We start from the raw sequence: 57,377 nt of genomic DNA on the forward strand, positions 1-57,377 counted from the left end.
CAGGAAGTACAGCCCGGTCACCGCGTAGTTCGACGGCGGCACTGGCGGGCTTTTCGATGATCTCGCGGGCCGCGCCCTCGGCATCGAAGCCGACGACGCCGTAGCGCTGCGGATCCGCGACGCGATAGCCGAAGACCGTGCCGCCCTGGGACCGGGCATCGGCCTTGGCCAGCATCTCGGGCAGGGCGTGGCCGAAGAACAGGTTGTCGCCCAGCACCATGGCCGAGGGCGCGCCGTCCGGGAAGTCCGCGGCCAGCAGATAGGCCTGGGCCAGGCCGTCGGGGCTGTCCTGTACCAGATAATGCAGCGAGATGCCCCATTGGCTGCCATCGCCCAGGGCGCGCTGGAACTGCGCCTGATCCTGGGGCGTGGTGATCACCGCGATGTCGCGGATCCCGCCCAGCATCAGGACCGAGATCGGGTAGTAGATCATCGGCTTGTCGTAGATCGGCAGCAGCTGTTTCGAGAGCCCCATCGTGATCGGGTAAAGCCGCGTGCCCGAGCCTCCGGCCAGGATGATGCCTTTGCGTCTGGTCATGATCGGGCTCCGGGATCGTGCAGGAAACGGGTCAGGATAGGGGCCGGGCTGTCGCGCCGGTCGGGCCGGGGCCCGGCGGGGTGGGCGGGACAGTCGCGCCATGGGCCGATACCGCCCGGGAGATCCGCGGGATCGTCATCCCTGCCCCCCGGTGCCCAGCCGTTGCCCCACGCCCGCGCGCCCCTGCAGCGCGCGCCACCACCCGGTGTTGTCCAGATACCACTGGACGGTGCGCTCCAGCCCCTCGTCCAGCGTGCAGGCGGGGCGCCAGCCCAGCTCGTCCCGGACGCGCGCGGGGTCGATGGCATAGCGCAGGTCGTGCCCGGCCCGGTCCTGCACATGGGTGATCTGATCCGCAAAGGGCCGCGCGCCGGGGCGCTTGCGGTCGAGGATGGCGCAGAGGCGCTGCACCAGGTCGATGTTGCGGGCCTCGGCCTCGCCGCCGATGTTGTAGCTGCGCCCGGTCCGGCCGCGTTGCAGCACCAGCAGCAGGGCCTCGGCATGATCCTCGACGAACAGCCAGTCGCGCACGTTCAGCCCCTGCCCGTAGACCGGGATCGGCAGGCCGGCCAGGGCGTTCAGGATCACCACCGGCACCAGCTTTTCCGGGAACTGGAAGGGGCCGTAGTTGTTCGAGCAATTGCTCAGGACGACCGGCAGCCCATAGGTTTCGTGCCAGGCCCGCACCAGGTGGTCGCTGGCCGCCTTCGAGGCGGCATAGGGCGAGCGGGGGGCATAGGGCGTGTCCTCGCTGAAGCGGCCCGTCTGGCCCAGCGTGCCATAGACCTCATCCGTCGAGACATGGTGAAACCGGAAGCTGTCCGGCCGGCCCTGCGCCTGCCAATAGGCCCGGCTGGCCTCGAGCAGGGTGAAGGTGCCGCCCACATTGGTGTCGATGAAGGTGCCCGGCCCGTCGATCGAGCGGTCCACATGGCTTTCGGCGGCCAGATGCATGACCGCATCGGGCCGATGGGCGGCCAGGATCCGGTCCAGCGCGGCGCGATCGCGGATGTCGGCCCGTTCAAAGACATGCTGCGGATTGCCGTCCAGGCTGGCAAGATTGTCCAGGCACCCGGCATAGGTCAGCGCATCCAGCGAGATCACGGTATGGCCCCGCGCCACCGCCAGCCGCGCCACCGCCGAGCCGATAAAGCCGGCCGCCCCGGTCACCAGAAGCTTCATCATGCGTCACCATATGGGATTGGGCTGTAGTCGAAGGGGCTGTCGAGGCTGGCCAGGCCGGGGGCCTCGGCATCCTTGTCCGACAGGATCGGCGGCCCCTGCAGGCCCCAGTCCACGGCGATCTCCGGATCATCGAAGCGCACGGCCCCCTCGCAGTCCGGCGCATAGTAGCCGGTGCATTTATAGCAGATCTCGGTATCGGGCGCGCGGGTCACGAAGCCATGCAGGAAGCCTTGCGGGATCAGCATCTGCAGGCCGTTCTCGGCGCTCAGCTCATGGCCGACCCACTGGCCATAGGTCGGGCTGCCCCGGCGGATATCCACGGCCACATCGAACAGCGCGCCGGCGGCGCAGCGCACCAGCTTGTCCTGGGCATGGGGCGGCGCCTCGGAAATGCAGGCCCCTGACGGTGCCGGCGCGCGCCGATCGGGACTGATTGTCCTGCACAAAGTCCAGCGCGATCCCATGGGCGGCCAGCGTCCTGCGGTTCCAGGTTTCGCAAAAGACGCCCCGGGCGTCCCCGAACCGTGCGGGCTGCAACAGAAGCACTCCGGGCAGGGCGGTCTTGGTGATCTGCACGGGCGGGCGCTCCTTGAGATGTGTCCCCCGGGCTTAGCAAGCAATCGCCGGCTTGTCACGCGAGCGAGACAGCCCCCGGCCTTGCCTGCGGCGGTCGCGCCGACAGGGGCTGCCGGGGGAGGGCCGGGGCCATGGTCCCGGGGTCTCGGCACGTCGTGGCGCGGGCGGTCGAGACGGACCGGAAAGAGGGCCCGCCGGGGTCACGGCGGGCCCAAGCTGTCCGGACCGTGGCCCGGCGCGCCGGACCTGTTGCGTTCCGCATGGCCTCAGACCTGCGTCTCTCACGCAGGCCCGGCTCTGTCCGGGCCATGCCCGTTCTCCCTGCGTCTCGGCAGGACAGGGGAAAGCGACAGGTCTGATTTGCACTGTGGATGTAAATCCACTATCCAGAATTCGCACTTCGTTTGTGAAGCCACCCGCCTGCAGGAAAAGGCCTCAGAATCAAGGTTATGTTAATATTTCGGGGCGGGCAGCGCCGCGGGTTCGCGGCAGAAGAGCCTGACGGCCCCGATCCTGGTCAAGGCCTCGTTAACCGGATGGCAACCAGGAGCCCTGTGAAATCGCGCCATGGACCCCGCCCCTCATATGGATGATCCGCATCACGCCGCCCCCCTCGTCATCTGCGGCGTCGGAGGCAGCGGCACGCGGGTCGTGGCGGGGGCGGTTCAGGCCCTCGGGGTGGATATCGGCTGCTGCCTCAATCCGTCGCTCGACAACCTGTGGTTCACCTTTCTGCTGCGGCGGCGCGACTGGCAGGAGACCCGGCCCGCCAGGTCCGAGATCGAGGCGGCGCTGACGCTTTTCGCGCGCTGCAGCCGTGGCGGGACGGATCCCCGGGATCGGGCCCGGCTGCAGGCAGAGATCGCCGCGCGCGGCGCCGGGTTTCGCAGGGAAATTCATCCCGACATGGCGGATTTGGCCCTGAACGGCCTGCGGGATGGTCCCGCCTGTCCCCGCACGGGGGCCCGGGGCTGGAAAGAGCCCAATGCGCATCTCTTCCTGCCGGATATCGCGCGGGTCTTTCCCGGCGCCAAGGTGGTCTTCCTGCTGCGGTCGGGACCGGACATGGCGCTGTCGGGGAACCAGAACCAGCTGCGTCACTGGGCGGCGCGCTTTGGTCTGCCGCAGCCTCCGCCGGGGCAGGTGCCCGCCGCCCTTGCGCTCGACTTCTGGCTGCGGGCCAACCGGCGGGCATTGCACCATCTGGCCCGCCATTTCGGCCCCCGCGCGCTGGTGCTGCGCTACGAGGATCTCTGCAGCACCCCCGCGCCCGTCCTGCGGCACCTGGCGGATTTCCCGGAGATCACGGTGCCGCGGTCGGTGCTGCAGGGGCTCGCCGACGGGGTCCATCCGGTTCGGCCCCGGGCCGCGGAGGACCGGCAGGAGGCCATGCCCGCGGCGCGGATCGCGGCGGCGCGCGCGCTTTATGCGCGATACGCCTATGACACCACGGCCCGGTCCGTCATCCGCCGCCAGTCGGTTCCGTCCGAGAAGGCCATGACGGCCCCCCCGCTTTCGTCGGGAACATAGATCATGCAGCCCGCCCCCATGGCCGCCGGATCCGGCAAGCCCGCAACCGCAAAGCTGCCCGTACCGCACCCCGCCGGCGAATTCGGTCCGCCGCGGTGTCGCATAGAGGAACATATGGTCCACGTCCTTGCCATGATCGCGCAGCTTGAAAGACCCGCCCTGCACCGTCTTGAAGCGCCAGTTTCCGCCCGAGGCGTCGTCGATCAGCTCGAATTGCGCGCCCCCTGCCCCGCCGGTGTTGCGGACGCAGATCGTGGGTCCGGTGGCGTTGATGGCCACCCCCAGCGCATGGCTCGTATCCGCATCGGGTCCGATGCCCACATGGCCCGTCGCCGGGTCCACCCGCAGCGCCTGCCGCCAGGTCGCGCCGTCGTCGCTGACCTTGATGGCAAAGCCGTCGCTGCCGGCGGTGCCCATCTCGGCCCGGCCCGACCAGCCGGTCTGGAACAGCAGGCTGGCGGTGTCGCTGGCCGTGGCCTTGTTCACCTTGACCTGATGCCCCGCGCCATCGTGGCTCAGCAGCACCGCCTCGGCGGCCACGGCCAGCCGGTTGGTGGCATCCGCCGTGGCATTGACCCCCAGCAGGTCGGTCGGCTGGATCCCCCAGGCGCCATCCTGCCAGACATGGGCCACGCCGGTGCTGGCCAGCCGGGCCTGCCAGCCCTCCCGGGGGGCGATGAAGATCCATCCCCCGCCGCTGAAACCGGCCAGCTGATGCGCCTGTCCGGCCCAATCCCCCGTGGGCGCGGCGCCGAGGGCAAAGATCGTGCCCTCCACCGGCGCGGCGGGCGGCGTCGTGGCCTCGAAGGCCTGCACGGTCAGCTGCACCAGCAGGTCGAGCCGGGCCAGTGCCTCGTTATGCGTGACATGTTTCTGCGCCTGGGAGGGCGCCAGCAGGGGCAGGGTCAACCGGGGAGAGGTCTGGGACATCGGGCGCTCCATTCTGTGCGCCGGGCACCCTTGCAGCGATCCCTGAACGGTTCGGTAAGAGGACGCGCGCCATGGTAAGGAAACCTTTGGACTTCTTCCTGATCGGGGCCCAGAAAAGCGGCACCACCGCGCTGTTCGCCAAGCTGACGGCCCATCCCGGCATCGTCGCCCTGCCGCAGAAGGAACTGCATGTCTTCGACCGGCCGGACCCGGACCCGGCCCGGTTCGACCGCGCCTTTGCCGGGGCCGATCCTGCGCTGCTCTGGGGCGAGGCGACGCCGGCCTATCTTTACTGGCCCGGCGCGGTCGAGGCGCTGGCGCGCTACAACCCCGGGGCGCGGATCCTGGTGATCCTGCGCGATCCGGCCGAGCGGGCGCTGTCGCACTGGAAGATGCAGCGCGCCCGCGGGATCGAGCCGCTGTCGTTCGAGGCGGCGATCTCGGCTGTCGGACGGGCCCGGGTCCGGGACGGGGGAGACCGCGAAAAGCGGCTCTATTCCTACGTCGAACGCGGCTTCTACGCCGATCAGATCGCCCGGCTGCTGCGGCATTTCCCGCGCGATCAGATCGCCTTTTGCCGGACCGAAGACCTGTTGCGGGATGAGGCGGGGCTGCTGGCGCGGCTCTTTGGCTTCCTGGGCGTGGAGGCCGGGCTGCGCGTTGAGACGGAAAAGATGATCCGCCCGAACGACAATGCCGCCGTGCAGGTCGAGGCCGGTGCGGCGCTTGCCGGGCTCACCGCGCTTTATGGGCAGGATATACGCCGGACCGGGGCGCTGACCGGGATGGCGCTGGAGGCCCGGCTTGCAGGGCCGCGCCAGGCCAGCGGATAGCCGAAGAGGGCGGCGGCGTCATGCCCCGGGGGGCCTATCCCCCGCCGGTTCAAGGCGGGGGCCGGTGCAATCAGGGGAAAGGCGATCCGGCCCGGGGCCTTCCGGCCTCGCGGCATCAGGCCTTGCCCCTCACCCCTTCCGGAACGAGGCCTGCATGATGTGGATCTCGTCATAGGCCGAAAAGTCGAAGGGCTTGGCCATGTTCTTGCTCTCCGCGGTGTTCAGGATGAACGTGCCGGTCACGGGCGGGGTGTAGTCCAGCATCGCGTAATCCCGCTTGTAGAGCATGTAGAGATGGGTCAGCGCCTCTTCGGACAGCGGCTCGCGGTCCGGCTTCTCGCGGCGGTTCAGCTCGGGCAGCACCAGCTTCTCCTCGGGCATGCCCTGCGCGATCAGGATGTCGCGGAACCGGTCCTGCCAGGTCTCGTCCTCGAACCGCAGGATGTCGTCGACATGCGTCGTGTCCCCGATCGACAGGAAGTAATGCTGCGGACAGAAATGCACATAGGAGGGGTCGTAGCGGATATTCGTGGTGTTGAGCTCGAAGACGAATTCCTCGACCGACTTGCGCGCCCGGTAGTTGTGCTGGGAAAAATGCTGCTCGACCGAGGAGTAGAACCGGTCCAGCGGATCGCGCACCACCGTGATGGCGCGGTACTTGCGGACCTGGCCCAGCAGGTTCGGCGGCAGATCGATCAGCGGCATATGCGCCGTATCGCCATAGCGCTGATGGCGCGGCATCCAGTTCCAGCCCCATTGCTGGAACCGCCCGGGGTCGGCCTCCTGGATCATCGTGCGGATCGAGGTTCCGGCACATTTGGGAATGTGGATGAAACAGAACTTGTAGTTGTCCGAAATGATCATCTGCGTCTCACTATGCGGCCTGCGGCGTTGCGCAACCGTCGCAGCACCGTCTTCAGGGCCACGATGGTCGCTTCACCGGTCATTTTTTTTAGCAGTTCGATCTGCCAGTTTGCCTTGAAGGCATCCCAGTCCGCGACCAGGCGGGGGTGGGGGCTGGGATAGGCCTCGCGGACCCCGGGCAGCAGATCCGCCAGGTAGCGCTTCTGCGGGCCGAAATAAAGATGCACGAAGGGGATGTCCTCGCGGATGACAATGGTCTTGTCATTGGCATCGCAATAGAGGTTCAGCATCTCTTCATCGTCCACCCCACCGGTGGCGACCTTGCTCCAGAGATCGCGGCGGAACAGCATGACGTTGATCGAATAGCGCACCTTGGGGTCGAAGACGACCGGACCCAGATCCGCGGTCAGCGCCCGGAAGCGCTCTGGCTGCAGGGTGGTTTCCTCGTGGATCCAGCGCGCCAGATGCGGGAACTGCCAGACCGTGCCCCAGCCGCCGGGATCGGCTTCGCCCGGGCCGGCGATGCGGAATTCCTGGTAGCCGGGTACATATTCCCCGGCCATGTGGCTCTGCGCCATGATCGCGCCATAGGCCTCGCGCAGCGCGGGCAGCCGGGTCAGGCGGTGGAAGCCGTAGGGGTTGTTGTTCACCAGGCCGCTGACATAGGCGATCTTGTCCGGGTCCTGTTCGGCATAGGTCTCGATCAGCCCTTCCAGCCAGCCCGGGGTGATCGGAAAGGCGTCGTCGTCCAGCTTCAGGATGTATTCGGCATCGATATGGTTCTCGATCGCATCCTGGATCCCGAAGAACGCCGGCTGGGCCTTCATCGGGTTCAGCCAATGGACCCGGCCATAGTTCTGCCGGGCGGTGAAACGGCACATGTCCTCGCAGATATCCGCGCCGGGCAGGCCGTGGCAGTTGGACAGAAGGTAGACCGGCACCGAGGCGGGCGTGGTCGCCAGGACTTGGCCGATGGTGATGTCGAGCGCCTCGAAATCATTGCAGGTCAGGATGAGGATCGCTGTGTTGGAAAGAGAAATCATGGCGTGGTCCGACCGTCTTTATAGGCTTTGAGCAACCGTTTCCGACCGCCGTAGAGGCGCGCGATCAGCCAGAGCGCGTGCAGGAACCGGAAGGGGGCTGCAGCCTGGCGTTTGCGCAGATACGCGGTGTCGGTGAAGGGGATCACATCCAGATAGGCGCCCTGCCCGCGTGCGTGCAGAAGCGGGTTGCTTTCCACGATCGGCAGCGGATCCGGGGTCGACCAGGCCGAGGGCGTGATCCAGTCGCGCAGCAGCGCGCGGGGGCGGCCGGTCGCCGCCGCCGAGCGGGGCCGGGCCTGTTTCCGGCTCTGATCCCCGGCTTCCGCCTCCTGCGCAAGATCCCTGGCCGTCAGCGCCTTGGGCTGCGGCGGGATGGGCTGCGGTACGGGAGGCCATGGCGCGCACCCGCTTGAGCGTCTGGCCGATGTCCGAGGCCTGCAGCGCCGCCGGTCCGGCCAGGAAATCCGCCAGGGCGGCGTTGAACATCTTCTGACGGTCCGCCTGCAGGCTCAGCATCAGGTAGCCTGCGATGCGCACCAGCTGCTTGAGCGACAGGCTCAGGCGATCCGCGTTGCGGGCCCGCAGGATCAGGTCGTTGCGGATGTCGTAGTAGTAATAGGCCGGTGCGCCCTCTTCGCCATGGGCCACCACCAGGTTGGGGGGCACGACGGTCACCACGTCCTGGCGCCGGCTTTCATAGCCGAACATGATGTCGTCGCGCTTGATGAACTGCTTTTCCGGCATCGCCGGGGCCGGCCCGTCGAGATCCACCATCAGGCTCCACCAGCCGCTGAAATCGGCCTCGTAGAAGCCATAGACGCGGTGGCGGTCCCAGCCCTGCAGGTCAGTGAAGGGATTGATCAGGTCGATCCCGAAGGTATGGGAGGCCGAGACATTGGCCCCCTGCTCCTTCACGATCCGTCCGGTACGTGTTCAGGATTTCGGCCATGGTGCCCACATGCATGCCCCGGGCGAAGCAGGACATGGCATAAAGCCGGTCGATGAAATCAGGCAGGATCGCGATATCGTCGTCCATGATGACGAAATGGCGGTATCCCTTTTTCCTGAAATGGGCATGCCCCGCCAGGAAGCCGCCGGTGCCGCCGACGTTGGGCAGCGGCTTGACCTCTGCCATGTCGGGGGCTTCGGGCAGCGGATCGCCGTTGTTGACCACCAGGATGTCCAGCATCCCCGCCCCATAGGCCGCGCTTTCGGCCAGGGTCGCCAGGTTGGGCAGCAGGTAGGCGGCCTTGTTGTAGGTGGTGATCGACACCCCCAGAGGCTGCAGCCTGTCCGGTTTCGGCGCGCTCCAGGCCAGCAGGTCGACCGACAGCGCACCCGCCCAGCTGAGCTCGAAATACAGCCGGTAGGGCTTGCCGCTCAGGGCGACGGGCAGGGCAAGATCCGCGACGCCGGTCCCGGTCTCTTCATGCAGCAGCTCCGGGGCCGGGTTCGCCGTGCGGGCCAGGATGCGCAGCCGCCAGCTCGGCGCCGAGAAACGCGCCAGGCCGGTGACCTCCTCGAGGCCGCAGATGCGGTGGTAATGTTCCACCGGCAGGGCGTTCAGCACGGAATCGTAGCTGCGGGTCCGCCTGTGCTCCGAGGTGACGAAATGCGGCGCGTCCCGGTCGATATAGGCCCCGTTGACCTTGTCGGGATTGCCGAAGCGGTCGTCCTCGATGCAGCGCATCAGGATCAGGTGGTCCGTCCCGCCGACCTTGGTCGTCAGGGCGGCGGCGCTGTCTTGAGGCCGGGTCATGCGCCGACCGCCTCGCCCGCGCCGGCCTTGCCCAGATAGGCCCGCGCCACGTCCAGCGCCTCGCGGATGGTCACATCCATGTCGAGATAGCGATAGGTCCCCAGCCGGCCCACGAAGGTGACGTTCCCGACCTTTTCGACCAGCGCCTCGTACTCGGCCAGCAGGGCTTTCTCCTTCACCTGGCGGATCGGGTAGTAGGGGATGTCGTCCGGCCCGCAGGCGCGCGAGAATTCGCGGTAGCACACCGACCCCTCATGCTCTTCCCAGGGGGCGAAATGCTTGTGCTCGGTGATGCGGGTAAAGGGCACGTCTTCCTCACCGTAGTTCATCACGGCGCAGCCCTGGTAATCGCCCTCGTAGGTGAAGCGTTCGAAATCCAGCGTGCGATAGCCAAGCCGCCCCAGCTCATAGTCGAAGAACCCGTCCAGCGGGCCGGAATAGAACACGTGGTCATAGTCATCCGCCTGGGCGCGGGTGAAGGCGGTGTTCAGATGCACGGTGATCGCGGGATGATCCAGGATCCGCTCGACCATGGCGGTATAGCCGTTCTCGGGCATGCCCTGGAAGCGGTGGAAGAAGTAGTTGTCATCGTAGTTGAACCGCACCGGCAGCCGCTTGAGGATCGAGGCGGGCAGATCGCGCGGGCTCATGCCCCACTGCTTGATCGTGTAGCCCTTGAAGAAGGCCTCGTAGAGATCGGGGCCGACGAAGCGCAGCGCCTGCTCCTCGAAGGTCTGGGGGTCGGTGATCGAGGTATCGGCCTGCTCCTCGATAAAGGCGCGCGCCTCGTCCGGGCGCAGGGTCTTGCCGTAGAACTGGTTGATCGTGTGCAGGTTCACCGGCAGCGAGAACACCTGACCCTTCGAGGTCGTCTTGACCCGGTTCTTGTAGGGCAGGAAGGTCTCGTACCGGTTGACGTAGTCCCAGACCTCTTCGTCGTCGGTGTGAAAGATGTGGGGGCCGTAGACATGCACCATCACGCCCGTGTCCGCGTCGCGCACCGTATGGCAGTTGCCGGCCACGTGGTCCCGGGCCTCCATGATCGTGATGCGGTGGCCCGCTTCGGCCAATGTGCGCCCGATGACCGCACAGGACAGTCCTGCGCCGACAAGAAGAATATGCATGCAGAAAGACCTTGCTTACCTATCGTTTGCTGCCAGCGGCTCCGCCGGAGGCCCCGGATGAGGACCGCAGGGATGACCCCGGGGGACACCTGCCACGGAATGGCGGCTTCTGGATGTCATATCCCAAATCAGGGGACAAGGTGCAGGCGGCGCCACCGGCGAATTTCCGGACAGCGCCCGGCTGTCCCGGGCGGATTTTACGCCCGGCCCGCGCGCTCCGGCCCGCCGGGGGGCCGCCGGGCACGGGCGCAGGGGCCGCCCTGCCCGGCATGCGGACAGGGCGGCAAGAGACGGTCGGGGGCGGCTCAGAACACCTCGAAGTCACCCGGGCCAAAGCTTGCAAGGCTTTCGTTCGATTCCACCAGAACCACCAGCGCGCCCGCGTAGTAGATGCCGACCACATCCGCCGCGCCGCCGTCATAGAGGAAGGTCACGGCGCCGTCGCCGCCCTCGCGGTCGATCACGATATGGTCGACCCCCAGTTCGAAATCGTCGATTTCGTCCCGGCCCCCGGTGATGGCGTTGAAATAGAAGGTATCGGCCCCGGCCCCGCCCTGAAGCGAGATCGTCGCCCGCGCCGCCTTCGAGCGAGTCGTTGCCCGCGCCGCCGAACAGGACGTCATTGCCCAGCCCGCCGCGGATCAGGTCGTTGCCGTCCTCGCCGAAAAAGACATCCTCCCCGCCGCGACCCTCGATCGTGTCGTTGCCGAAACCGGCAAAGACCGTGTCGTTGCCCAGCAGGTCGTCCGTGCTGGAGCCGTGGTAATAATCGTCGCCCTGGTTGAGGTAGACAAGGTCGTCGCCTTCATCGCCATAGACGGTGTCGCTGCCCTCGCCGCCGCGGATGGTATCGTCGCCCTGGCCGCCATAGATCATGTCGTTGCCGGCGCCGCCCAGCATGGAATCGCTGCCCTGATCGCCAAAGAGCGTATCCGCCCCCAGCCCGCCGTACAGCACCTCGTTGCCGGTCCCGCCATAAAGCGCGTCATCGCCGCTGCCGCCCGACAGCGTGCTGTCCCCCGAGGCGCCATAGAGCGTGTCATTGCCGTCCTCGCCATTGAAGAGATCGTTGCCGCCCTCGCTGTAGAGCCGGTCATCGCCGAAACCGCCAAAGACCGTATCCTGCCCCAGCGCGCCGCCCTGGTCCTCGTCGAAGAAGATGTCGTTGCCCTGGTTGAGGTAGACCAGGTCGCGCCCGTTGCCGCCATGGACGGTGTCGGCGCCCTCGCCGGCGTGGATCGTGTCGAACTGGTCGCCGCCATCAAGCCGGTCGTGGCCGGTGCCGCCGAAGATCAGGTCGGCGCCCGCCTCTCCGTGAAAGACATCGTCGCCGCCGCCGCCCTCGATCGTATCGTTCCCCAACCCGGCCCAGACCGTGTCCCGGCCATGTTCGCCCTCCTGGGCGGTGTCGACGAAGATGTCGTTGCCCTGGTTCAGATAGACCTCGTCGCGCCCGTCGCCGCCATGGACGGTGTCGCTGCCCTCGCCGGCATGGATGGTGTCGTACTGGCCCCCGCCGAAGATCAGGTCGGCGCCCAGGCGGCCAAAGATCAGGTCGTTGCCATCCTCGCCATGAAAGACGTCATCGCCGTTGCCGCCCTCGATCGTGTCGTCGCCGAACCCGGCAAAGACCGTGTCCCTGCTCGTGCTCGCCGCCCTGGGTGTTGTCGTGGAAGATGTCGTTGCCCTGGTTCAGGCGCACCATGTCGCGCCCGTCGCCGCCATGCACGGTGTCATCGCCCTCGCCGGCATGGATCGTGTCGTATTGGCCCCCGCCATGGATCAGGTCGTTGCCCAGGCGGCCAAAGATCAGGTCGGCGCCGTCCTCGCCGTAAAAGGCGTCATCGCCGTTGCCGCCCTCGATCGTGTCGTCGCCGAACCCGGCAAAGACCGTGTCCTGGCCGTGCTCGCCACCCTGGGCGTTGTCGTGGAAGATGTCGTTGCCCTGGCTCAGAAAGGCCAGGTCGCGCCCGTCCCCGCCATAGACCGTATCGTTGCCCGCGCCGGCATGGACCGTGTCGTACTGCCCGCCGGCCTCGATCAGGTCATTGCCTTGCCCGCCCCAGATCGCGTCCTCGCCCGCGCCGCCCCGCAGGATGTCGTGGTTGATGCCGCCGAACATGACGTCGTCAAAGCCGGAGCCACGGACCGTCACGGGCTGGGTCAGCAGATCTGCGAACTGCGGGTCCAGCAGCTCTGTCATGTCCAGTGCCGCCCCCGCGCCGGCGGCGTTCAGGGTGATCGGGCCACCGCTGTTGAACAGATCGGCAAGCGGCTGCAGGCTGCCCCAGGCGGCGGCGTCCAGCGCCTGGACAAGATCGACCAGGCCCCAGTTGATCCCGGTGACCGTGCCCTGCACCGCGCCCTCGGCAAAAACCGAAACCCCGCTCACCACACCGGCGCTCGGCTCCCCATCCAGGAACTGGAAGCCCGTGCCGGTGATGGTCGTCCTGTGGTCCGTCGCGGGGTTGAAGAGGACCACCTGCGTGCCGCTGGCGAGACAGAACGTCCGGGTCGAAATCGTCGAAATCGTCAAAAAAGGCATCGCCCAGGAAGCTGGTATTCGTCCCGGGGAAAGTGAATGTCGTCATTGGTGTCCGTCCCTGCGCGGCTTATGCTATGCCCCGGGCCGCTCACCGACCGGGGCGTCAAAACAAAATATGTATAGACCTCATGAGCCTACAGGGGCCGCGGCGCCCCCTGCAAGCCTCGGCGCTCCCGGCGCCCCTGTCATCTCCCGACACCGCCCCTGCCCCCCGGAACCCGACACCGCCCCCCCCCCGCCGGACCCGGCACAGGACCCGGCATCGGGCGCAGGCCCTCCCCCTTGCGCGCCCGTCGGCGGTCTCTCCCGCGCCGGGCCGGGCCGCTTGACCGGAGGCGGTCCAGAGACCTGCCCGGGCGCTGCAAAAACGTTTCTGGATATGGCAAAACCGGGATAAGGTCCTGCTGACCCCAACAGGCCGCGCGCCACCGGCCCCAGGACGCGGCTGAGACCCCATGTTCGCTTTGCGTATGATCAGTGTCGGATTTTGCCTTGCCATGACCCTTCCCGGGAATGCCTCTGCCAGCAGCCCCGACAGAACCGTGGTCCGCCTGCACTGCGCCCCCGAAAACCTGAGCCCGGCCCTGCGCCAATCCCTGTGCCAGCAGCTGCTGCAGGGGCTGATGCAGGTCGTCCCCCGCGCCGCGCCGCGGCTGGTGGCGCAGGACCAGTGGCAGCCCCGCCGCGCCGGGGATATCTCTGTCCGCCTCGCGCTGTCTGCCGGTGCGGGCCGGCTGCTGTGGCAGCAGGGCCCGGACGGGGCGCTGCGGACCGGACCGGAGGTTCCCCGTCCTGCGGCGGTTTCCCCGCAGGCCGGGACGATCGGGGCCTTCGCCGATAGCCTGGCCATCTCCATCCGCCCCATGCTGGCCCGGAGCCTGCCAGGCAGGACTTTGCCGTAAGATTTCGATAGAGGTACGGTTTTCATGTGCAATATCTGCCTGCTGACACAGAACTTCGACCCGCGGCGCCACGCCCCGGGCGCCCCGGCCTTTGCCAATATCACCGAAACCCACGACGCCGCGGAAAGCACATCGACCACCTATTCGATGACCCCCGGCGACACGTTTTACGGCACCATTTCCAATGCCGATGACGAGGATTGGATCCGCATCGCGCTGACCGCCGGGACGACCTACGAGATCTCCCATGCCGGCATTGGGCTCAGCGACCCCTACCTGCGCATCTACGATGCCTCGGGCAACCAGATCGCCTATGACGACGATGGCGGGGATGGCTATGACGCCCTGCTGTCCTTCACCCCCACGACCGGCGGCACCTATTACATCTCGGCCGATGCCTATGGGTCCGATACCGGCAGCTATGCGCTCTCGGTCTCCGAGGCCGCGCCGCCTCCGCCGCCCGCCGGCGGGGAGGGGACGCTGGCCCAGCTGGCCCGCTACCTGCAGGAAGGGGCCGAGGGGATTTCCCGCACCTTCGATACCAGCCTGTCGACCATGATCACCGTCAACCTGAGCGGGCTGACGACCGTAGGGGCGACAGCTGGCCCGCTGGGCGATGGAGGCCTGGGAAATGGTGGTGAACCTCGATTTCGTCGAGGTGTCCTCGGGGGAGATGATCACGGTCGACGACGAGGACAGCGGCGCCTTCGCCTATTACCCCAACTCCGGCTCCACCAGCATCGCGGAGGGAGACAATACCAACGGCGTCGAACTGAATATCGCGCAGGACTGGCTGCCCGCCTATGGCACCACGCTCGACAGCTATTCCTTCCGGACCTTCGTCCATGAATTCGGCCATACCATCGGGCTGCATCACCTGGGGGATTACGACGCCTCGCAGGGGGCCATCACCTATGAAAACAGCGCCTATTTCAGCAATGACAGCTGGCAGATCTCGGCGATGTCCTATTTCAGCCAGACGGACAACACCTCGATCAATGCCTCCTACGCCTATACCAGCGGGGCGATGATGGCCGACATCCTGGCCATCCAGGACTTTTACGGCCCGCCGGATGCCGACAGCGCCACGGTACCGGGGACACCATCTATGGGCAGGGCTCCAATCTGGGCAATTACATGGACCAGATCTTTGCCTGGTTCGCCACCGGTGCAACCTCTGCGAACGTGACGGGCAACCCGATGGCCTTTACGGTCTATGACCGGGGCGGGATCGACAGCTTCGACTTTTCCTTCATGACCGAGGCCGCGCGCCTGGACATGCGGGTGAGGCAGTTTTCCGACTTCGGCAGTGCCATCGGCATCATGGGCATCGCCCATAACACCATCATCGAACACGCGATCACCGGGTCGGGCAACGATACGGTGACGGGCAATGTCGCGGCCAACCGGATCACCACCAACGGGGGGCATGATCTGGTCCTTGGCGGCGACGGCCATGACACCGTGCATGCCGGTGAGGGCAGTGACACCGTCCATGGCGGCAACGGGCGCGACCTGGTCTTTCTCAACCAGGGCGACGATGTCTTCCACGACAACGCCCAGGGCGGCGCGCTGGGGCGCGATACGGTCTGGGCCGGGCTCGGCGACGATACGATCGAGGGCGGCAACGGCGATGACCTGTTCCATGGCCAGGAGGGCAACGACCTGATCCATGGCCGGCTGGGCAACGACCTGATCTTCGGCGGAGACCAGTCCGATACCGTGCATGCCGGCGAGGGCAGCGATACGGTCCATGGCGGCAACGGGCGCGATCTGGTCTATCTCAACCAGGGCAACGATGTCTTTCACGACAATGCCCAGGGCGGCGACCTGGGGCGCGATACGGTCTGGGCCGGGCTTGGCGACGATACGATCGAGGGCGGCAACGGCGATGACCTGTTCCACGGCGAGGCCGGGGCTGACCTGATCCATGGCCGCCTTGGCAACGACCTGATCTTCGGCGGCGATCAGTCCGATACCGTGCATGCCGGCGAGGGCAGCGACACTGTCCATGGCGGCAACGGGCGCGACCTGGTCTTTCTGAACCAGGGCAACGATGTCTTCCACGACAATGCCCAGGGCGGGGATCTGGGGCGCGACACGGTCTGGGCCGGGCTCGGCGACGACACGATCCAGGGCGGCAACGGCGGGGATCTGTTCCACGGCCAGGAGGGCAACGACCTGATCCATGGCCGCTTGGGCAATGACAGCCTCTATGGTGGCGATCAGTCCGACACGATCCACGGCGGCGAGGGCAACGACCTGATCTATGGCGGCAATGGCCAGGACCGGATTTACATGGGCGGGGGCAACGACCGCTACATCGACACCGGCCAGTGGCGGCGATCTTGGCCGCGACACGATCACCGGGGGACCGGGCGAGGACAGCTTTGTCTTCGGGCCGGTGATCTCGCAGGATGTGATCACGGATTTCACCCTCGGCGTGGACGAGCTCGCGCTCGCCTCGGGCCTTGTCGGCGCCTTGAGCGCGGCGCAGGTGGCCGACGCCGCCTCGGTGACCGATACCGGTGTGCTGCTCGACTTTGGCGCGGGACAGTCGATCCTGCTGCTGGGGCTGAGCCATACCCGGGGGCTGGCCGAGGATATCGACATCTTCTGAGGCCCGCTGTCTGCTTTCGGGGCCGGGCCGGGGCCTAGGGACCGGGCCCCGCAGCCTTTGCTGGGCAGGCATGCAGAGGGCGCCCGAAAGGGCGGTCTTGCCGTCCCCTCCCGATGCCCGGCCCGCAAGATCCCGGCCTACAGGATCTGGAAATCGCCCCAGTCAACGCCGGACAGATCCTCTACCGACTGCAGGATCGCCATGGCCGCGCCCTCCCGGGACACCGTGACCTCGTTCGCGGCGGCCTCATAGGCAAAGGTCAGCCCCCGCCCCGGTCTCCCCGGTCAGTACGAAGAGATCCTGCCCCGGGGTGAAATCGGTCACCACATCGGTCCCCGCCTGGCCTGTGACAAAGACAAAGCGATCCGCCCCATCGTCCCCGGTCAGCCGATCGCTGCCGCCGCCGCCATGCAGCGTATCGCGCCCCGCGCCGCCGCTCAGGCTGTCATTGCCCAAGCGGCCATGGATCAGGTCGTTGCCCTGCTGGCCGTGGAACAGATCCCCACCGTTGCCGCCCTGGATCGTGTCGTCGCCGAGCCCGGCAAAGACCGTGTCGCGCCCCAGGTCGCCGCCCTGGGCATTGTCGTGGAAGACATCGTTGCCCTGGTTCAGAAAGACCAGGTCGCGCCCGTTGCCGCCATGGACGGTGTCGCTGCCCTCGCCGGCATGCACGGTATCGAACTGATCGCCGCCGAAGATCAGGTCGTTGCCAAGGCGGCCATGGATCAGGTCAGCCCCGGCCTCGCCGTGGAACAGGTCATCGCCGTTTCCGCCCTCGATCGTATCGTCGCCAAGCCCGGCAAAGACCGTGTCCCGGCCCAGGTCCCCGCCCTGCGCATTGTCGTGAAAGACGTCGTTGCCCTGGTTGAGATAGACCAGATCGCGCCCGTTGCCGCCATGGACCGTATCGCTGCCCTCGCCGGCATGCACGGTGTCGAACTGATCGCCGCCGAAGATCAGGTCGTTGCCAAGGCGACCATGGATCAGGTCGTTGCCCTGCTGGCCATAGAACAGGTCCCCGCCGTTGCCGCCCTCGATCGTATCGTCGCCAAGCCCGGCCCAGACCGTATCGCGCCCCGGATCGCCGCCCTGGGCGTTGTCGTGGAAGACATCGTCGCCCTGGTTGAGAAAGACCAGGTCGCGCCCGTTGCCGCCATGGACGCTGTCCTGCCCCTCGCCCCCAAGGATCCGGTCATGGCCGTCGCCGCCGAAGATCCGGTCGTTGCCCGGGGCGCCGTCCAGGGTGTCATTGCCGCCGCCACCCTCCAGCCGGTCATGGTGGTCCCCGCCATGCAGGCTGTCATTGCCCTCGCCCCCGAACAGGCTGTCATTGCCCAGCCCGCCCCGGATCGTGTCCGCGCCCGCCTCGCCGTAAAAGAGATCCCGGCCCATATCGCCCATGATCCGGTCGCTGCCCTCCCCGCCGAACACCGTATCGTTGCCCAGATCGCCCCCTCGGGCCGTATCCAGATAGACATCGTCCCCCTGCCCCAGCCGGGCCAGGTCCCGTCCCAGCCCGCCATCGACCGTGTCATGGCCCGCCCCGCCCTGCAGAGTATCGAACTGGGCGCCGCCGAACAGCTGGTCATCCCCCGCATCGCCCTGCAGCAGATCCTCTCCCTCGCCGCCCCAGAGACTGTCCCGGCCTGCCCCCCCGGCGATCACATCGCGCCCGGCCTCGCCATGGACCGCGTCGGAGGCCCCGCTTTCCGTCTCGCCCGCCGCGAAGGTATCGTTGCCCGCGCCCAGCCAGGCCAGATCCCGACCGGCGCCGCCGACCACCATGTCCGCGCCCCCGCGCCCGTGCAGCGTGTCGTGACCCTCGCCGCCCTCCAGGCGATCGTCGCCCGCCCCGCCGCGCAGCGCGTCCGGCCCGTCGAACCCCAGCAGCACCGCCCCGCCCTCCGGGGCCTGCAGCCGGTCCGCGCCGGCGTCGCCGCGGATCACCTCGGTCAGGATCAGCGGCGGGCGGTCGACCGTCCAGTCCAGCGCCGCCGGGACTCGGGCCCGGCTCAGGGGGCGACCGTCCGCACTGCGCAGTTCCAGGCTGTCGCCGCTGCCCCAGCTGATCTCGGCCCCCGGGGGCGCTGGGTGATGGTCAGCCGGTCGGGCCCGTAGAGCATGGGCACATGGGACAGGTCGATGCGGTCCTCCCCGGCGGTGAAATCGGTGATCACCTCCCGCGCCCCATCCGCCACCAGCACGAAGCTGTCGCGCCCGGCCCCGCCGGTCAGCCGGTCCGCGCCCGCGCCGTCGATCAGCATATCCGCACCGGCCCCGCCGATCAGCGTATTGGCACCGGAGCCGCCTTCCAGCAGGTCGTCCTCGCCGGTCCCGGACAGCCTGCCGCTCTGCTGGAAAGCGGTGATCCCCTGCCCGGACAGATCATAGCCGAGCTGAACCAGCCCGTATCCGGTTTCACTGGCCGCCAGGATCGCCAGGCTGTCGCCGACCGCGGCCATCTCCAGGGCCGAGATCGACCCCAAACCGCTGCCCGGGGTCTGTTCTATCGTATCCAGATGCAGCAGCCGCCCGCCCGGCGACAGGGCAAACAGGCTCAGCCCGCCATCCGCGCCGCCCGCCAGCACATAGGCGCGGCCCTCTGACTGGGCCGTGGCCAGCCCGGTGGCATGGCCGAACCGCGTCCCGTGACTGTCGAGGATATGATCGGTGATCCTCAGGTGGCCATCCTCTCCGATGGCCATCACGCTCAGGGCCGCGCCCGCCCCGTTGGCGGCCGCCGACAGCACCACCCCATGGGCCACGCCCCCCAGCAGCACCGTCTCAAGCGCCAGGGGTTCGTCCTGCAGCCCCAGACCGTTCTCGGCGTTCAGGGTTTCCACCAGGCGCGGGGCCCCGCTGGCCGGATCGAGGGCAAACACGGTGATCCCCCCGCCCTCCCGCGAGAGCGTCAGCAACAGGTCGGCCCCGGCCCGGTCCGTCAGCCCGGCCATGGCCACGATCCCGCCCAGCCGGCCTACCGCCGCCCCGGACAGCGCCGCGCCCGCGTCGAAGGCCGCGCCGGTCGGAACCTCCCTGTGCCAGATCAGCCCGCTGTCCTCGGAGGCGGCGTAGAGCACCCCGTTCAGGCTCAGCGCCAGGGCCCGGTCGAGACCGCCCTCGACGGTGACCTCCGCCTCGGTGAACCTGCTCGGTGTCGCTGTCGATCACGCGGCCCTGCAGGGTGCCGTCGCCGCGACAGCCCGTCAGCGCCACCAGCCCCGCCCGGGTGTCGATCAGCGACAGGCCAAAGCTGCCGATATCGGCGGCGCCGCGCCCGTGCGGCAGTTCATGCAGCAGCCGCGCCGCGCCGGACTCGGTGATGCGCACCGACATCAGCCCCCCGCCGGAACCGCCGACCGCCAGGAAGATCGCCCCGCCCTCGCCCGACAGGGTCGTCATCTCGCGGATGTCGCGATGCAGGGCGTTCTCCGCCTCGAGAAGACGGTACCGTTCCAGGTCAGCTCTGCCATGTGTCACCTCTGCGCTGTCCCGCGGGAATGCGCGCGGCACCGGGCAGGCAGAGGGATGCAAAGGGGGCGACTTTGAGACGCTTGCGGCCAATTTGGCGCGTCTTCGATGCAAGCGGTCAGCCGGCCTGCATCAGGGTCTGGTGATAGGCGATGCCCTGCTCCAGGTCCTCGAAGTAGCGGATCTGCCCCTGCTCCAGCACGATGGCCGCGTCGCAGAAGGCCCGGACATCGCCCATCGAGTGGCTCACCAGGATCGCGCCGCTGCGCTGCATGCGGTCGGCAAAGACCGCGCGGCTCTTGCGCTTGAAGGCGGCGTCCCCCACGGCGGTCACCTCGTCCACCAGGTAGGTGTCGAAATGGATCCCCATGGAGGCCCCGAAGGTCAGCCGCGACTTCATGCCCGACGAATAGGTCCGCACCGGCATGTGGAAATGCTTGCCGATATCGGCGAAATCCTCGACGAAATCGGCCAGGGCGTCGGTATCGACCCCGTAGATGCGCGCCAGGAAGCGCACGTTCTGCGCCCCGGTCATCTCGCCATGGAACGAGCCGCCAAAGGCCACCGGCCAGGACACGGTGCCGCTGTGGACGATGCGCCCGCTGTCCGGCGCCAGCGAGCCGGCGATCATCTCCATCAGGGTCGATTTCCCCGCCCCGTTGCGCCCCAGCAGCGCCAGCGACTTGCCCGGGGGCAGGGTGATGTTGAGATTGTCGACCACCACCTTCTGGCTGCCGCGGACCCAGAAACTCTTGCTCAGGTTCTCGAAGCGGATCACTTCCACCGCCTACTGCCGGTCGCGGATCGAGTAATAGACCAGTGGCCCCCACACCCCAGAGCAGGGTCAGGAAGAGGAAGGTCAGCCCGACCAGGACGAAGCGGCGCGGGAATTCCGAGGTCTCGGGCTCCGTCGGCTGGATGAAAGTGGCCAGATAGCGGCTTTGACGGGTGGCGTTGGAGCGCGCCAGCTCTACCGCGGCAAGCGCCTGGCGATAGGTTTCCTCGGCGAATTCGCGATCCACCATCAGGCTTTCGTATTCCGCCAGCAGGACGGGATAATCCTCGGCCACGGTGCTGGTGGGATCGGAGCCGGTGAAATTGTTCCGCTCGCTCTGAATGCGTTCCTGGATCACCTCGATCCGGCGCCGGGCCTGGGTCAGGCGCGGGTCGTTCGGGCTGTCGGAATCCCGCAGCAGGTCGTATTCGATCAGCGCTTCGGCCAGCTGCTGCTGCAGGTTGGTCATGACGCCCATGCGGCCCTGCAGATCCGCCTCGGGATCGACGATCTGGGTGCTGGAGCGGAACCGCGTCATGGCCTCGCGCGCGGTTTTCAGCCGCTCCACGGCGGTGTCGAGATCCGCCAGCGAATAGCGCATGGCATCGGCCCGCGCCGCATCGTTGAGCCCGTTGATCATCTCCTCGCTCTGGGTCAGGATTTCCTGTGCGATCGCCCGGGCCATGTCGGGATCGAAGGCCAGGACCTGCACTTCGATCAAGCCGGTGCCCTGGTCGAAGGAGATCCGCACCATGCGTTGCCAGTATTCCAGCAGATCCTCGATGCTTGCATCGGGCCAGAGCGAGAACACCGGGTCGACCTGCATGACCCCATGCCCCGCGACGCCGGGCCAGTACTGGGCATAATGGCCGCGGATGTCGAGCCGGGCATCCACTTCCGAGACCAGGCGCTGGCTCTGGACGAACTCGTAAAGCACGTCGCCGTCCGAAGACACCGAGCTGCCCATGAATTGCGCCAGACCGCTCAGGCTCGAGGCGGCGGAATTGCCCTCGTCCTGACGCACGACGAAGCCGGTGGTCGAGCGGTACTGATCCTGCGCAAAGAGCGCCAGGTAGCCCGTGGCCAGCATCACCGGGATCAGCACGACGGCCAGGAAGCTGAACAGCAGTTTCCAGTGCCGCGGGCGCATCTGCGCCGCCGGGGCGACCGGCTGGATCGCGACGGGCGGACCGCCGGGCTTTTGCGGCTTGCCCGGGCCCGGTGCGTTTGCGTTTCCGGGCCCTTTCCCGGGCCCCTGCCCCGGACCGCCGGGCTTGTTCTGGCCCGGGCCCTGTCCGGGCGCCGGCCTGTTCGGCACGGGATGTGCCGCCGCGCTCTGCTGCGGCCCTGCCTTGATTTCGCTGCCCATGAGTCCGAACCCCTGATCCGACACTTCTTATTGCCGCCGAACCTAGTTAAAGACGGGCGGGAATGCACGTCCTTACCGAACCAGAAGCCCCGGTGTGAGCATGTCCGACATCTCTTCTTCGCGCCCAGGACAAGACGCACCCGCGGTCCCGCCGCCGGTGGCCCGCGCACCCCGGCGCCACAGCTGGGCCTCGGGCCGGGTCATCCTGGCCCTGATGCTGCGCGAGATGTCGACCCGCTATGGCCGCTCGCCGGGCGGCTACCTCTGGGCCTTCCTGGAACCGATCGGCGGTATCCTCGTGCTGGCGATCGGCTTCTCGCTGCTGATCCGCACACCGCCCCCGGGGTCCAGCTTCATCCTGTTCTTCGCAACCGGGATGCTGCCCTTCACGCTCTATCAGAACATCGCCCTGGCGGTGGCCGGCGCCATCGGCTTTTCCAAGGGGCTGCTGAGATATCCGATCGTGACCTGGGTGGATTCCATGATCGCCCGCTTCACGCTGAACGCGCTGACCAGCCTGCTCATCACCTTCATCGTGCTGCTCGGGCTGCTCGAGATGACGCAGACCCGGGTGATCATCGACATCGGGCCGATCCTGCTGGCCCTGTCGCTGGCGACGGGCCTCGGGCTGGGGATCGGCGCGCTGAACTGCGCCCTGCAGGGCATGATCGTGCCCTGGCCGATGATCTGGTCGGTCATCACCCGCCCGCTGTTCATCGTCTCCGGCATCATGATCATGTACGAAGACCTGCCCGAAGTGGCCCAGAACTTCGTCTGGTACGTGCCCCAGATGCATATCGCGGGCATCATGCGCAGCGGCTTCTACCCCAACTACAGCCCCGATTACGTCAGCATCCCCTATGTCCTGGGCTTCTCCCTGGCGGCGCTCTGCCTGGGGCTGCTACTGCTTGGGCGCTTCCACCGCGACATCCTCAACAACGGTCGCTAGGGCCACCACCTCGGCGTGGGATCGGCTGAGATCGCGGCGCAGCCCGTCGCGGATCGCCGCCCGCATCACCCGTTTGAACACCGCCCGGTCGCCGCCGTAGTGGCGCGCCTTGCGCCACCATTTCGGCAGGATCAGCAGCAGCGCGGGCCAGAAGAACACCCCGGCGGCGCGGCGGTAGACCAGCAGCAGGTTGCGGTGGTTGTAATAGGCCTTCCAGAGCGGGCGGAACCGCTGAACCGGGCCCTGCAGCGACTTGAAGTCATGCTCGAAGCGCAGCCCCGGCACGAAGGCGATCCGCAGGCCCTGCTCGCGCATGCGCAGGCTGTAAAGCACGTCATCGCCGTAGATGAAGACCGCCGCATCCGGGTAGCCGGTCCGCTCGATGGCCCCGCGCGACACGAAAAGCCCCACGAAGGACCCGATGTCGACCTCGCGGATCTCGGCGCTTTCATAGGCCTCGGCGGTCAGGTGAAAGCCGTCCCGCGCCTTGCCGGTGAACACGCCCAGAACGGTGTCGAGGAAGGTCCGGCCATGCCAGAAGGGATTCACCGAGGGGCGGTTGATGTCGCAGATCCTCCCGTTCGGATGATAGACCGCCGCCGCCAGCGCGTCCCAGCCGCCCCGGTCCATGGCGTGAAAAGCCGCCAGGGCGCCCGGCTCGGGGCGGGCGTCGTCATCCATGACCAGCACCCAGTCGGGCGGGATGTCCCGTGCCATGGCATGGCGCATGCCCGCCTCGAACCCCCCGGCGCCGCCGCCGTTGACCGCCAGGCGCAGGACATCCAGACGCGGATCGGACTGCGCGGCCAGCCAGGCCGCGGTTCCGTCGTCCGAGGCATTGTCGACCACCACCAGCCCGTCCAGATCGGCCGCGGGGCTGTCCAGCAGCCGACTCGACGGTCGTTTTCAGGTGATCAAGCCGGTTGTGGGTGACGACGACGGCAACCAGGCGCGGCGCGGGATTGGGGGACACGGGCAGGCAGTCTTTCGGAATGCGTCCCGGTCGGCGACCGGGACCAGGATCAATCGGGCCGGGTCGCGCGCCCGTGCCGGCATCTCAGAACCCGTCGGATCCATGCCAGCGATGCGCATCGCGCAGCATCTGGGGCATGGTCGAGCGGTCGGGCGTCCAACCCAGCCGGGTCCGGGCCTTGTCCGATCCGCAGACCAGGCGCACCGCATCGCCGGCGCGGCGGGGGCCTTCCTGCATCGGCACCGGGCCATTGGTCACGCTGGCGGCGGCCGCCACCACTTCGCGCACGGAAAAGCCGGCCCCCGTGCCCGGGCAGAACACCTCGGAGGATTTGCCCGCGATCAGCCATTCCAGCCCGGCCACATGGGCCTCGACCAGGTCGCTGACATGCACGTAATCGCGGATGCAGGTGCCATCGGGCGTGTCGTAATCCGTGCCGAAGATGGTCAGGGCGCCCCGCGTCCCCGCCACCGCCTGCAGGATCAGCGGCACCAGATGGGTTTCGGGGTCATGGGCCTCGCCGACCTCGGCCTCGGGATCGGCGCCGGCCACGTTGAAGTAGCGGAAGATCACGTGGTTCAGGCCCTTGGGCGCGAAATCCCGCAGCATCTGCTCGATCGCCAGCTTGGAGCCGCCATAGGCATTGATCGGGCGCTGCTCGGTGGTCTCGTCCAGCACCACGCCGTCCTGGTCGCCATAGGTCGCGCAGGTCGAGGAGAAGATGAACTTGTCGATGCCCGCCGCCAGCGCCGCCTCGATCAGGTTCAGGGCGCCCATCACGTTCTCGCGCCAGTAGCGGGCCGGGTCCTGCATGGATTCCCCGACCTGGCTGAGGGCCGCGAAATGCATCACCGCGATCGGCTGGTATTCGGCCAGCGCCGCGTCGATCGCGGCGCGCTCCATCAGGTCGCCCACGACCAGCGGGCCGAACTTGACCGCCGCCCGGTGACCGGTGCTGAGATTGTCGAAGACCACGGGCGTATAGCCGGCCTGCGCCAGCGCCTTGCACGCGTGGGCCCCGATATAGCCGGCGCCGCCAGTCACAAGTACGTTTGCCATGCTTACTCCTGTTGTCCCGGGTCATGTGGCACGCTTCACCGGATCAGACAACCGCCAGAACAGCCGGGCACCGGATCTGCCAACCCGGTAAGGCGGCCTACCGCTGGCCGAGGGATTTCACGAAGCCCAGAAAGGCCGCATCCGTGCTGCGCAGCCGCGGCTGACCGCTGCGCTGCCAATAGCTCTGCCAGTCGGCCACAAGCGCATAGACATCCGCGCCGGGGCGCAGCGCCCGCGCGGCTTCCAGCGCCCGGGGCGAGGGACCGGGAAGCGCCCCCGGCTCCAGCACCGCGTCGCGGGGCGTCACGCGGATGATGTCGCCGGGTTCCTCGCTCAGGTGGTAATCGGGCATCTGGCCTAGCCGCGATGATGTCGCGGACCATCTTGCGGAACACCCGGCGCGGGGAATTGGAGCCCGACTTCTTCAGCAGCGTCTCGACCGAGACCTGCCAGCTGCGCTGGCGCCCGCAATGCTTGCGCGCCAGTTCGTAGATGCGCCGCTCCAGCGGTTTGCGCAGCCGGAAGTAATCGCGGTTCAGCGTCAGCACCGATTTCGCCAGCACCGCCCGGTACAGCCAGTCCGACAGGGTCACCGCCACGGACACCATGCGCCCGCCCCGGGTCTTGCGCACGATCTCCCAGCTTTCGATCAGGCCGAAACCGGTCGTCACCTCGATCGGGTCCTCCCGGGGGCCGGTCGCGATATTGGTGGTGATCCGCGTGCCCGCCAGCCGCTCGAAGGCATCCTTGAGCCGGCGATAGGCATCCCCGCTGGTTTCCCGGTTGGTCGCCACCATCAGGTCATGCGCCTTGAGCACCAGCCGCCGCGAGGTGGCGCGCCCGGCATTCACCGCCGCCATCAGCTGGCTGACGCAGAAGATCAGGATGTCCTTGTCGTGGATCGTCGCCAGCCCCCGCACCGACGGGGTCACGGTGATCTCGACGTCGTTGTGGGCATAGTTCAGGATGCGCCGGTCGGGCCGCGTCGCCAGCGAGAAGATCGGGTGCTCCATGCTGGCCAGATCGCTTTTGGGCACGACATCGAAGATGTCGCACAGAAAGAAATCCCCATTGGGATGATGATGCGGGGCCAATGCCCCCTGCCCGCCTGCCATGCTGCCCCCGCTGGTCCCCGGGACCGCTCTGGGGCGGCTTGCGGGAATCGTGGTTTCAATGACACCCAGAGTGGCCTTATCCACAGGCCCCTGTCCAGCCTGAGAGCCGCCGCGGATCGGGGGTTCAGAGTCGGCACGACGTGGTTTCAGAGTCGCCCTATCGGGGGTTCAGAGTCGCCCAGCCCCTGTGAAAGGCGGATTTCCGCTTTTAAAACAGCAAGAAGACCAGGACGGCATCGGCCCCTAACTACCAAATAACAGAATTTAACACTGGAATTTTTTTCCGACCGGCCCCAGCCTGCCCTCCAAGACCCCCCGTATTTGCTGAGAAAATCACCGGGTGGATACGAATATCGTTCCATGTACGCCCTTTTGTGGTATGTCCCGGTAAACGCAGCACATCGGGCAGGTTTCATGGATCATCCCCCCTATTTCTCCATCGCGCCGGACCGCGCCCGGGCCGAGCTTGGCGCCCCCGCCGGCACCCGGAGCTTCCTGTCCATTTCCGAGGCCTGCGCCCGTGGCATGGGCGATCTGGCCTCTCGCGGGATCGGCGAAGAGGGGCGCAAGTCGCTGCGGCTGTTTTCGACCTGGGAAATCACCAAGTATCTGATCCCCGTGGCCCAGGCCCATTTCCGCCGGGTGCTGCGCGCCAACCCCGAGCTGCCCCGGGGCCGGTCGGAAACCGAGGGCGGGGCCAAGTGGTTCACCCCGGACGAGGTGCTGCGGCTGCGGGCCTTTTTTGCCGCCGAAGGCTCCAAGTCCAAGGAATACCTGCCCTACCGTCCCCCGGGGCTGCCCGCCAAGATGGTCGCGGTGGCCAATTTCAAGGGTGGGGTCGGCAAGACCTCGACCGCGGCGCATCTGGCCATGTCGGCGGCGCTGGACGGCTACCGGGTGCTGGTGATCGACCTCGACAGCCAGGGCTCGATGACCAGCATCTTCGGCGGCAAGGTGCAGGACGAATGGCAGACGGTCTTCCCGCTTCTGGCGCGCCATTACGCCGACCACATGCAGGGCGAGAACCGCGCGCGGGTGTCGCGCGGCGACCCGCCGCTGCCGCTGGACGAGGCGCTGAACGACGCGCGCGGCATCACCGCCGGCGACCTGATCCAGAACACCCACTGGCCCAATATCGACCTGATCGGCGCCCAGCTGAACCTCTATTGGGCCGAGTTCCAGATCCCGGTCTGGCGCATGGCCGGGCGCGGCTGGAAGCTGTGGGATGCGCTGACCGACCGGCTCGAGGCGGACGGGGTGCTGGGGCAATACGACGTGATCTTCCTCGATACGCCCCCCGCGCTTGGCTATCTGACGATCAACGGGCTGGCGGCGGTCGATATCCTGCTGGTGCCCCTGGGGGCCTCTTTCCTCGAGTTCGATTCCACCGGGCGGTTCTTCGACATGCTGCATGCCACCTTCTCCTCGATCGAGGAGGGCGAGAACATCGCCGCCCGGGCCCTGGGACAGCCCGAGCTGTCCTTCGAATGGGATGCGGTGCGGGCGGTGATCACCCGGTTCGACGGCACCCAGCAGGCCGAGATGGCGGCGCTGATGCAGGCCTACCTCGGGGCCCACCCTGTCGCCGCACCGCCAGGATTTCACCGCGCTGATCGGCCAGGCCGGCGAAAGCGTGAACGGCATCTACGAGGCCGATTACCGCGACTTCAACCGCGAGACCTATGCCCGTGGCCGCGAGACCTTCGACGAGACCTATGCCGCCTTCAAGAAGCTGCTGATCGGGGCCTGGGCGCGCGATGCCGCCGAAGCGCAGGCCGAGGCGGCGGCGGCGCAGCCCGGGGCCGAAACCGGGGTGGCGGCAAGATGATCCGCCCCGCCGCCTGCCCCATCCCCCTGTCCCCTGCCCGCCTCGGCCTGCGCGGGATACATGTTTTCTCAACCCCTCTCGCAGGAGGCTGACATGGCCAAACGCAAACGTCTTGCCGCGCCGGACCTTGCCCGGATCGCCACACCGGAGAGTGATGCCGTGGAGCTGCCCCCGGGCCCTGCGCCCGACCAGATGCGCCGGCGCGCCCCGATTGCCGATGTGGCCAGCCAGGCCGCCACGACGGCGGCGCTGGAAACCGTGGCCGGGGAAATGCAGGCCGCCCGGGACGAGGGGCGGCTGGTGCAGAAGATCCCGCTCGATGCCATCGACGCGGCCCATATGATCCGCGACCGGATCGCCATCGACCCCGAAGAGATGGCCACGCTCGAAGCCTCGCTTCTGGCGCGCGGCCAGCAGACGCCCATCGAGGTGGTGGAAACAGCGCCGGGCCACTACGGGCTGATTTCGGGCTGGCGCCGGCTCAGCGCGCTGCGCAGCCTGGCGCAGCGCGGCGCCGGGCCGGGCAGCGTGCTGGCCCTGGTCCGGCGGCCCGAGACCGCCTCGGATGCCTATGTCGCCATGGTCGAGGAAAACGAGATCCGCGTCGGGCTGAGCTATTTCGAACGCGCCAGCATCGTCGCGGGGGCCGTGCGCGAAGGTGTGTTTCGCGACGAAAAAGAGGCCCTGAACAGCCTGTTTTCCGCCGCCTCCCGTGCCAAGCGGTCCAAGATCAAGAGCTTCCTGCCCGTGGTCGGGACCCTGGGCGCCTGGATCCGCCACCCCGCCGCGCTGACCGAACGGCTGGGGCTTGCGGTATCCGCCCGGCTGCAGGCGGATCCGGACTGGGGACGGCGGCTGCAGGACCGGCTGCGCAAGGCCGATCCGGCCACCCCCGAAGAAGAAGGCGCGCTGTTCCTGAAGGCCCTGAACAGCGGCCCGGGGACGGAAGAGACCGCCCCCGCGCCACCCGCGCCAAGGCCCCCTGCCCCGGCCATCTCGCTGAGCCGCAGCAAGGGCGCGCTGCGCCTGTCCGGTCCGGCGGTGAGCGAGGAGCTGCTGGATGCCATCGAAGCGCTGGTGCGCGACTGGACGGGCTAGGCGGGCCGTCGGCCCTGCTTTATGCAGGGGACCCGATGAGCACCGGTTTTTGGTCTTCTATTCGAATACATAAAATAAAGGGAAATGGATTTGTATCTGCCTCTCTCTGTGAGCGGTCCGGGGGCTGCGGGGATACGCCAGTTGCACCGGGATCATTGCCTGATGGTTCTGGGGATGCATCGCAGCGGCACCAGTGCCCTGACCGGCGTCCTGCGTCAAAGCGGTCTGTACCTGGGGGCGGCGCTGGACAGCGCCATCCCCCTCAATCCCACCGGCCTGCAGGAGGCGCCCTCGGTGCTGCACATGCACGAGGACCTGCTGAACGCAAACGGCGGCTGCTGGCATGCGCCGCCCGACCGGGTGACCTGGGGCAAGCTGCATTGCGCGGTGCGCGATCTCTTCATCGAATCCCGCATCGGCACCGGGCTCTGGGGGTTCAAGGATCCCCGCACGCTGCTGGTCATCGACGGCTGGATCGAGGTTCTGCCGCGCTGGTCGGCGATCGGCATCTTCCGCGCGCCCCAGGCGGTGACGCGCTCTCTCATGGCGCGCAACGGACTGGAAGAGGCCGCCTGTCACCGGCTCTGGCATGCCTACAACAGCCGGCTTCTGCGCCTGCACAGGCTGTATGACATTCCCCTGATCGCGTTTCGCAGCGATGCCCAGTGCGACCCGGGCCGATATCGCCCGGGTCCTGACCGATATGGGGCTGACCCCGGACACCGGGCTGCTGGACGGGGGCATTCCCAACCACGGCAGCGAGGCGGACGAGGACAGCGTTCCGGACGCCCTGTTGGGGCTCTGGCAGGATTTGCAGGCCGCGGCCCATGTCGCGGCATGAGCGGCTCTATACCCCGCTGACGACACGGCTGTTCCCGAAAGCGGGCGGCGCGGATCGCTACCGGATCAGCGGTCTGGCCGCGCGCTGCGACTGGGTGGTGCTGAGCGATACGCAGCCCCCTGTCACAGCGGCGTCCGCAACCGGCTGACCGACACCCCGCGCCACATCTTCCTGTCGCTGCGAAACCCCTTTCACGCGATCCGCCATTTCGCGCAGGATGTGCTGCCGGGGCTCACCGCGCCCTTCATCCTGATCAGCGGTTCCGAGGACGCGACCCTGCCGCGCCAGACCGACCGGCGCTGGCGCCCCTTCGATGCCGAAGAACGGGCGCTGATCGCGCGGATCCTCGCCTCGCCGCTGCTGGTGCGCTGGTTCGTGGAGAACCTCGACGATCCCGCGGTGCCAAAGATGGTGCCGCTGCCGCTTGGCCGGGTCTTGCCGGAGGGGCAGGGGGCCGTGCCCCTGCCGGAGACCGGCCTGGCGCTGCCGGAGCGGCCCCTGCGGGTGCTCTGCGGGCATCGGCTGCGCCCGGGGCCGCAGTGGGAGACCCGGCGCCATGTGACCGACCTGGCCCGGGGCCCCGGGCGGAGTTCACCACCCTGCTGCAGGAGGATCTCTCCGAACCCGATTTCCTGGCGCAGGTGGCCGGGCACAGTTTTGTCCTCTGCGTCGAGGGCGGCGGGGTCGATCCCTCGCCCAAGGCCTGGCAGGCGCTGGAGCAGGGGGCCATTCCGATCATCCGCTCGCACAGCCTGGCCGCCGCCTATGCCCGGCTGCCGGTGGTGATCGTCCCCGACTGGGCGCCCGGCCACATCACCCCCGCGGCGCTGGCCCTCTGGCGGGCGCAGCGGGCGCCGCAGTTCGCCGAAGGCCCCGCGCGGCAAAAGCTGCTGCACCGGCTCAGCCTGGACTTCTGGTGGGGCGAGATCCTGGCCGCCTGGGAAGAGGCGCAGGTGGACGGGGATGTTTCGCACGCGAAACAATTTCAGGTAAAGCATTGAAATTAAACGATTAATTTCGGTTTCTCCCGGAATTGTTTCGCACCCCGGCCCCGGCTGCCGCTTTCCCCCGGTCCCCGGCTGCGATAGCTTTGCGTCAGTGCCAAACCTCAAAGGGTCTTCTCTCCCCGTGTTCATTCTCCATGCCGGATTGCACAAGACCGGGACGACGGCGATCCAGAGCCACCTGTATCACCATGCCCCCGCCAATGTGCATTACCTGCCACTGGCGGGAGCCCAACCATTCCGACCTCGCCGTCCTGATGTTCCATGACCGGCCCGAGGAGTACTGGGTCTTCAGCCGCGAGGGCCGCTCGGCCCATGACATGCAGCGCTGGCGCGGCGAAACCATGGGGCGGCTGGAGGCGGCGCTGGCCGCGGCGGTCGGCAAGACGCAGGTGCTTTCGGCGGAATGGCTGGCGGTGGCGCCGATCGAGGCGGTGCTGCGGCTGAAGGAATTCTTCGCGGCCCGGGCGCCCTTCCGGGTCGTCCTCTATCTCCGCCCGGCCGAGGCCTATATGGCCAGCATGGCGCAGCAGTATATCCGCACCGGGACCGGGGACATCCGGCTGGTCTGGCCCGCGTATCGCCAGGCCGTCGAGAAATTCGACATCGTCTTCGGGCGCGATGCGGTCGACCTGCGGATCTACCGGCCCGAGGGTGTGCCCGGTTGGGATGCGGTCACGGATTTCTGCCGGGCAACCGGGCTGCCCCGCCCGGCGGGCCGCCCGCCGCGCGAAAATGTCGGCATGGGCGCCCGGCACCTGGCGCTGCTGCTGGAGCGCCGGATCGCCATCGGCCATGCGCCCCGCACGCCCGAGGAAACCCGGGCCGACCATCGGTTCCTGACAGAGCTGCTGAAAACCCCGTCCCCGCCCTTTGCGCTGCACCCCGATCTTGTCGGGGCCGAGGTGGCCCGCCATGGCGAGGACCTGCGCTGGATCGAGGACCGTCTGGGCGGCATTCCCATGTCCCGCCCGCAGCCGCCGGGCGCGGATCACGTGCTGTTTGCCAGCACCGAAGATGTGCTGGCCTATGCCCGGCGCTGTCGCAGCGAAACGGGGTAGGGGCGGGCCCGGCATTCGAAGGACGCGATCGGGCCCTGCTGTCCGAGGCGGTGCGGATGTCGGTGCAGGGCGTGAGGCCGCCGGGCTTTCTGTCCGAGGTGCCCGCGCCGCAGCCGGGCCTGCCCTTTTCGGCCCGGACCGTGCTGCGCGTCTGCACTGGGCCTGCTGGGGGCGCAGCTGGGGCTGGTTCAGGTGCCGTCGCTGGGCAGGGCCTCTGCCGCCGGAGGTCGCAGCGGCGGGGCAAGATGTACCGCCTGACCGATCCTCGGCGCATACCTGTTTCTTCCGGGGGTCCGCAGCGGGCGAATCCTGCTCCGAAGACGGCGCCGAGGCCTGGCGGCTGATCGCGACCGGAGGGGCAATAAGGGGTATATCAAAAGGCTGGACTGTTTCTAAAGGTATGTATTTTTATTAACGAAAGTTTGTAAAAAACTGCAAAAGCGCGGCCTGTACGGTGAATCCTGCCAATATTGTAGATTTTCCGATTGCCCTCGAAATCAAGAGCGATAAGGAGCATCCAAAAGGCGATCACATAGGTTTGATTTCTCATTCTGGTTGTGTCGCGAAGAGGTGTTTTTCCACTGTCCCGCGTGCGTGGAAAGGCGCTCTGTCCTGTAACTGAAGAGGTTAGGAAATGCGTGTGAAATTCAATCCGAGAAGCTTTCTCCGTCGGTTCACAAGCGATGAAAGCGGTGCGACGGCGATCGAATACGGGCTGTTTGCGGCGCTGATCGCTGCGGTGATCGTCGGAACCGTCGCGACCCTGGGGACGAATGTGAAGACCGGTCTCGAGACAGTGAGGGACGCGATTACGGCTCCTTCGGAGTGATCTAAGGAGAAGGCGGGATTAGATCCTGATATGTTTTATAATATCAGCATCTTGCCACGGCGCGTGCTGCTGGTTCTTTCGACATCCGTGATCCTGGCGGTGGTGGTGACATGGGCCAGCCTTCGCGCCGAAGGCGGCCCGTCGACACCGGTCCCTGCCGCGGTCGCCGCAGAACCCGGCGCGGTTGGCGTTTCGGTGCTGATCGCTGCCGAGGCGCTTGCGGAGGGCGTGGAATTGGCGCCGGACAGGATAAAGGCGATCCTGCTGCCGGAGCATGTCGTCGGAGAGGATTTCCTGCGCGATACCGAAACGACGCGCCGGGCCCTGACGCAAATGCGCGCCATGCGAGCCATACCAAAGGATACGCCTTTCGTGCATTCGGACCTGCGACCCCTTTCGGTGAAGGCTTCCGATCCTACCGATATTGCCGCCCCGCCGCGCGCCGCCGACAGGCTTGCCTCGGGGATGCGGGCGATCTCTGTGCCGCTGACTCGCGAGACCTCGATTTCGGGTCTGATCGCGCCCGAGGATCGGGTCGATATCATGGTCTCCTACGGACTGGCGGATGGGGTCCGGGCGGTGCGGACGGTTCTGGCCCATGTCCGGGTGGTCGCAATCGACGGCGCCGGCGGCGGCAATGCCGGTGCAAGGATGATAACCCTTGAGCTGCATCCCGAGGGCGCCAAGGTGCTGGCGCTGGCGCAGGGCACGGGGAACCTCGTGTTCGTGCTGTCGCCGCCGGGCGGCGGCGGGCTGCCGAGAATCGCAAGCGACGTGCCGCTGCTTTCGACCCAGATTTCGGGTCAGCCCGAAGCGCCCGCCCGCCCCGTGACGGTTTTCCGTGGCCAGGCGGGCCTGCGCGGCGAGGGGGCCGAGCTCCGGGGAGCGGGGATCGTGGCGCGTCCGGTCGATCATTCCGGCGACGCGGTCGCCCCCGTCGCCCGCTGAACAGGACAGAAACAGGATGACAACGATGTTGCCGAGCATCTTCCAGGCCGCGGCCCTGCTTGCCGCAAGCGCCCTGGCGCTGGTTCCCGACCGGGGCCAGGCCCAGACCGTCATCGAGGCCACGGGAAGGCCGGTCGATCTTTTCGCGGGCGAAGGCAAGCTGATCCGGCTGGAGCAGCCCTCCGGCACCGTGTTCCTGGCCAATCCCGAGATTGCCGATGTCGAGGTCAAATCCCCCCATCTGGTCTATGTCTACGGCAAGGCCATGGGCGAGACGACGCTTTTCGTGCTGGACGATTCCGAAGCCGTGACGCTGTCGAGCGCGATCAAGGTGACGCCGAATATCGCCGCGCTGAGCTCCGCGGCGCATTTCGCCGTGCCGCATGGGGATTACCGGGTTCGCGAAACGGACGGCGTGATCGTCCTGTCGGGCCGGGTGCCGACGCTGGGCGATGCCCAGCGGATCGAAACCGTGGTCCGTTCGCTTGCGGGGGAAGCCGTGCCGCTGGTCAACAGCCTCGCGCTGGACACGCCGGCACAGGTGAACCTGCAGGTCAAGATCGCAGAGGTCTCGCGTACCGTGACCGAGGATCTCGGCACCGGCTGGACCGCGCCCGGCGAGGGGCTGAACGGGGGGTCGTCGCTGTCCGGGGGCTTCGCGCTCAACACCAGCTTCCGGGTGGGGTCGCAGTTGCAGGGGGTCAGCCTCGAGGCGCTGAAACAGGAGGGGCTGGTGACCATCCTGTCGGAACCGAACCTGACCGCGCGATCCGGCGACAAGGCCCGCTTCCTCGCCGGCGGACGCTTTCCCTACCAGACCTGGGTTTCCGAGACCGAGACCAAGGTGGTGTTCGAACCCTATGGGGTGGAGCTGGAGTTCCAGCCCGAGGTCATGCAGTCCAACAAGATCAAGCTGGAGGTCGACACCAAGGTCCGGGAACTGGATTTCGCCAGCGGCAGCGAGACCGGGGTTCAGCAGCTTCCGCTGATCCTCGAGCGCAGTGCCGCCACCACCATCGAGGTCGGAAGCGGGCAGAGTTTTGCCATCGCCGGCCTGTTCAAGGCGACCTCGCAGCAGACCGTCGAGGATGTTCCGGGGCTGGGCGACATCCCCCTGCTTGGCGCGCTGTTCCGGTCGACCAGCTATCAGAGCGGCGAAAGCGAACTGGTGATCATTGTCACGCCCTATCTGGTGGAGCCCGGCAGTCCGAAGAACTTCCACACGCCGGTCGAGGGCTTCGCCTCGGCGGATACATTGCGCCGCCACCTGAACGGCCAGTTGTCGGTCGAGGATGAAGGGGCGGTTTCGGTCAGGAACATCCATGGCAAGGCGGGGCTTCTTCTGCAATGATCCATCTTCGTCCCTTTCGTGCGGTTGCCGTCGGCCTCGCCCCGGCGGTCGGCCCGGCGGCCTGTGCGCCATCGCGGCCCAGCGTTTCGGTGACCGACCGGCTCAGCGCGCCCTATGTCGAGGCACAGCACGAGTTCCATTTCAGCCGTGGCGCGGCCAGGCTGTCCGGGGCCGAACGACAGCGGCTCAACAGCTTCCTGCAGGCCATGGCGCTGCGCAGCGAGGACGTGGTGATCGTCACGATCCCCACCAGCGGGGCGCCGCGAACCGACACGGCCCGGGTGCAGGACGTCACCGCGGCGCTGGCCCTGGCGCCATCGCGCATCCGTCTGGCGATACAGGAAAACCTGGGCGGACACCCGCGCCAGCGCCACCAGGCGGGGCTGATCCGGGTCGCCCGTGCAGAGGGCATCAAGGTCGACTGCCGGCCCGGGGTGGGCGACCTGGGCTGTGCCAATGCCAGAAACCTCGCGGAAATGATCCACCGCCCGGCTCGACGTTCTGTGGCCGGTGCCGACCGCGCGCGGCGCCGGGCGCTGAACCCGGCGGCCTGGACCTGCAGACCTGAGGAGGACACCCCGTGATCCGTGCCAAAGCAGCCGCCCCGTCGCAATCGGTGCGCATCCAGATCGAGGCCTTCGTGGACAGCGCCGAGGCCGTGCAGGCGGCGGAACGGCTGGTGGCGCAATCGGGGGAGGGCGTCGGCGTGACCTTCCATGCCGGCACCCTGAGCGCGGCGGCGCGGCTGACCGGCGCGGCGCCGCTGGGCGATCTGCTGATCGCCGAGGCGGGCGCCTCCTTCGAGGCGGATCTCGAACGGATCGCGGAACTGTCGGCGGCGGGGGCGCGGGTGATCGTCCTGGGGCATCGCGACGATGTGGCGACGTTCCGGGCCGTCATGGCGGCGGGCGCGTGTGATTACTTTGCCCTGCCGGTCACCGATGACGACGATCTCATGCTTGGCATGGTCGAGCCGCCCGCCGCGCCCGAGGCGGCACAGGCCATGCGCACGATCGCCATCTGCGGGGTCTCGGGCGGTGTCGGTGCCAGCGCGCTGGCGCAGAACCTGGCTCTGGCCTATGTCGATGCCGGTCGCAGCGCGCAGCTTGCCCGCGACCCGGAAGGGCGCGTGGCCCTTCTGGATGCGGATCTGGAATTCGGCTCGGCGGCGGTCGATCTGGACGTCGAGCAGACGCCGGGCCTGTTCGACGCGCTGCAGGTGCCCGAGCGGGTCGACAAGACCTTCCTGGTTTCCACGATGGGCGAGCCGATCGACGGGCTGTGGCTGTATTCGGCGGGGGTGAGCGATGCCGCCCAGATACCGCAGCTTCAGGACGGGGTCTCGCGGCTGCTGCGCAGGCTGTGCAAAGTCTTCCCGACCCTGGTGGTCGATCTGCCCCGCGCGCTTCTGGCCGCGCAGCCGGAGCTGGCGGAGGAGTTCGACGAGATCGTCTTTGTGCTGGGCCCGGGGTTTTCCTCGGTGCGCAACTGTAGCCGCCTGATCGAGCGCATCGGAACGCATTCCGACGGCCCGCGTGTGTCGCTGGTGCTGTCGCATACCCGCCGGGGCGCGGGGCTCCGGCGCGCCGAGATCACGCAGGCGCTTGGCATGTCCAGCCTCCACGAGCTGCCGGAAAGCGCCGCGGATCTCGCAAGGGCGGCGGTGAAGGGGCAGCCGCTTCAGAGACTGGCCCGGAAAGGCGCCTATGGCCGGGCGGTCAGCCGCCTGCTGGCCCATATCGAAAGCCCGCGGGACGCGCAGCAGGGCAGGCCCCGTGGCAAGGGGCTCTTCGGGCGGATGGGCCTGCGGCCATGACGGAGGTGACGCCATTGCCCGCGCGTTCGACGGATGCGCTGCACAAGATGCTGCTGTGGAAAGTCGACGAGCTGATCGGGGCCGGGGCCGCGCCCGGTCCGCATGTGGTGGGCCGCGCCATCGACTGGTACGAGGGCCGGACCGGGGAAACCATCCCGATGGAAGAGCAGCGCAAGCTGGTGCGAGAGCTCGGGCAGCTGTCCGCCGCCGCCGCCGCTGCCGCCGCGCCCGCCAAGCCGGAGCCCGCGGCCCGCGCCGGCAGCCAGGGGCCCGCGTTTTCCCGCTGGCTCAACGCGCTGAGCCAGCGCATCCTGCCGGATGTCATGGCCCTGCTCGACCTCGCCGAGCTGGCGGACCTGGCCGAGGATGTGCAGCGTGAAACCATCGCCCAGGCGGTGCGCAGTGTCAGCCGGCTCCAGAAACTCGAACTCAACGGCGCCGAAAGCGCTGAACTGATCGACTACGTGCTGGACGACATGATGGGCTTCGGCCCGCTCGAACGGCTGCTGGCGGACGATACGGTGTCGGACATCATGGTCAACGGTCCGCAGCAGGTCTACGTCGAGCGCGCGGGCCGGATGGAACTGACCGACATGTCGTTCCGCGACGACGGGCATGTGCTCAATATCGCCACGCGGATCGTTTCGGCCGCGGGGCGCCGTGTCGACGAGACCACGCCGCTGGTCGATGCGCGCCTGCCCGATGGCAGCCGCATCAACGTGACAATCCCGCCGCTGGCGCTGGACGGCCCGACGCTGACGATCCGGAAATTTCCCAAGGACGAACTGCACCTGGCCGATCTGGTGGCGCGCTCCAGCATGTCGCCGGCCATGGCCGCCTTTCTGCGTCTCGCGGCGAAGATGCGGCTGAACCTGCTGATCTCGGGGGGCACCGGTTCGGGCAAGACGACGCTGCTCAATGCGATCTCGCGCGAGATCCCGGCGAGCGAACGGATCGTAACCATAGAGGATGCCGCCGAACTGCGGCTGCAGCAGCCGCATGTGGTGCGTCTGGAAACCCGCCCGCCGACGATCGAGGGGCTGGGCGAGATCACCATGCGGCACCTGTTCCGCAACTCGCTGCGGATGCGCCCCGACCGGATCATCATCGGCGAGGTGCGCGGCGACGAGGCCTTCGACCTGCTGCAGGCGATGAATACCGGCCATGACGGTTCGATGAGCACGCTGCACGCAAATTCCCCGCGCGAGGCGCTGACCCGGCTGGAGAACATGATCGCCATGTCCGGGATCGCCCTGCCGGTCGCCTTCATCCGCCAGCAGATGAAGGACGCGATACATCTGGTGGTCCAGATCGCACGCATGCGGGACGGGGTGCGGCGGGTGTCCTCGATCTCGGAGATCGTCGGCATGGGGGGCGATACCGTCAGCATCCAGGAACTGTTCCGTTTCCGAGGCCGAGCCCGGCCAGGGCGGCGATGCGGTCGTCGGGCGGTTCATGGCCACCGGGGCGGGGCCGCTCTTCATGCCGCGCGCCGCCGAGATGGGGCTGGAAGCGGCGTTGCGCCAGACGCTCGAGGGCTGACATGCTGCAGGTGATGGCTCTATTTCTGCTGGCCTTCTGCGTCTTCGCGGGGGTCGGTCTGGCCTTGGTCCTGACGCTTGACCGTTCGCGCCGGGCGCGGCAGAGGCGGCTTGTCAGATTCACCGTCAACCATCCGCAGCAGGCGGATGACAAGGTTGCCCGGCGGCTGGATGCGGGGGACGAGCGTAAATCCCCCGGGGCCCGAACCGGTGGCGTCGCGGGGCTGATGCAGGCGCGGATACGCGAGGCGGGCCTCGACATGGCGCCGGGCGCGGCGGTTGCGATCATGGCGGCTGTCGCGGGGGCGGTGTTTGTCGCGCTTCTGCTGGCGGGGCTGCTGTCGCCGCTGTTATCGGTGCCGGTTGCCGGCGGCGCGGGCTATCTGCTGTTCAACCTCTATCTCGGGTTCCTTCGGTCGCGCCGGGTGGCGGCGTTCACCGAGGCGCTGCCGGACAGCCTCGATATGCTGGCGCGCAGCCTGCGCTCGGGTCAGCCGGTTGCGGCGGCGCTGAAGGTCGTGGCCGAACACGCGACCGGCGTGACCGAGGAGGAATTCGCTTTCTGTTGCGAGGAGATGCGGCTGGGGGTCGGCCTTGTGGAGGCCTTCGGCGGTATCGCCGAGCGGGTGGGATCCCCCGAGGCGCGTTTCATCGCCATCGCCACCGGCCTGCAGGTGGAAACCGGCGGCAACCTGATAGAGACGCTGGAGAACCTGGCGACCATGCTGCGCGAACGGCGCAAGCTGCGCCGGAAGGCGGCGGCGCTGTCGTACCGAGGTCCGGGTAAGCGCCGGCATTCTCTGCTCGCTGCCCTTTGTCGTCGGTGCCGCGCTCTGGGTGATGAACGGCGACTATCTGATGCCGCTGTTCAGCGACCCGCGGGGCCGGGTCATGGCACTGGCGGGCCTGGCCTGCCCGGGGCTGGGCATCTACAGCATGTACAGGTTGGCGCGTCTCGATGTTTGACAGGCTCTCCCTTGTCCCGGCCCTGATCCTCTGCGCGCCCCTGATCTACCTCGGCCAGATGGCGGTGCTGCAGGCCTTCGACCGCCGCACCAGGATGGCGCGCCTGGACCGGGCGCTTCGCGCGTCTCGTCCCGAGAGGATCAGGCCGCGCCGCCCGAAATCGCGCCGCCTGCTGGAGAGCGTGGCCCGGTTTGCCATCCATATCTCGGAACGGTTTTCGGTGATCAGGGGCGGCGAGGCCGAGGCCTCGCTACGAATTGCTGCGCGCGGCGGGGTTCCGGGGGCGGGACGCCCTGCTGATCTATGCCTTCCTGAAGCTGCTGCTGCCGTTCGGCGGTGCCGGGTTCGCCCTGCTCTGGTTCGCGCTGAACCGTACCGGACGGGCAGGGGCGGCTCATTGCCGTCATCGTGATCCTGGGCAGCGCGCTGGCCCTGTCGAAGTTGCCCGATGCCCTCTTGAAGATGCGGCAGAGGAAGCGCTTTGCCGAAGCCCGCCGCGCCTTTCCCGACATGCTGGAACTGCTGGTGATCGCCAGCGAGGCGGGCCTCGGTTTCGGCCCGGCGCTTGGCCGCGTGGCCCGGGATATCCAGCCCGCGGCCCCGGTGCTGGCCTTCGAGATCCGTCAATTGTCGGTCGAGCTCGGGGTGCTGCCGGATCGCGAGACGGCCCGGGCCGAGCTTTCCGAGCGCCTGCCGCTGTCCGAGGTGACCATCTTCGCCAATGCCATGATGCAGGCCGAACGCTATGGCACGCCGATCGCCCGTGCGCTGCGCGGCCTGATGCGCGACCAGCGCGCCATGTGGCTGCTGCGCATCGAGGAACAGGCCGGGCGCATTCCGGCCCTGATGACGGTGCCGCTGATCCTGTTCATCATGCCGGCGCTCTTCATCGTGCTGATCGGCCCGGCGGTCCTGAATATCCTCGACAATATCATGGATGGAGGGTTCGGATGAGGCGTCGTGCCATATCCTTTGCGCAGCGCGAAGACGGCGCGGTGGCGGTGGAATTCGCCCTTGTCCTGCCGCTGCTGCTGGCGATCCTGTTCGGGATCGTCTGTTTCGGCCAGTATTTCGCCATCGCCAACAGCCTGCAACAACTCGCGGCCGAGGCGGCGCGCCACTCTGTGCTGGAACTGGCGGCGGCGAAACGGGTCGAGAAAGCCAATGCGTTCATCGCCGACGCGCAAAGCCGTTTTCCCATTCTGCGCAGCGGCAAGGTCTCGCATCGGGTCGCGCTGCGCGACATATCCGGGCCCGGCATCGAGGTGACGCTGACCTATGACCTCTCGGGCTCCGCCGTCGACGTGGTGGACGGCTTCCTCGGGCTGGAGATACCCGAGGTATCGAGGAGCAGCTATCTTGCGTATTGAACGGTACCTGCGCGGTTTCCTCGGCGAGGAGCGGGGCGCCGTGATCCTGATCGTGGCGCTGGCGCTGACGGTCATGATGGGGTTCCTCGCTCTGGGCGTGGATCTCGGGGCGCTGTATCTGCGCCAGAAGACGCTGCAGACCCATGCCGACCTTGCGGCGATTAGCGCGGTGTCGAACCTCGGGGGCGGGCCGCGCGACCGTGCGCTGGACACCATCGGGGGCAATGGCCTGCCCCCCGAGGCGCTGCAGCAGATCGGCTATGGCCGCTATATACGCGACGCCACGCGTGCCCCGGACGACCGGCTGGAGGCGCGCGCGCTCTCCGATACCGATGTGAATGCCGCACGGGTGGAACTTGCGGAAGAGGCGCCGCTCTATTTCATGCGCAGCTTCGTCGACGGGGACAGCACGCGGCTTTCGGCGACGGCGACGGCGGCACGGTTCGACATGGCCTCGTTCAGCCTGGGGTCGCGGCTTGCCGCGCTGGAGGCCGGGCTGCTCAACGCGCTGCTGTCAGAGGCGCTTGGCACCTCGGTGGGGCTCGACCTTCTGGATTACGAGGCGCTGGCCGATGTCGATGTCGATCTGCTGACCTTTATCGAGGCCCTGGCCATCCGGCTGGATCTCACCGCCGTCGACTATCGCGACGTGCTGATGGCGGAGGCCGATCTTGCCGATATTGCGGGGGCGCTGCTGGACGCCAACGGCCCGGGCGGGCCGGTCGATGTCCTGACCGCGGTGCTGAACGGCACCGGATCGGCGGTTCTGGACATCTCCCGGCTGATCATGATCGACGGCGATGATGTCGCCGCGCAGATCGACGATATTCTGCCCGAGATCACGGTTTCGGCGCTCGATATCCTCATGGCCTCGGTGGGGATCGTCAACGCGGACAGATACGTACAGACCGACCTGGCGCTGACCGTGCCGGGGCTGACGGCGATCGATCTGGCGCTGGTCATCGGCGAACGCCCGGCGGATTCGGGCTGGATCACCGTGGGCGAGCGCGGCACGACGCTGCATACCGCGCAGACCCGCCTGAAACTGGAACTGCTTCTCGATCCATCGCTTCTGTCCGGGCTTGGGCTCGACGTCGCCTCGGTGCATCTGCCGGTCTATATCGAGATCGCCAGCGCGACCGCCACGCTGTCGGCGCTCAACTGCTCGGCGTCCAGTGCCGACGGATGTGGTGGCCAGTTTCGACACCGGGACCGATCCGCTGACCGGTGTGACCGGCACCCATGTTGCCGAGGTGTTCCTGGGCGAGTTCGACGCCCCGGATTTCGAGGATACCACGACGCCGCTGTCCCAGGCGGCGCTGTCCCCGGCGAAGCTTCTGGGGGTGCGGATCCGGCCGCTCGGCCTTGGCATACTGGACGCCAACGTGATGATCAGGGCGCATGCCCCGGTCGGAATTTCAGAGCAGGCGCAGCTTGACTTCACATTGGGCGAACTGCCCGCAGCCGGGGGTGCCGCGACCAAGACCTTCGGGTCGGGCAGGGTGCTCGAGGCGCTGATCTCGGCCCTGGCGGCGGATGCCGAACTGGATATCGAACTTGCCCTGCTGGGCATCGAACTGGGCCTGGTCAATTCCCTGCTGAACCTGGTTCTGGGGATCGTGCAGACCCAGCTCGCCCCCATCCTGACCGCCTTGATGACCCCGCTGGATAGCGTCATCGACGGGTTGCTGGACACTCTGGGCATCGGTATCGGCGAGGCCGATCTGGTGCTGCACGGGGTGGCCTGCGACCGGATCCTGCTGGTCCGCTGACCCTCACCCCCTTTCGAACATCCCTGCCGCTGGAGACGAATTTGCACATGCCCAAGACCCTGCTTCACGCCCTCGGGGCGCTTGCGACCGCCCTCTTCCTGTCCGCCTGCGCAACCCCCAGGACCGGGGATCCGGCCCGGAGGCGGCGGACGCGGGTTCGGCCAGCCTGCGGCTGGCGCAGGCGACGGCAAAATCCGGCGATCCCGAAACCGCGGCGCAGCTTTTCGAGAAGGTGGTAAAGGCCGAGCCGGACTCGGTGCCCGCCCTGTTGGGGCTGGGCGACAGCTATTCCCGGCTTGGCCAGCACAGCCGCGCCGATGCGGTGCTGACCCGCGCGCATGAACTGGACAGGCGCAATGTCGAGGTCCTGGCGGTCCTCGCCCGGGTGAAGCTGTCGCAGCAGCAGGCCGAAACCGCGATCGGCTATTACGACAAGGCGCTGAAGATCGACCCCGCGAACCTGTCCGCGCTCACCGGCAAGGGCGTCGCCCTGGACACGCTGTCGCGCCACGCTCAGGCGCAGGCGGTCTATCAGGAGGGGCTGGCGCGCTATCCGGCGAATTTCGTGCTGCGCAACAATTACGCGCTGTCTCTGGCGCTCGGCGGGCAGCAGGCCAGGAGCCTCTCGATCCTGCAGGAGCTGGTGCGCGATCCGACCGCGGCGCCGCATGTGCGGGACAACCTGGCCTTGGTCTACGGGCTATACGGGCGCGAAAGCGATGCCCGTGCGACCCTGGCGCTGGATATGAAAACGCAGGAAATAGAAGAGAATATCGCGATCTACCGTGCCCTGCGGCGCCTGCTTGGCGAAGGCAAGCCGATCGGCGCGCTTGTTTTCGCATGACAGGCCCCGATCGGGCCCGGATCAGGCCGGACGGCCTGATCGACAAGGCGGCATCCTCCGGCCCGCCGGCGACGCAACGGGAGAAGGGGTCGTTGACGGCATACAGGGACAGCCCTCCGTCATGCGTTCCCGGGCCGGCGATGCCCGCCCCGGGGCAGGGTGCTTGTTCATCTGCCCTCGGCGCCTATGCTGGCAGGAGAATGGGGTGTCAGTGAGGGCAGAGGATGGGTTTGCTCGATAAAAAGACGGTCGAAGCGGGAGAGGGGGATATCGCCGCGGCCCCGGGGGAAGACCTGGCCGCACAGGTCGCCCTGCTCAGGGATCAGCTGATGGTGGCGCAGACGATGCTGGAAGAGGAGGCCGGGGCACGGATCGCCCTAGAGGCGCGGCTTATGCAGGCGGGGCCAGCGCGGTAGAATAGCCCAGACGCTCGGCCAGGACCGCGTGGTTGGGGCTGTCGCGGATGTCCCGGGCCTGATCCTCGGGGATCTCGTAGCGCGGGCGGAGCGCCAGCCTGTTCCCCTTGCGCCCGCTGTCGCCGGACAGCGAAACGAGCCGGCATCAGGTGGGGAAAGTCGGGATTGAACGGCAGCGCCAGCGCCCGGCACAGGGCGCTTCCGCCTTTCTGCGGGTCGGTGATGAAATCCTCGTAGCGGATGAGCGGCACGCCGGCGTGGTCGTCCAGGAACACCAGCATGCGCCGGCAATATTCGTCGAAGGTGGCGGGCTGACAATGGACCCAGCCGTTTCTCCGAAGCGAGAGATAGCTGTCGATGGGATCGCGCACCGTGACGGCGGATCTGAGATCGTAGGCATCGCTCAGGAAATCACGCAGGCCGGGGTAGCTGCCGATGTCCTCGCCATAGGTGTATTTGCCGTGGCTGTGGTCGCGCAGCACAAGGTAGCTGCCCCTGTCCGCGTTTTCCTGCACCAGCACGTCCAGGCTGGCCTTGAACAGCCTGGCCTGTGTATCGCTGCTGACCGCGCGCGAGCCGATCTTGGCCAGCCCGATCATATCCGTCGGGCGAAAGGGATGGGCGTGGCCCAGGGGGCTGAAGGGGTCCACCTCGCTGAGCAGGGCCACATTCGGCTGGGTCGCGACGGCTTTGGAAATGACCGTGCCGCCGGTGCAGGCCAGGTGGTGCAGGGTGCGCAGGACCGGCTTGGCGGGCCTGTCCGCCAGCAGCCGCGCCGCAGCCTTGAGCGACTCCTGCAGGGCCTTGCGGGCCTCTGCCCGATCTCCGGGCGGGGCCAGACCGGACATGTCCCTGACCCGCGCGGGGGCGGCCTGTTCCAGCGCCTGCAGCGCCGCGTGCAGAAGCTTGTCGGGGGCCGCTGTCATGTGCGTTTCGCGGTCTTCTTGCCGCCCTGTTTCTTGCCCTGCAGGAAGGTCAGGCTGTGCAGCGTGCTCCTGAGCAGGTCAGCCAGCTGATCGTTCTCCGCCTTCAGGGCCCGGTACCTGTCCTTCAGCTCGTCCAGATCCGTCTCTCTGAGGCCCTGCAGGCGCAGCGCAAGGGTCAGATCCTCTTCGGCCTTGGTCCTGGCGCGCTGGGTGGAAGACGCGGTTTCGGCGGCTTTTGCGAGGGCGGCCCCGTGCTGGACCTTGGAGGTTTCGATCCAGTCTTCCAGTTCGCGGCATTTGGCCCGGGCCTGGTCCACCTCCTCGGTGCAGGCCCTCCGCCTCGGCGCGGGCTGCGGCGAGGGCGCCTTCCAGATCGCCGAGCCTGTGCTGGGCGGTATCCTTTTCGGCGGTGATCTCTGCGAGATCCGCCCGCTCCGCCTCTGCATCGGCCTGTGACTCGGCCCGTGCCGCCGTGAGCGCCGCGTTCTGCTGCCGGAGATCTTGCGCCGCGGCCTGTGCCTGGTCCAGCTCCTGGCGCAGGCCCTCTGCCTCGGCGCGGGCTGCGGCGAGGGCGCCTTCCAGATCGCCGAGTCCGTGCTGGGCGGTATCCTTTTCGGCGGTGATCTCTGCGAGGTCCGCCCGTTCCGCCTCTGCATCGGCCTGTGACTCGGCCCGTGCCGCCGTGAGCGCCGCGTTCTGCTGCCGGAGATCTTGCGCCGCGGCCTGTGCCTGGTCCAGCTCCTGGCGCAGGCCCTCCGCCTCGGCGCGGGCTGCGGCGAGGGCGCCTTCCAGATCGCCGAGCCTGTGCTGGGCGGTATCCTTTTCGGCGGTGATCTCTGCGAGATCCGCCCGTTCCGCCTCTGCATCGGCCTGTAACTCGGCCCGTGCCGCCGTGAGCGCCGCGTTCTGCTGCCGGAGATCTTGCGCCGCGGCCTGTGCCTGGTCCAGCTCCCGGCGCAGGCCCTTCGCCTCGGCGCGGGCTGCGGCGAGGGCGGTCTCGGCGTCGGTGAGGGCGCGGTCGCGTTGGGCCTGGACCTCTTTCAGGTCGTCCGCGAGCCGATCGAGCCTGTCGGTCAGCGCGGCGATGATGCGGTCCCGTTCGGCCAGCACCATGCGCGCCTCCTGGCCGGCGCGGTCAAGGTCGAAGGCGGCGACCGGCATGTCGGGATCGGAGCTGTCGGTCCTGCTGCGGCGATAGCCGGCCTGCTCCAGACGCGTGGCAAGGGCGGCGCCGGTGCTGCCGCCCTCGTAAAGGACCGCATCCGGCAGCATCAGGACGATGCGCGAGAAGGGCGGCTGCCCCTTGGTGGGCAGGACCGCGTCCAGAACCTCCATTTCAAAGCCGGATGCGCCGAGGATCAGCAGGTTGTCGCTTCCTTCCAGCCGGGCCTGTTCCAGGGCCTCGGAGGGAGAGATCGTATCGATACTGGTCTGGCGCGTTTCGCGCAGCCCGGGAAAAATCCGCTTGAGGCCGGTGGCCGGTCGCAGGGCGGCATAGCCCTTGATGTTGAAGTCCTGCAGGCTGGCCGTACCGCTGCTGCGCGACAGCAGGGCAGGGTGGATCTCGATCCGGGCAAGCGGCGCGCTGGCGGTCGGGGCGCGCAGCGCCTTTGCCGCGGCTCGGAAGGGCGAAAGCCACGAGCCGGTCTGCCTGCGTCCCCGACAGCGACGCGGCGAGGGCTTCAAGCCCCGGCCCCACATAGAGCGCGGTTGCGAATGTCTCGGTCGCCTCGAGAAGGGCAGGGGTGTCGGTTCTGAGGCTTTCGCGCATGTCAGCGGCGCCCCCGCAGAAGGCCGGCGATCTTGCGCAGCGACCCGGTCAGGCGCATCGAGCGAGAGCCCATGATCCGGTCGATTTCCCTGCGGGCCATGGTCAGATCCTCGTCGCGCCGGGTCAGGGCCGCGGCGGTCTGTGCCTGCGTTTCAAGGGCGGCCTTGAGCTCTGCGGTTCTTTGATCCCGTTCAAGCAGGACGCGGTCCCCGGTCTCTTCCACGGCTTTCAATTGGACCCGAAGGCTGTGCTGGATGCCCATGGCGCGGACCTCCCTGGCGTCCATTTCCTGCTCCAGTTTCTGCATGTCCGAGAGCATGGCAGCCTGCTGGTCGGCCAGCAAGCTATTGCGTGCGGAGGCTGCATCCAGTTTTTCCCGGATGCCCGCCTTTTCCTGTTCCGCCGCGCGGCCGTTCTGCTCCAGCTTTTCCTGAAGCTCTTCCATGTCGGCGATCATCGCCGCCTGCTGGGCCATCAGCTGGGCATGCGCATCGGACGCGGTCTGAAGCTGTGCCTGCAGGCCCGCCTTTTCCTGTTCCGCTTCCTGTTCTGCCGTGAGGGCGCTCGTTTGCAAGCCGTCCCGCAGCTCTTCCATGTCGGCGACTATATCCGCCTGATGCGAGAGCAGCAGCTCGACGTGGGCGGTTTTCCTTGCCAGCTGCTGGCCGAGGTCGTGGCTGGTGTCCATGGCCTGTCTTTGCAGCGATTCCACCGTGTCCTGTTTGTCGCGCAGGGCCGCATAGGCCTGAAGGGCCAGGTCGGCGGGGGCCGGATCCTCTTCGTTGGACAGTGTCTGTGTGCTGGCCACCAGTTCGTCATGCGCGGCCCGGGCGTCCTGGTCTTCTGCCAGAATGGCCTGGGCCATGATATAGGCCAGCGGGCTGGGGGGCGCGGTGTCCGGGATATCGCCCAGCAGGCGGCTGTCGGCCTCGACCCCCAGCCGGGCCAGGCCGGCGGCGGCGAACCGCTGCAGGTGCGCCGCCTCGTAGATCGTCGATCGCTTTCTGTTGTGGCGATGCAGGTCCAGCGCCTGGCCCGTGGCGGCTGTCCAGTTCTGCAGGACGGCGGCGATGTCCTCCTGGGCGGACATCGCGGCGCAGAGCGCGCGGACCGGGTCTTCGTAAAGCAGGCAGAGCCCGGCCTCGGGGTCGGCGGAGAGCTGTCTGGCGGCGTCCTGCGCCGAGAGCGCCGGCCCCTGTTCCGTGCCGTCCGGGCCGATGAGGCCGGTCAGCGCGGTGGCGATCTTCCGGGCTTGTGCGCCCGGCAGGGCATGCACCACGAGGCGGGGGCTGTCATTCGTCATGGCGATGTCCTCGGCGGGGTCAGGTGCGGGCGTAGATGTCTTCGTAGCGAAGGATGTCGTCCTCGCCGAGATAGCTGCCGGTCTGTACCTCGATCAGCACCATGGGCACCTTGCCGGGGTTCTCCATGCGGTGAACGGCCCCCAGCGGAATGTAGACGGACTGGTTCTCGGTCACCAGCCTGACCTCCTCGTCGATGGTCACGCGGGCGGTGCCTTCCACCACGATCCAGTGCTCGGAGCGGTGGTGGTGGCTTTGCAGCGACAGCGCGGCGCCGGGATGCACGTGGATGCGCTTGACCTGGAAGCGGTTGCCCACCACCAGGCTTTCGAACCAGCCCCAGGGGCGGTGATCCTTGGGGAACATGGTGGCCTGCTTGGCGGATTTCGCCTTGAGCGCGGCCACCGCCAGTTTCACGTCCTGCGCGCGCGAGGCATCGGCCACCAGCACCGCATCCGGCGTGGCCACGGTGATGACGTTCCTGAGCCCCGAGGCCCACCAGCTCGACCCGGTCGTCTTCCGAGCGCAGCAGCGTGTTCTCGCAGTCGATGGCCGTCGCCGTGCCGCTGGTGGCCACGCCGCGGGCGTCCTGGGCGCTTTCGCGCCAGACCGCGTCCCAGCCGCCCAGGTCGGACCAGCCGGTCGAGAAGGGGACGACCGACAGCCCGTCGCTGCGTTCCATGATCGCGTAGTCGATCGAGATGTCCCCGGCCCCGGACCAGGGCTCGGGGGCCGAGGCGCAGGAAGCCCAGATCGCTTTTCGCCTCGGAGACGGATTGTGCCACGGGGGGCACCAGCTCGGGGGCCAGGGTGCGGAAGGCGTTCAGGATCGTGCCGACGGAGAACAGGAAGATCCCCGCGTTCCACAGGTACATGCCCGAGGCGACCATCTCTTCGGCGCGGGCGGCATCGGGTTTTTCCACGAAGCGCTTGAGCGCGATGGCGCTGTCGCCGGGCGCCTCGGAGAGTTCCAGGTAGCCATAGCCGGTTTCGCCGTGGGTCGGGGTGATGCCGAAGGTGACGATCTGGCCGTTCCGGGCGGCCTCGGTGCCCTTTTCGACGGCGGCGCGGAAGGCCTCGGGGTCGGGGATCACGTGATCGGAGGGCGCGATCAGCATCAGCGCATCCGGGTTGCTCTGCTCGAGATAGAGCGCGGCGGCCAGGATGGCGGGGGCGGTATTGCGCCCCTCGGGTTCGATCAGCACGGCGCCGGGGTCGATGCCGATCTCGGACAGCTGTTCGGTGACGATGAAGCGGAAGTCGTTGTTCGTCAGCACCAGGGGCCTGTCGAATGCGCTGCCGGACAGCCGTTCCGCCGAGGCCTGGAACAGGGTCCTGTCGCCCACCAGAGGCACGAACTGCTTGGGGTAGGATTTACGCGAGAGGGGCCAGAGCCGGGTACCGGAGCCGCCGCAGAGAAGAATGGGTGTGATCATATATATGCTCTTGAAACATGTGTGGTTCGGAAGGGCAGGGGGGTTACAGGCGCAGGGTGCCGGCGTCCTGCTGGTCGAGAAACCATTGATAGGTGGTGCCGATCCCGTCCCCGAGCGCGATGCTTGCCTGCCACCCCAGCCGCGACAGCCGGTCGACATTCATCAGCTTCCGCATCGTCCCGTCCGGTTTCGACGGGTCGGTGTGGATCTCGCCCTCGAAACCGACAGCCCGGGCCACGATCCGGGCCAGTTCCGAGGATCGTGACATCCGATCCGGTGCCGACATTGATGTGGCTCAGCATGGGGTCGGTTTCGCGGTCATAGACCGCGCGGGGCAGGTCCATCACGAAAAGAGAGGCCTCGGCCATGTCGTCCACATGCAGGAATTCGCGCCGGGGTGTCCCGGAGCCCCAGATGGTGACGGCGGGCGCGCCCTGTTCCTTGGCCTCGTGGAAGCGGCGGATGAGCGCGGGCAGGACGTGCGAATTCTCGGGGTGAAAATTGTCGCCCGGCCCGTAGAGGTTGGTGGGCATCACCGAGCGATAGTCGACACCGTGCTGCCGGTTGTAGCTTTCGCAGAGCTTGATCCCGGCGATCTTGGCGATGGCGTAGGGCTCGTTGGTGGGTTCCAGCGGGCCGGTCAGAAGGGCGTCTTCCGCCATCGGTTGCGGGGCGGCCTTGGGATAGATGCAGGAGGAGCCCAGCTGCAGCAGCCTGCCCACGCCGGCGGCGAAGGCCTGGTGGATCACGTTGCACTCGATCATCAGGTTTTCGTAGATGAAATCCGCCGGGTAGGTGTTGTTGGCGTGGATGCCGCCGACCTTGGCGGCGGCGAGGATGACGGCGTCGGGGCGTTCCTTCTGGAAAAAGGCGCGGACGCGCGACTGGTCCCTGAGGTCGAGCTCTGCGGAGGTGCGGGTGATGACGTCGCTGTCTGCGGTGGCGCCGAGGCGTCTCAGGATCGCGCCGCCGACCATGCCGCGGTGTCCTGCTAGGAAAATTCTCATTGGCTCTCTCTCAGGCTTTCAACCACGGAAATATACAAGATCGCCCTCGAACTCCATGGATCAATGTGCTTAGTGTTCTCAATAGGTTCAGGGATTACATGAAGATTTTCAATGGTTGTGAAACTAACTGACTTTTGGCGAGATCTGGCTGCCATCCAGTCCACTCTCGACGAGCAGGAGCGCGCGCATGCGCTGACAAGACTGGGGCAGTTCGTTGCGGAGGATGGCTCTGCGGCACGGAAGCGGATCCTGGAGCAGGTCCTGGACACTTTGCAGATCGAGGCCCCGGTTGCACTGGGTCGGCGCGGGCGCGGGTGAGGACGCCGATACGCTTCCCGCGATCACATCCGAGGGCGCAGAGGGCATTTCCGTCGTCACCTGCGCGATGAACAGGACCGAAAACCTGCTGTCCGCGCTCCGGTCCTGGCTTGGGTTCACGGAAATCTCGGAAGTCATCATCGTGGACTGGTCGTCCGACGTGCCCGTCGCACAGAGCCTGCGTGAGCAGGGCATCGACGACCCGCGCATCCGGATCCTGCGGGTGGACGGAGAGGCGCGCTGGATCCTGTCCTATGCCTTCAACGCGGGGTTCCGGGCCGCGCGTTTCGACAAGATCCTCAAGGTCGATGCCGACCTGCTGCTGATGCCCGATTTCTTCGCGCGCAACCCTCTGCCGGCCCGCAGTTTCGTTGCCGGCAACTGGCGGACGAGCCGAGCCGGGACAGGCGCATGTGAACGGGTTCTTCTTCGTCACCCGGGACGTTCTGTCCGAGGTGGCGGGGTTCAACGAATTCATCACCACCTATGGCTGGGACGACGACGATCTGTACCATCGGCTGATCGACATCGGCGCCCGGCGGATCGACGTGGCGGGCAACACGATCCACCATCAGGACCACAGTGACGCAGAGCGGATCGGCGGCGGCGACCGGGCGGCGCCCGGCACGGCCCTGGGCGACATCACCTCGGGCACGATGTACTGCATCCGCCGGAATCGCTTTCTGGCCCATGTCATGCCCCTGTGGAACCGGGACCGACAGCTTCTGCCGTTCCGGATTCTGGGCAGCCGGGGGCCGGTCGTGACAATGGCGCGTGCGGGCGAGGTTCCGCATCCGGTGCCCGATCCGGTCTGGGAGGACGCCGGGCACTACGCGCTGGCCGAGATGGCCTCCTGGCGCTTCGGTCCATCCATTCTGTCGGTGCCGCGAGAGGCGCTTCCGGGCCTGCTGGATCGCCCCGGGGCCGAGATCGGGCCCGATCTGATCGCCCGCGCCGCACAGCGGCCCGAGGCGCCCCGGATCGTCTCTTCCCGTCCGCGGCTGTTCATCGATGCGCAGCACGGGCTGGGCAACCGCATGCGGGCCATGGGCTCGGCGGCGGCCATCGCCGAGGCGACGGATCGCGAACTCGTGGTCGTCTGGGAGCCGGATCACCACTGCGAGGGACGGCTGTCGGATCTCTTCGACTACAAGGGCGCCGTCATCGAAGAGGCCTTCGTCCAGCAGGCCTGGGGGCGGGGGTGCCTGGTGTACAACTACATGGAGATCGAGGAGGGCGCGCAGAAGGATGCGCCTCTGGATCTGAGCTGGGGCGGCGATATCTACGCCCGCGCCGCCTATGTGCTGAACGCCGCGCCCTCGACCTGGGAGGCGGAAAACCGCTTTCTGCGCGGGCTGACGCCGGTCGAGGCCGTGCGCGACCTGGTGGCCTCGGTCCGGACCCCCAACGCCGTCAGCGCGCATGTGCGGATGGTGGGCGCGCCGGGGTCGGATAACGCAAGTTATGACCGCGCCGAGAACTGGACCGCCGAAGGCCATGCCGCGATCAACCACTGGCGCGAGAAAAGCCATTATTCGCACTTCATGGCGCGCCTCGATGCGCTGATCGGGGAAGGCCGCGCCGAGCGGATCTTCGTTGCCGCCGACATGCCCGAAACCTACGAGGCCTTCACTCAGGTCTACGGGGGTCGGGTTGCCTATCTGCAGCGCTCTCTTTACGACCGGTCGGCGGAGCAGCTGCACTATGCGCTGGCGGATGCGATGCTGCTGGGGGCTGCGCCGTTGCTGCTGGGGTCGAACTGGAGTTCGTTCACGGAGCTGGCGACGCGGCTGTCGCCCAATCAGGTGAAAATGGAAGTGAGCGGGGTGGATTTCTGAATGATGGCGCACAGTGACGTACGCGGAGTAGCCTTGTCAGGGACATTGGGCCATGTCCCGGGTGTTTCGTTTATGGATACGAATACCGCGATGCAAAAGGTGGGGCAGAACTGCGGAAATTTGGTATTTCAATACGCAGTATCCCGCCTCATCGATGAATCCATTCAGGTGGTCGGATCGGACATTCCTTGGGCTCCGGAGAAGGTCAGGGAAACGGCGCGTGTTTTGGTTGTTCCTTCCGCTAACTTTTTGCGAGAAGGCTTCGATTTTTCAAATTACGTCAGTTTTCTAGAGCGCACTGAGCTGCCCTTGCTGTTTGTGGGGTTGGGGGCACAGGCTGATGATTTTGAAAAGGCCAGCTTCGACTTTCATCCCAGCATCTTGCGTCTGCTGGACCTGATCCGCGAACGCAGCCCCAAAGTGTCCATTCGCGGCGAGTTTACCGCGCGCGTACTGGAGCGCTACGGGATCGGCAATTTCGAGATTACAGGCTGCCCCTCGAACTTCATCAACCCTGCCCCGGATTTTCCCGACATGATCGCGGCCAAGCTCGCCAGCCCGATGCGGTCGTTCATCACCCATGCCGACGAACCTTGGCCGAAGAAGGCCATCAAGAAGAAAGTCGAGTGTCGGCTGGTGTCCTGGACGCAATGCGGACGCGCGATCATGGTGCAGCAAGCGGTGCCGAGCATGATCAAGTACCTACGGCAGAACAACCCGTTTTCAACCGATGAGGTGGCGGAGAACTTTGAAGGCAGCCTGCAAAAGACGCTAATGCCCAACGATGACCTGGAGGCGTTCCGGGAGTTTGTCGCGGTTAAGCTGCGTACGTATTATTCGGTGGACCAATGGCTCGAGGACAGCAGCCATTTTGATTTTTCCGTGGGGCTGCGTTTGCATGGGAACATGGTCGCTTGGCAGTCTGGCACACCAGCGCTCTGGATCACCCATGATAGCCGCACCCGGGAACTGTCGGATACGATGGCATTGCCCTCCATCGGAATTGAGGAGTTCTTGGACAAGTGTGAAACCGTTCAGGACGCCTGGGAGCGGATCGATTATGATCCTCTTTCTTACGCCAGCCGAAGGCTTGAGCTTTCAAGGCGTATGGAAAAGGTCTTTAGTGCGTTCGATATACCTACGAACTTGATCACTTGATCAGGCAAGGCGGGCGCTTCCTGAAATCGCAGGAAGCGCCCTGTCTCGTCACTCCAAACTAACCGCCATCTCCATCCCGTGCTCTTTCAGCAAGGCATGGCGACGGGCGGTCTTCAGGTCTTCCGCGACCATCTCGGCACACATCTCCTGTGCGGTGATCTCCGGTTCCCAGCCAAGTTTGGCCTTGGCCTTGGCCGGATCGCCCAGCAGCGTTTCCACCTCGGCGGGGCGGAAATAGCGGGGGTCGATGCGCAGGATCACGTCGCCCGGCTTGAGGGCGGGGGAGATGCTGTTGTCGACCGAAACGACGGTGGCGATCTCGTCCACGCCCTCGCCGGTGAACTCCAGCTCGATGCCCAGCTCGGCGGCGGACCAGCGGATGAAGGCGCGCACGGAATATTGCAGGCCGGTGGCGATCACGAAATCCTCGGCCGCGTCCTGCTGCAGCATCATCCACTGCATCCGCACGTAGTCCTTGGCGTGGCCCCAGTCGCGCAGGCTGTCGATGTTGCCCATGTAGAGGCATTCTTCCAGCCCCTGCGAGATGTTGGCCAGGCCGCGGGTGATCTTGCGGGTCACGAAGGTTTCGCCGCGGCGCGGGCTTTCGTGGTTAAACAGGATGCCGTTGCAGGCATACATGCCATAGGCCTCGCGGTAGTTCACCGTGATCCAGTAGGAATACAGCTTGGCCACCGCATAGGGCGAGCGCGGATAGAAGGGCGTCGTCTCGCGCTGCGGGATTTCCTGCACCAGGCCGTAGAGTTCGGAGGTCGAGGCCTGGTAGAAGCGGGTCTTCTTTTCCAGGCCCAGGAAACGGATCGCTTCCAGCAGGCGCAGGGTGCCGATGCCGTCGACGTCCGCGGTGTATTCCGGGGCTTCGAAGCTGACCGCGACGTGGGACTGGGCGCCGAGGTTGTATACTTCGTCCGGCTGCACCTCCTGGATGATGCGCGTCAGGTTCGAGGTATCGGTCAGGTCGCCGTAATGCAGCTGGAAGTTCTGATTGTTGGTATGCGGGTCCTGGTAGATGTGGTCCACGCGCTGTGTGTTGAACAGCGAGGCGCGGCGCTTGATGCCGTGGACCTCGTAGCCTTTTTCCAGAAGGAATTCCGCCAGGTAGGATCCGTCCTGACCTGTAATGCCGGTGATCAATGCTTTGCGTGCCAAACCAAAACTCCTTTTGGGCCAAGTGCCCCAAAACCGGGGGGAAAAGCAACTCCGAATAGGTCGGAGCGGGGGGCGGCGAAGCCCGCCTGCGGCCTGATCCGCGGCGCATCGACCCCGCGAACCCGGTTCAGCCGCAACCGGGAGGGGCCAGCGATGTGAGGGCAGGATGGCGGCCCTATGCCCGCGGTGCGGCGGCACTCATGACGCCGCAGACGAAAAGCGGGGCGCCGATGCCTTCGGCCCGAGGCCCGGGATCGGGATGCCGGCAAACCCGACCCCGGAAGGACGGGGCCCGCCGTCTCTCTCGCCGCCCTGCGCGTCGGCGGGGGGCCGCCGATGCCCTCAGGCAGGGCGCGCGCAGGCCTGCTCCAGTTCGGCGACAAGGGCGCTTTGCACCCGGCGGCGCTCTGCCAGCCAGTGCTGCGGCTCCGAGAACAGCGCCTGAAGCCTGACATTGGCCTCCCGGACCGCCTTGGCGTCCTGATGCCGCGCGCGGTCCTGCAGATGCGCTGCCCCGTCCTCCGGCGTCATTCCCCAGAGGTTGACCCGGGATCCCTCCGGCAGGCCCAACTCGTGGATGCGATGCCCGGGGCTGGCCCAGTAGACCGGCAGCGATCCGCAGGCGAAGGCGTCAAAGACTTTCTCGGTGATGTAATCGGGGTGGTGGGTGTTCTCCAGCGCCCCCATCAGGCGGGCGCGCCCGTCGAGGCGCGTCAGCTTGTCCATGTGCCAGTCGGTGCTCAGCGCGAAGCGGCTCTGCCCGCCCTGCCAGCTTTGGCCCAGGCGCTCGACCACGCCGGTGGTGCAGGCCTCGGCCAGGTCGGTGCGCCGAGAGCACAGGCCCGTCAGGTCGGCCCCGGGCCATTCCACCCAGTGGTGCCGTGCGGCGCGGCGTTCGAACATGAAGGTCAGATCGACCGGGCGGCGGGCGAAATCCTGCTGCCAGTCCGCTGCCGGGCGCGCGGCATTGCGGGCAAAGCGGTAGCGGTAGGCATTGGCAAAGCGGTGGTTGGTCAGCAGGTAGTAGGGGATGCGCCGGAACCGGTAGATCGCGCTGGTGCAATGGTTCAGCTGCCGGACCGGCAGGGCCCCCCAGGCGGTTTCCACGTAGATCACCGGATCCAGCGGGCGCCCGCCCCAGATCGTGTCCCAGAAGGGTTCCTCGGACAGCAGCACCACGGGCGGTTGGCGCGCGCGCCAATCCGCGATCACCTCGTAGGGGGCATCCTGGATATCGAGCACATGGGCAAAGACGCAGAGATCGGCCCGGGACGGGCGGTCGACCAGCGTGATCCGGTCCTGGAACAGCGGCCAGAGCGCGGGGTAGCTGAGCGGCGTGCGAATGCCGTGAGGGCCGGATTTATAGACCTTGAGCATGGGCCCCCGGAGCGTCAGAGCGCGCGCAGGCGCGTGTAGAGATCGTGCAGATAGGCCGGCCCCGGCAGGGCCAGGTCGAGATCGGCGCGCAGCCGGCCATAGGCGGCGGCCAGGATGTCGCTGCGCTGCTGCTGCTGCTCGGAGAGCTGCAGGCTCAGGGTGACCCCGGCGCCCGGGGGGCCCTCGGCGATCTGCGCTTCGAGCAGGCGGGCAAAGGGGCCGGGCTGGCGCGCCATGTCCCGGCGCAGCGGGCGGGGCAGCAGGGCGACGATCCGGGGCAGGGCGGTGAGAAGGGTGGCACTTTGACCCGGCGGGCAGAGCGTCAGGGCCTCGTCCGGGGCGGGCCGCCAGTCGGCAAGGCAGGCGGCGCGTTCGGCCTCGGGCCGCTCACGCAGGGCATGGGTCAGGGCCTGCAGGGTCGGGGCCGGATCCACGGGCGTGAGGGCATGCAGCAGGGCTGGCGCGCGGGTGACGCTCAGCCCGGAGCTGTCCGCCAGCGCCCTTTCGTAGAAGGCGCGCGCATCCGGTGCGGCGGGCCAGGTGGCCGAGGCGGGCCAGCCAGTCGGCGGTGCGATAGACCAGCCGGCGCGGATCCGGCAGCAGCCCGGCGCAATCCGCCGCGGCGGGCTGCGGGGGCAGGCTGTCAAAGGCCGCGCTGTCGCTGCGGGGCAGGGGGTGGCTGTCATCGGCCAGCCACCAGGCGCTGTGCAGCAGGGCGAGGTCCGGCGCCGTCTGCGCAAGGGTCCGGCGCAGGCCGGCGAAGGCCTCGGCCTGCAGGCGGTCGCTGGGCGACAGCACCAGGGTATATTCCGTCTCGGCCATGTCCAGCGCGAGGCGCAGCAGGTCGCGATGCCCCCCCACCGGGCTGTCGGTCCGGATGGTCCGCGTGGGGTATTCGGCGGCAAAGCCCTGCAGCCGCGTCAGGCTGCGGTCGTCGCCGGAATGAAAGACCAGCAGGCGGTCGCCGGGGCCGCTGGCCCGGGCCAGGGCGCGCAGGGCCAGCTCCAGCTCGGGGCCCTCGTCGCGGGTGGCCATGGCAAAGGTCAGCATGGCGCCCGCCCCCGGCCATCTGCAGGGCGATGCGCAGGGCCAGCACGGGGTCGTGCCGGATCAGCCGGGTCTCGTCCCCGGGGGGCAGGCAGGCCTGCCAGAAGCCGCGCACGGCGGTCAGCAGCTCGGCCCGCCACCGCGGGTCGATGTGGTAATAGATCCAGTCGAACAGCCCGCTGGCGA

Annotated in this window: 47 protein-coding genes and 8 pseudogenes; 28 read left to right on the forward strand and 27 right to left on the reverse strand. The window is 67.4% G+C overall.

Going from position 1 to position 57,377, the window contains the following annotated elements:
- From ABFB10_RS20365 to rfbC, 3 genes and pseudogenes are all read right to left on the reverse strand, one after another.
- A pseudogene (locus ABFB10_RS20365) lies at positions 1-538 on the reverse strand (sugar nucleotidyltransferase); the annotation flags it as partial.
- Positions 539-673: 135 nt separating this feature from the next.
- Positions 674-1,720, reverse strand: coding sequence for a dTDP-glucose 4,6-dehydratase (rfbB, locus tag ABFB10_RS20370; RefSeq protein WP_347168133.1), 1,047 nt, complete (start codon positions 1,718-1,720; stop codon positions 674-676).
- A pseudogene (gene rfbC, locus ABFB10_RS20375) lies at positions 1,720-2,299 on the reverse strand (dTDP-4-dehydrorhamnose 3,5-epimerase). The gene rfbB and the pseudogene rfbC overlap by 1 nt, the downstream one beginning before the upstream one ends.
- Positions 2,300-2,884: 585 nt before the next feature.
- Here rfbC and ABFB10_RS24290 point away from each other — a divergent pair.
- Complete coding sequence (locus ABFB10_RS24290) at positions 2,885-3,829, forward strand: sulfotransferase (protein WP_430523054.1); 945 nt, start codon at positions 2,885-2,887, stop codon at positions 3,827-3,829.
- A 615-nt stretch (positions 3,830-4,444) separates the two neighbouring features.
- On the opposite strand, the pseudogene ABFB10_RS24295 reads toward ABFB10_RS24290, so the two are convergent.
- Positions 4,445-4,771 (reverse strand): annotated as a pseudogene (locus ABFB10_RS24295) (DUF2793 domain-containing protein); the annotation flags it as partial.
- A 59-nt stretch (positions 4,772-4,830) separates the two neighbouring features.
- On the opposite strand from ABFB10_RS24295, the gene ABFB10_RS20385 reads away from it, so the two are divergent.
- Complete coding sequence (locus ABFB10_RS20385) at positions 4,831-5,592, forward strand: sulfotransferase family protein (protein WP_347168087.1); 762 nt, start codon at positions 4,831-4,833, stop codon at positions 5,590-5,592.
- A gap of 129 nt (positions 5,593-5,721) precedes the next feature.
- Here the strand turns inward: ABFB10_RS20385 and ABFB10_RS20390 are convergent, their stop codons facing one another.
- The 8 genes from ABFB10_RS20390 to ABFB10_RS20425 all read right to left on the reverse strand — a co-directional run bounded on the left by ABFB10_RS20390 (position 5,722) and on the right by ABFB10_RS20425 (position 12,918).
- Entirely contained in the window at positions 5,722-6,456 is a 735-nt protein-coding gene (locus ABFB10_RS20390) for a sulfotransferase family 2 domain-containing protein (RefSeq protein ID WP_347168088.1), read from the reverse strand.
- Entirely contained in the window at positions 6,453-7,499 is a 1,047-nt protein-coding gene (locus ABFB10_RS20395) for a glycosyltransferase family 2 protein (protein WP_347168089.1), read from the reverse strand. Before ABFB10_RS20395 ends, ABFB10_RS20390 begins: the two co-directional genes overlap by 4 nt.
- Positions 7,500-7,517: 18 nt before the next feature.
- On the reverse strand, positions 7,518-8,414 hold the full coding sequence (locus tag ABFB10_RS20400) for a hypothetical protein (protein ID WP_347168090.1): 897 nt from the start codon (positions 8,412-8,414) through the stop codon (positions 7,518-7,520).
- Positions 8,344-9,258 (reverse strand): glycosyltransferase family 2 protein, encoded by a 915-nt coding sequence (locus ABFB10_RS20405; RefSeq protein WP_347168091.1) that lies wholly within the window; start codon positions 9,256-9,258, stop codon positions 8,344-8,346. The genes ABFB10_RS20400 and ABFB10_RS20405 overlap by 71 nt, the downstream gene beginning before the upstream one ends.
- Complete coding sequence (gene glf / locus ABFB10_RS20410) at positions 9,255-10,382, reverse strand: UDP-galactopyranose mutase (RefSeq protein WP_347168092.1); 1,128 nt, start codon at positions 10,380-10,382, stop codon at positions 9,255-9,257. The genes ABFB10_RS20405 and glf overlap by 4 nt, the downstream gene beginning before the upstream one ends.
- A gap of 305 nt (positions 10,383-10,687) precedes the next feature.
- Positions 10,688-10,816 carry a hypothetical protein gene (locus ABFB10_RS20415; protein ID WP_347168093.1) on the reverse strand — a complete coding sequence of 43 codons (129 nt, stop codon included), beginning with the start codon at positions 10,814-10,816 and terminating at the stop codon, positions 10,688-10,690.
- Positions 10,800-11,987, reverse strand: a complete 1,188-nt coding sequence (locus ABFB10_RS20420; RefSeq protein ID WP_347168134.1) for a calcium-binding protein — start codon at positions 11,985-11,987, stop codon at positions 10,800-10,802. Before ABFB10_RS20420 ends, ABFB10_RS20415 begins: the two co-directional genes overlap by 17 nt.
- Positions 11,965-12,918, reverse strand: a complete 954-nt coding sequence (locus ABFB10_RS20425; protein ID WP_347168094.1) for a calcium-binding protein — start codon at positions 12,916-12,918, stop codon at positions 11,965-11,967. The genes ABFB10_RS20420 and ABFB10_RS20425 overlap by 23 nt, the downstream gene beginning before the upstream one ends.
- A 506-nt stretch (positions 12,919-13,424) precedes the next feature.
- On the opposite strand from ABFB10_RS20425, the gene ABFB10_RS20430 reads away from it, so the two are divergent.
- The 4 genes and pseudogenes from ABFB10_RS20430 to ABFB10_RS20440 all read left to right on the forward strand — a co-directional run bounded on the left by ABFB10_RS20430 (position 13,425) and on the right by ABFB10_RS20440 (position 16,487).
- Positions 13,425-13,829 (forward strand): hypothetical protein, encoded by a 405-nt coding sequence (locus tag ABFB10_RS20430; RefSeq protein ID WP_347168095.1) that lies wholly within the window; start codon positions 13,425-13,427, stop codon positions 13,827-13,829.
- 147 nt (positions 13,830-13,976) lie between these two features.
- Positions 13,977-14,210 (forward strand): annotated as a pseudogene (locus ABFB10_RS24300) (pre-peptidase C-terminal domain-containing protein); the annotation flags it as partial.
- Between the two features lie 235 nt (positions 14,211-14,445).
- Positions 14,446-15,018, forward strand: coding sequence for a M66 family metalloprotease (locus tag ABFB10_RS20435; protein ID WP_347168096.1), 573 nt, complete (start codon positions 14,446-14,448; stop codon positions 15,016-15,018).
- Positions 14,967-16,487 carry a calcium-binding protein gene (locus ABFB10_RS20440; protein WP_347168097.1) on the forward strand — a complete coding sequence of 507 codons (1,521 nt, stop codon included), beginning with the start codon at positions 14,967-14,969 and terminating at the stop codon, positions 16,485-16,487. The genes ABFB10_RS20435 and ABFB10_RS20440 overlap by 52 nt, the downstream gene beginning before the upstream one ends.
- Positions 16,488-16,695: 208 nt before the next feature.
- Here ABFB10_RS20440 and ABFB10_RS20445 read toward each other — a convergent pair whose 3' ends face one another.
- The 3 genes from ABFB10_RS20445 to ABFB10_RS20455 all read right to left on the reverse strand — a co-directional run bounded on the left by ABFB10_RS20445 (position 16,696) and on the right by ABFB10_RS20455 (position 20,698).
- The gene (locus ABFB10_RS20445; protein WP_347168098.1) at positions 16,696-18,396 is read right to left on the reverse strand and encodes a calcium-binding protein; all 1,701 of its coding nucleotides are present in this window, start codon (positions 18,394-18,396) and stop codon (positions 16,696-16,698) included.
- A 65-nt stretch (positions 18,397-18,461) separates the two neighbouring features.
- Positions 18,462-19,529, reverse strand: a complete 1,068-nt coding sequence (locus ABFB10_RS20450) for a calcium-binding protein (RefSeq protein WP_347168099.1) — start codon at positions 19,527-19,529, stop codon at positions 18,462-18,464.
- 509 nt (positions 19,530-20,038) lie between these two features.
- Positions 20,039-20,698, reverse strand: a complete 660-nt coding sequence (locus tag ABFB10_RS20455) for an ABC transporter ATP-binding protein (RefSeq protein WP_347168100.1) — start codon at positions 20,696-20,698, stop codon at positions 20,039-20,041.
- Between the two features lie 464 nt (positions 20,699-21,162).
- On the opposite strand from ABFB10_RS20455, the gene ABFB10_RS20460 reads away from it, so the two are divergent.
- Both ABFB10_RS20460 and ABFB10_RS20465 read left to right on the forward strand, forming a co-directional pair.
- Positions 21,163-21,291 (forward strand): hypothetical protein, encoded by a 129-nt coding sequence (locus tag ABFB10_RS20460; protein WP_347168101.1) that lies wholly within the window; start codon positions 21,163-21,165, stop codon positions 21,289-21,291.
- A gap of 930 nt (positions 21,292-22,221) precedes the next feature.
- Positions 22,222-23,013 carry an ABC transporter permease gene (locus ABFB10_RS20465; protein ID WP_347168102.1) on the forward strand — a complete coding sequence of 264 codons (792 nt, stop codon included), beginning with the start codon at positions 22,222-22,224 and terminating at the stop codon, positions 23,011-23,013.
- Here the strand turns inward: ABFB10_RS20465 and ABFB10_RS20470 are convergent.
- The 3 genes and pseudogenes from ABFB10_RS20470 to ABFB10_RS20480 all read right to left on the reverse strand — a co-directional run bounded on the left by ABFB10_RS20470 (position 22,966) and on the right by ABFB10_RS20480 (position 26,160).
- Entirely contained in the window at positions 22,966-23,865 is a 900-nt protein-coding gene (locus tag ABFB10_RS20470) for a glycosyltransferase (RefSeq protein ID WP_347168103.1), read from the reverse strand. The genes ABFB10_RS20465 and ABFB10_RS20470 overlap by 48 nt on opposite strands.
- A gap of 205 nt (positions 23,866-24,070) precedes the next feature.
- A complete protein-coding gene (gene galE, locus ABFB10_RS20475; RefSeq protein WP_347168104.1) occupies positions 24,071-25,045 on the reverse strand; it encodes a UDP-glucose 4-epimerase GalE in 975 nt (324 codons plus the stop codon).
- 97 nt (positions 25,046-25,142) lie between these two features.
- A pseudogene (locus ABFB10_RS20480) lies at positions 25,143-26,160 on the reverse strand (replication initiator protein A).
- Positions 26,161-26,574: 414 nt separating this feature from the next.
- Between ABFB10_RS20480 and ABFB10_RS20485 the strand changes: the two are divergent.
- From ABFB10_RS20485 to ABFB10_RS20570, 18 genes and pseudogenes are all read left to right on the forward strand, one after another.
- Positions 26,575-27,988 (forward strand): annotated as a pseudogene (locus ABFB10_RS20485) (AAA family ATPase).
- Positions 27,989-28,081: 93 nt separating this feature from the next.
- Positions 28,082-29,086, forward strand: coding sequence for a ParB/RepB/Spo0J family partition protein (locus ABFB10_RS20490; RefSeq protein ID WP_347168105.1), 1,005 nt, complete (start codon positions 28,082-28,084; stop codon positions 29,084-29,086).
- Positions 29,087-29,227: 141 nt separating this feature from the next.
- A complete protein-coding gene (locus ABFB10_RS20495) occupies positions 29,228-29,947 on the forward strand; it encodes a hypothetical protein (RefSeq protein WP_347168106.1) in 720 nt (239 codons plus the stop codon).
- Positions 29,914-30,075: a hypothetical protein gene (locus ABFB10_RS20500; protein ID WP_347168107.1), complete on the forward strand. Its 162-nt coding sequence runs from the start codon at positions 29,914-29,916 to the stop codon at positions 30,073-30,075. Before ABFB10_RS20495 ends, ABFB10_RS20500 begins: the two co-directional genes overlap by 34 nt.
- 391 nt (positions 30,076-30,466) lie before the next feature.
- Positions 30,467-30,928: a hypothetical protein gene (locus tag ABFB10_RS20505; RefSeq protein WP_347168108.1), complete on the forward strand. Its 462-nt coding sequence runs from the start codon at positions 30,467-30,469 to the stop codon at positions 30,926-30,928.
- 206 nt (positions 30,929-31,134) lie between these two features.
- Positions 31,135-31,992 carry a hypothetical protein gene (locus ABFB10_RS20510; protein WP_347168109.1) on the forward strand — a complete coding sequence of 286 codons (858 nt, stop codon included), beginning with the start codon at positions 31,135-31,137 and terminating at the stop codon, positions 31,990-31,992.
- A gap of 640 nt (positions 31,993-32,632) precedes the next feature.
- Positions 32,633-32,821 (forward strand): Flp family type IVb pilin, encoded by a 189-nt coding sequence (locus ABFB10_RS20515; RefSeq protein ID WP_347168110.1) that lies wholly within the window; start codon positions 32,633-32,635, stop codon positions 32,819-32,821.
- A 30-nt stretch (positions 32,822-32,851) separates the two neighbouring features.
- Positions 32,852-33,769, forward strand: a complete 918-nt coding sequence (gene cpaB, locus ABFB10_RS20520; RefSeq protein WP_347168111.1) for a Flp pilus assembly protein CpaB — start codon at positions 32,852-32,854, stop codon at positions 33,767-33,769.
- A gap of 25 nt (positions 33,770-33,794) precedes the next feature.
- Positions 33,795-35,120, forward strand: coding sequence for a type II and III secretion system protein family protein (locus tag ABFB10_RS20525; protein WP_347168112.1), 1,326 nt, complete (start codon positions 33,795-33,797; stop codon positions 35,118-35,120).
- On the forward strand, positions 35,117-35,704 hold the full coding sequence (locus tag ABFB10_RS20530; protein ID WP_347168113.1) for a hypothetical protein: 588 nt from the start codon (positions 35,117-35,119) through the stop codon (positions 35,702-35,704). Before ABFB10_RS20525 ends, ABFB10_RS20530 begins: the two co-directional genes overlap by 4 nt.
- Positions 35,701-36,936, forward strand: coding sequence for a CpaE/TadZ family protein (locus ABFB10_RS20535; protein ID WP_347168114.1), 1,236 nt, complete (start codon positions 35,701-35,703; stop codon positions 36,934-36,936). The genes ABFB10_RS20530 and ABFB10_RS20535 overlap by 4 nt, the downstream gene beginning before the upstream one ends.
- Positions 36,933-38,492: a TadA family conjugal transfer-associated ATPase gene (locus tag ABFB10_RS20540; protein WP_347168115.1), complete on the forward strand. Its 1,560-nt coding sequence runs from the start codon at positions 36,933-36,935 to the stop codon at positions 38,490-38,492. The genes ABFB10_RS20535 and ABFB10_RS20540 overlap by 4 nt, the downstream gene beginning before the upstream one ends.
- The gene (locus tag ABFB10_RS20545; RefSeq protein ID WP_347168116.1) at positions 38,480-39,469 is read left to right on the forward strand and encodes a type II secretion system F family protein; all 990 of its coding nucleotides are present in this window, start codon (positions 38,480-38,482) and stop codon (positions 39,467-39,469) included. The genes ABFB10_RS20540 and ABFB10_RS20545 overlap by 13 nt, the downstream gene beginning before the upstream one ends.
- Before the next feature lie 382 nt (positions 39,470-39,851).
- Positions 39,852-40,397, forward strand: a complete 546-nt coding sequence (locus ABFB10_RS20550) for a type II secretion system F family protein (RefSeq protein ID WP_347168117.1) — start codon at positions 39,852-39,854, stop codon at positions 40,395-40,397.
- Entirely contained in the window at positions 40,394-40,813 is a 420-nt protein-coding gene (locus ABFB10_RS20555) for a TadE/TadG family type IV pilus assembly protein (protein ID WP_347168118.1), read from the forward strand. The genes ABFB10_RS20550 and ABFB10_RS20555 overlap by 4 nt, the downstream gene beginning before the upstream one ends.
- On the forward strand, positions 40,803-42,251 hold the full coding sequence (locus ABFB10_RS20560; RefSeq protein WP_347168119.1) for a pilus assembly protein TadG-related protein: 1,449 nt from the start codon (positions 40,803-40,805) through the stop codon (positions 42,249-42,251). The genes ABFB10_RS20555 and ABFB10_RS20560 overlap by 11 nt, the downstream gene beginning before the upstream one ends.
- The gene (locus ABFB10_RS20565) at positions 42,202-42,585 is read left to right on the forward strand and encodes a hypothetical protein (protein WP_347168120.1); all 384 of its coding nucleotides are present in this window, start codon (positions 42,202-42,204) and stop codon (positions 42,583-42,585) included. Before ABFB10_RS20560 ends, ABFB10_RS20565 begins: the two co-directional genes overlap by 50 nt.
- Positions 42,586-42,757: 172 nt before the next feature.
- Positions 42,758-43,429 (forward strand): tetratricopeptide repeat protein, encoded by a 672-nt coding sequence (locus tag ABFB10_RS20570; RefSeq protein ID WP_430523055.1) that lies wholly within the window; start codon positions 42,758-42,760, stop codon positions 43,427-43,429.
- Between the two features lie 322 nt (positions 43,430-43,751).
- Here ABFB10_RS20570 and ABFB10_RS20575 read toward each other — a convergent pair whose 3' ends face one another.
- The 5 genes and pseudogenes from ABFB10_RS20575 to fcl form a co-directional block, all read right to left on the reverse strand.
- Positions 43,752-44,771, reverse strand: a complete 1,020-nt coding sequence (locus ABFB10_RS20575) for a hypothetical protein (RefSeq protein WP_347168121.1) — start codon at positions 44,769-44,771, stop codon at positions 43,752-43,754.
- 78 nt (positions 44,772-44,849) lie between these two features.
- Positions 44,850-46,457 (reverse strand): coiled-coil domain-containing protein, encoded by a 1,608-nt coding sequence (locus tag ABFB10_RS20580; protein WP_347168122.1) that lies wholly within the window; start codon positions 46,455-46,457, stop codon positions 44,850-44,852.
- Between the two features lie 86 nt (positions 46,458-46,543).
- Positions 46,544-47,845 (reverse strand): coiled-coil domain-containing protein, encoded by a 1,302-nt coding sequence (locus ABFB10_RS20585; RefSeq protein ID WP_347168123.1) that lies wholly within the window; start codon positions 47,843-47,845, stop codon positions 46,544-46,546.
- A 19-nt stretch (positions 47,846-47,864) separates the two neighbouring features.
- Positions 47,865-49,279 (reverse strand): annotated as a pseudogene (locus tag ABFB10_RS20590) (mannose-1-phosphate guanylyltransferase/mannose-6-phosphate isomerase).
- 43 nt (positions 49,280-49,322) lie between these two features.
- Positions 49,323-50,286, reverse strand: a pseudogene (fcl, locus tag ABFB10_RS20595) (GDP-L-fucose synthase).
- Between the two features lie 289 nt (positions 50,287-50,575).
- Between fcl and ABFB10_RS24305 the strand changes: the two are divergent.
- Both ABFB10_RS24305 and ABFB10_RS20610 read left to right on the forward strand, forming a co-directional pair.
- Positions 50,576-51,190, forward strand: a complete 615-nt coding sequence (locus ABFB10_RS24305; RefSeq protein WP_430523053.1) for a glycosyltransferase family 2 protein — start codon at positions 50,576-50,578, stop codon at positions 51,188-51,190.
- A 1,324-nt stretch (positions 51,191-52,514) separates the two neighbouring features.
- Entirely contained in the window at positions 52,515-53,600 is a 1,086-nt protein-coding gene (locus ABFB10_RS20610) for a polysaccharide pyruvyl transferase family protein (protein WP_347168125.1), read from the forward strand.
- Between the two features lie 48 nt (positions 53,601-53,648).
- On the opposite strand, the gene gmd is transcribed toward ABFB10_RS20610, so the two are convergent.
- From gmd to ABFB10_RS20630, 4 genes are all read right to left on the reverse strand, one after another.
- Positions 53,649-54,767 carry a GDP-mannose 4,6-dehydratase gene (gene gmd / locus ABFB10_RS20615; RefSeq protein ID WP_347168126.1) on the reverse strand — a complete coding sequence of 373 codons (1,119 nt, stop codon included), beginning with the start codon at positions 54,765-54,767 and terminating at the stop codon, positions 53,649-53,651.
- Positions 54,768-55,109: 342 nt separating this feature from the next.
- A complete protein-coding gene (locus ABFB10_RS20620) occupies positions 55,110-56,144 on the reverse strand; it encodes a glycosyltransferase family 10 domain-containing protein (protein WP_347168127.1) in 1,035 nt (344 codons plus the stop codon).
- Between the two features lie 14 nt (positions 56,145-56,158).
- Positions 56,159-56,578, reverse strand: a complete 420-nt coding sequence (locus ABFB10_RS20625; protein WP_347168128.1) for a hypothetical protein — start codon at positions 56,576-56,578, stop codon at positions 56,159-56,161.
- Positions 56,532-57,194, reverse strand: a complete 663-nt coding sequence (locus tag ABFB10_RS20630) for a hypothetical protein (protein ID WP_347168129.1) — start codon at positions 57,192-57,194, stop codon at positions 56,532-56,534. The genes ABFB10_RS20625 and ABFB10_RS20630 overlap by 47 nt, the downstream gene beginning before the upstream one ends.
- Positions 57,195-57,377 lie beyond the last annotated feature (183 nt).

The organism is Ponticoccus litoralis (assembly GCF_039769985.1).
Lineage (GTDB): Bacteria > Pseudomonadota > Alphaproteobacteria > Rhodobacterales > Rhodobacteraceae > Ponticoccus > Ponticoccus litoralis.

What these genes read in the sequence shown, in the direction of transcription:
- rfbB (WP_347168133.1), bottom strand. Translation starts at nt 1,720, where the DNA reads ATGAAGCTTCTGGTGACCGGGGCGGCCGGCTTTATCGGCTCGGCGGTG.
- ABFB10_RS24290 (WP_430523054.1), top strand. Translation starts at nt 2,885, where the DNA reads ATGGATGATCCGCATCACGCCGCCCCCCTCGTCATCTGCGGCGTCGGA.
- ABFB10_RS20385 (WP_347168087.1), top strand. Translation starts at nt 4,831, where the DNA reads ATGGTAAGGAAACCTTTGGACTTCTTCCTGATCGGGGCCCAGAAAAGC.
- ABFB10_RS20390 (WP_347168088.1), bottom strand. Translation starts at nt 6,456, where the DNA reads ATGATCATTTCGGACAACTACAAGTTCTGTTTCATCCACATTCCCAAA.
- ABFB10_RS20395 (WP_347168089.1), bottom strand. Translation starts at nt 7,499, where the DNA reads ATGATTTCTCTTTCCAACACAGCGATCCTCATCCTGACCTGCAATGAT.
- ABFB10_RS20405 (WP_347168091.1), bottom strand. Translation starts at nt 9,258, where the DNA reads ATGACCCGGCCTCAAGACAGCGCCGCCGCCCTGACGACCAAGGTCGGC.
- glf (WP_347168092.1), bottom strand. Translation starts at nt 10,382, where the DNA reads ATGCATATTCTTCTTGTCGGCGCAGGACTGTCCTGTGCGGTCATCGGG.
- ABFB10_RS20430 (WP_347168095.1), top strand. Translation starts at nt 13,425, where the DNA reads ATGACCCTTCCCGGGAATGCCTCTGCCAGCAGCCCCGACAGAACCGTG.
- ABFB10_RS20435 (WP_347168096.1), top strand. Translation starts at nt 14,446, where the DNA reads ATGGAGGCCTGGGAAATGGTGGTGAACCTCGATTTCGTCGAGGTGTCC.
- ABFB10_RS20440 (WP_347168097.1), top strand. Translation starts at nt 14,967, where the DNA reads ATGGACCAGATCTTTGCCTGGTTCGCCACCGGTGCAACCTCTGCGAAC.
- ABFB10_RS20460 (WP_347168101.1), top strand. Translation starts at nt 21,163, where the DNA reads ATGACGCCCATGCGGCCCTGCAGATCCGCCTCGGGATCGACGATCTGG.
- galE (WP_347168104.1), bottom strand. Translation starts at nt 25,045, where the DNA reads ATGGCAAACGTACTTGTGACTGGCGGCGCCGGCTATATCGGGGCCCAC.
- ABFB10_RS20490 (WP_347168105.1), top strand. Translation starts at nt 28,082, where the DNA reads ATGGCCAAACGCAAACGTCTTGCCGCGCCGGACCTTGCCCGGATCGCC.
- ABFB10_RS20500 (WP_347168107.1), top strand. Translation starts at nt 29,914, where the DNA reads ATGTCGCGGCATGAGCGGCTCTATACCCCGCTGACGACACGGCTGTTC.
- ABFB10_RS20510 (WP_347168109.1), top strand. Translation starts at nt 31,135, where the DNA reads ATGTGCATTACCTGCCACTGGCGGGAGCCCAACCATTCCGACCTCGCC.
- cpaB (WP_347168111.1), top strand. Translation starts at nt 32,852, where the DNA reads ATGTTTTATAATATCAGCATCTTGCCACGGCGCGTGCTGCTGGTTCTT.
- ABFB10_RS20525 (WP_347168112.1), top strand. Translation starts at nt 33,795, where the DNA reads ATGTTGCCGAGCATCTTCCAGGCCGCGGCCCTGCTTGCCGCAAGCGCC.
- ABFB10_RS20530 (WP_347168113.1), top strand. Translation starts at nt 35,117, where the DNA reads ATGATCCATCTTCGTCCCTTTCGTGCGGTTGCCGTCGGCCTCGCCCCG.
- ABFB10_RS20540 (WP_347168115.1), top strand. Translation starts at nt 36,933, where the DNA reads ATGACGGAGGTGACGCCATTGCCCGCGCGTTCGACGGATGCGCTGCAC.
- ABFB10_RS20545 (WP_347168116.1), top strand. Translation starts at nt 38,480, where the DNA reads ATGCTGCAGGTGATGGCTCTATTTCTGCTGGCCTTCTGCGTCTTCGCG.
- ABFB10_RS20555 (WP_347168118.1), top strand. Translation starts at nt 40,394, where the DNA reads ATGAGGCGTCGTGCCATATCCTTTGCGCAGCGCGAAGACGGCGCGGTG.
- ABFB10_RS20565 (WP_347168120.1), top strand. Translation starts at nt 42,202, where the DNA reads ATGATCAGGGCGCATGCCCCGGTCGGAATTTCAGAGCAGGCGCAGCTT.
- ABFB10_RS20575 (WP_347168121.1), bottom strand. Translation starts at nt 44,771, where the DNA reads ATGACAGCGGCCCCCGACAAGCTTCTGCACGCGGCGCTGCAGGCGCTG.
- ABFB10_RS20585 (WP_347168123.1), bottom strand. Translation starts at nt 47,845, where the DNA reads ATGACGAATGACAGCCCCCGCCTCGTGGTGCATGCCCTGCCGGGCGCA.
- ABFB10_RS20610 (WP_347168125.1), top strand. Translation starts at nt 52,515, where the DNA reads ATGGATACGAATACCGCGATGCAAAAGGTGGGGCAGAACTGCGGAAAT.
- ABFB10_RS20620 (WP_347168127.1), bottom strand. Translation starts at nt 56,144, where the DNA reads ATGCTCAAGGTCTATAAATCCGGCCCTCACGGCATTCGCACGCCGCTC.
- ABFB10_RS20630 (WP_347168129.1), bottom strand. Translation starts at nt 57,194, where the DNA reads ATGCTGACCTTTGCCATGGCCACCCGCGACGAGGGCCCCGAGCTGGAG.